This window comes from Luteimonas rhizosphaericola, from assembly GCF_029888045.1.
GTDB lineage: Bacteria > Pseudomonadota > Gammaproteobacteria > Xanthomonadales > Xanthomonadaceae > Luteimonas > Luteimonas rhizosphaericola.
In genome coordinates, this window is record NZ_JARXRN010000028.1 from 508,649 (window position 1) to 566,319 (window position 57,671).

Annotated in this window: 50 protein-coding genes (1 of these 50 cut by a window edge); 28 read left to right on the forward strand and 22 right to left on the reverse strand. The window is 69.3% G+C overall.

Annotated features, from left to right (window positions below):
• The first annotated feature begins 71 nt into the window (after positions 1-71).
• Positions 72-737, forward strand: a complete 666-nt coding sequence (maiA, locus tag QFW80_RS14925; protein ID WP_280602767.1) for a maleylacetoacetate isomerase — start codon at positions 72-74, stop codon at positions 735-737.
• Between the two features lie 39 nt (positions 738-776).
• Here maiA and QFW80_RS14930 read toward each other — a convergent pair whose 3' ends face one another.
• Positions 777-1,889, reverse strand: a complete 1,113-nt coding sequence (locus tag QFW80_RS14930) for a PilT/PilU family type 4a pilus ATPase (protein ID WP_280602768.1) — start codon at positions 1,887-1,889, stop codon at positions 777-779.
• Positions 1,890-1,979: 90 nt separating this feature from the next.
• Between QFW80_RS14930 and QFW80_RS14935 the strand changes: the two genes are divergently transcribed.
• The 16 genes from QFW80_RS14935 (at position 1,980) to QFW80_RS15010 (ending at position 24,990) form a co-directional block, all read left to right on the forward strand.
• A complete protein-coding gene (locus QFW80_RS14935; RefSeq protein WP_280602769.1) occupies positions 1,980-2,366 on the forward strand; it encodes a DUF4398 domain-containing protein in 387 nt (128 codons plus the stop codon).
• Positions 2,363-2,983: a hypothetical protein gene (locus tag QFW80_RS14940; RefSeq protein WP_280602770.1), complete on the forward strand. Its 621-nt coding sequence runs from the start codon at positions 2,363-2,365 to the stop codon at positions 2,981-2,983. The genes QFW80_RS14935 and QFW80_RS14940 overlap by 4 nt, the downstream gene beginning before the upstream one ends.
• Positions 2,984-3,374: 391 nt before the next feature.
• Entirely contained in the window at positions 3,375-3,593 is a 219-nt protein-coding gene (locus tag QFW80_RS14945) for an HP1242/YdcH family protein (RefSeq protein ID WP_280602771.1), read from the forward strand.
• Between the two features lie 142 nt (positions 3,594-3,735).
• Complete coding sequence (locus tag QFW80_RS14950) at positions 3,736-5,112, forward strand: pyridoxal-phosphate dependent enzyme (protein WP_280602772.1); 1,377 nt, start codon at positions 3,736-3,738, stop codon at positions 5,110-5,112.
• Between the two features lie 63 nt (positions 5,113-5,175).
• Positions 5,176-6,357: a cystathionine gamma-synthase gene (locus tag QFW80_RS14955; protein ID WP_280602773.1), complete on the forward strand. Its 1,182-nt coding sequence runs from the start codon at positions 5,176-5,178 to the stop codon at positions 6,355-6,357.
• Positions 6,354-7,145, forward strand: a complete 792-nt coding sequence (locus QFW80_RS14960; protein WP_280602774.1) for an ABC transporter permease — start codon at positions 6,354-6,356, stop codon at positions 7,143-7,145. Before QFW80_RS14955 ends, QFW80_RS14960 begins: the two co-directional genes overlap by 4 nt.
• A 2-nt stretch (positions 7,146-7,147) precedes the next feature.
• Positions 7,148-7,927, forward strand: a complete 780-nt coding sequence (locus QFW80_RS14965; protein ID WP_280602775.1) for an ABC transporter ATP-binding protein — start codon at positions 7,148-7,150, stop codon at positions 7,925-7,927.
• A 22-nt stretch (positions 7,928-7,949) separates the two neighbouring features.
• Complete coding sequence (wecB, locus tag QFW80_RS14970; RefSeq protein WP_280602776.1) at positions 7,950-9,065, forward strand: non-hydrolyzing UDP-N-acetylglucosamine 2-epimerase; 1,116 nt, start codon at positions 7,950-7,952, stop codon at positions 9,063-9,065.
• Positions 9,066-9,113: 48 nt separating this feature from the next.
• Positions 9,114-10,394, forward strand: coding sequence for a UDP-N-acetyl-D-mannosamine dehydrogenase (gene wecC / locus QFW80_RS14975; protein WP_280602777.1), 1,281 nt, complete (start codon positions 9,114-9,116; stop codon positions 10,392-10,394).
• A gap of 17 nt (positions 10,395-10,411) precedes the next feature.
• Entirely contained in the window at positions 10,412-16,444 is a 6,033-nt protein-coding gene (locus QFW80_RS14980; RefSeq protein ID WP_280602778.1) for a glycosyltransferase, read from the forward strand.
• Positions 16,441-17,481, forward strand: a complete 1,041-nt coding sequence (locus QFW80_RS14985; protein WP_280602779.1) for a glycosyltransferase family protein — start codon at positions 16,441-16,443, stop codon at positions 17,479-17,481. Before QFW80_RS14980 ends, QFW80_RS14985 begins: the two co-directional genes overlap by 4 nt.
• A 17-nt stretch (positions 17,482-17,498) precedes the next feature.
• Positions 17,499-20,417, forward strand: coding sequence for a polysaccharide pyruvyl transferase family protein (locus QFW80_RS14990; RefSeq protein WP_280602780.1), 2,919 nt, complete (start codon positions 17,499-17,501; stop codon positions 20,415-20,417).
• Positions 20,418-20,436: 19 nt separating this feature from the next.
• A complete protein-coding gene (locus QFW80_RS14995) occupies positions 20,437-22,161 on the forward strand; it encodes a CheR family methyltransferase (RefSeq protein WP_280602781.1) in 1,725 nt (574 codons plus the stop codon).
• A 135-nt stretch (positions 22,162-22,296) separates the two neighbouring features.
• Positions 22,297-22,788: a hypothetical protein gene (locus QFW80_RS15000; RefSeq protein WP_280602782.1), complete on the forward strand. Its 492-nt coding sequence runs from the start codon at positions 22,297-22,299 to the stop codon at positions 22,786-22,788.
• Between the two features lie 23 nt (positions 22,789-22,811).
• On the forward strand, positions 22,812-23,321 hold the full coding sequence (locus QFW80_RS15005; protein ID WP_280602783.1) for a hypothetical protein: 510 nt from the start codon (positions 22,812-22,814) through the stop codon (positions 23,319-23,321).
• A 91-nt stretch (positions 23,322-23,412) separates the two neighbouring features.
• Positions 23,413-24,990, forward strand: coding sequence for a heparinase II/III family protein (locus QFW80_RS15010; RefSeq protein ID WP_280602784.1), 1,578 nt, complete (start codon positions 23,413-23,415; stop codon positions 24,988-24,990).
• Here QFW80_RS15010 and QFW80_RS15015 read toward each other — a convergent pair.
• From QFW80_RS15015 to QFW80_RS15045, 7 genes are read right to left on the reverse strand one after another with little or no spacing between them, the layout of a single operon-like run.
• Positions 24,980-26,428 carry a hypothetical protein gene (locus QFW80_RS15015; RefSeq protein WP_280602785.1) on the reverse strand — a complete coding sequence of 483 codons (1,449 nt, stop codon included), beginning with the start codon at positions 26,426-26,428 and terminating at the stop codon, positions 24,980-24,982. The genes QFW80_RS15010 and QFW80_RS15015 overlap by 11 nt on opposite strands.
• Positions 26,418-26,846, reverse strand: a complete 429-nt coding sequence (locus QFW80_RS15020) for a GtrA family protein (RefSeq protein WP_280602786.1) — start codon at positions 26,844-26,846, stop codon at positions 26,418-26,420. Before QFW80_RS15020 ends, QFW80_RS15015 begins: the two co-directional genes overlap by 11 nt.
• Positions 26,846-27,373, reverse strand: a complete 528-nt coding sequence (locus QFW80_RS15025; RefSeq protein WP_280602787.1) for an acyltransferase — start codon at positions 27,371-27,373, stop codon at positions 26,846-26,848. Before QFW80_RS15025 ends, QFW80_RS15020 begins: the two co-directional genes overlap by 1 nt.
• Before the next feature lie 6 nt (positions 27,374-27,379).
• Entirely contained in the window at positions 27,380-28,126 is a 747-nt protein-coding gene (locus tag QFW80_RS15030) for a class I SAM-dependent methyltransferase (protein ID WP_280602788.1), read from the reverse strand.
• Complete coding sequence (locus QFW80_RS15035; RefSeq protein ID WP_280602789.1) at positions 28,123-29,043, reverse strand: glycosyltransferase family 2 protein; 921 nt, start codon at positions 29,041-29,043, stop codon at positions 28,123-28,125. The genes QFW80_RS15030 and QFW80_RS15035 overlap by 4 nt, the downstream gene beginning before the upstream one ends.
• Entirely contained in the window at positions 29,040-29,978 is a 939-nt protein-coding gene (locus tag QFW80_RS15040; protein WP_280602790.1) for an electron transfer flavoprotein subunit alpha/FixB family protein, read from the reverse strand. The genes QFW80_RS15035 and QFW80_RS15040 overlap by 4 nt, the downstream gene beginning before the upstream one ends.
• Complete coding sequence (locus QFW80_RS15045; protein ID WP_280602791.1) at positions 29,978-30,724, reverse strand: electron transfer flavoprotein subunit beta/FixA family protein; 747 nt, start codon at positions 30,722-30,724, stop codon at positions 29,978-29,980. The genes QFW80_RS15040 and QFW80_RS15045 overlap by 1 nt, the downstream gene beginning before the upstream one ends.
• A 161-nt stretch (positions 30,725-30,885) precedes the next feature.
• Between QFW80_RS15045 and QFW80_RS15050 the strand changes: the two genes are divergently transcribed.
• From QFW80_RS15050 to QFW80_RS15065, 4 genes are all read left to right on the forward strand, one after another.
• Entirely contained in the window at positions 30,886-32,214 is a 1,329-nt protein-coding gene (locus tag QFW80_RS15050; RefSeq protein ID WP_280602792.1) for a glycosyltransferase, read from the forward strand.
• Positions 32,215-32,322: 108 nt separating this feature from the next.
• Positions 32,323-33,036: a CoA transferase subunit A gene (locus tag QFW80_RS15055; protein ID WP_425603587.1), complete on the forward strand. Its 714-nt coding sequence runs from the start codon at positions 32,323-32,325 to the stop codon at positions 33,034-33,036.
• A complete protein-coding gene (locus QFW80_RS15060) occupies positions 33,036-33,671 on the forward strand; it encodes a CoA transferase subunit B (RefSeq protein ID WP_280602793.1) in 636 nt (211 codons plus the stop codon). Before QFW80_RS15055 ends, QFW80_RS15060 begins: the two co-directional genes overlap by 1 nt.
• A 106-nt stretch (positions 33,672-33,777) precedes the next feature.
• Complete coding sequence (locus tag QFW80_RS15065; protein WP_280602794.1) at positions 33,778-36,093, forward strand: FG-GAP-like repeat-containing protein; 2,316 nt, start codon at positions 33,778-33,780, stop codon at positions 36,091-36,093.
• A gap of 186 nt (positions 36,094-36,279) precedes the next feature.
• Here the strand turns inward: QFW80_RS15065 and QFW80_RS15070 are convergent, their stop codons facing one another.
• From QFW80_RS15070 to QFW80_RS15080, 3 genes are all read right to left on the reverse strand, one after another.
• Positions 36,280-37,020: a phosphoadenylyl-sulfate reductase gene (locus tag QFW80_RS15070; protein WP_280602795.1), complete on the reverse strand. Its 741-nt coding sequence runs from the start codon at positions 37,018-37,020 to the stop codon at positions 36,280-36,282.
• The gene (gene cysI / locus QFW80_RS15075; protein WP_280602796.1) at positions 37,017-38,738 is read right to left on the reverse strand and encodes an assimilatory sulfite reductase (NADPH) hemoprotein subunit; all 1,722 of its coding nucleotides are present in this window, start codon (positions 38,736-38,738) and stop codon (positions 37,017-37,019) included. Before cysI ends, QFW80_RS15070 begins: the two co-directional genes overlap by 4 nt.
• 123 nt (positions 38,739-38,861) lie before the next feature.
• Positions 38,862-40,700 carry an assimilatory sulfite reductase (NADPH) flavoprotein subunit gene (locus tag QFW80_RS15080; RefSeq protein ID WP_280602797.1) on the reverse strand — a complete coding sequence of 613 codons (1,839 nt, stop codon included), beginning with the start codon at positions 40,698-40,700 and terminating at the stop codon, positions 38,862-38,864.
• Between the two features lie 137 nt (positions 40,701-40,837).
• Between QFW80_RS15080 and cysD the strand changes: the two genes are divergently transcribed.
• Both cysD and cysC read left to right on the forward strand, forming a co-directional pair.
• Positions 40,838-41,764, forward strand: coding sequence for a sulfate adenylyltransferase subunit CysD (gene cysD / locus QFW80_RS15085; RefSeq protein ID WP_280602798.1), 927 nt, complete (start codon positions 40,838-40,840; stop codon positions 41,762-41,764).
• Between the two features lie 214 nt (positions 41,765-41,978).
• Entirely contained in the window at positions 41,979-43,901 is a 1,923-nt protein-coding gene (cysC, locus tag QFW80_RS15090) for an adenylyl-sulfate kinase (RefSeq protein WP_280602799.1), read from the forward strand.
• A gap of 54 nt (positions 43,902-43,955) precedes the next feature.
• Here cysC and QFW80_RS15095 read toward each other — a convergent pair whose 3' ends face one another.
• Complete coding sequence (locus QFW80_RS15095) at positions 43,956-44,222, reverse strand: GlsB/YeaQ/YmgE family stress response membrane protein (protein WP_280602800.1); 267 nt, start codon at positions 44,220-44,222, stop codon at positions 43,956-43,958.
• A gap of 80 nt (positions 44,223-44,302) precedes the next feature.
• Entirely contained in the window at positions 44,303-45,796 is a 1,494-nt protein-coding gene (locus QFW80_RS15100; RefSeq protein ID WP_280602801.1) for a M20 family metallopeptidase, read from the reverse strand.
• A 201-nt stretch (positions 45,797-45,997) separates the two neighbouring features.
• On the opposite strand from QFW80_RS15100, the gene QFW80_RS15105 reads away from it, so the two are divergent.
• Together QFW80_RS15105 and QFW80_RS15110 are read left to right on the forward strand one after the other, a co-directional pair.
• Positions 45,998-46,327, forward strand: coding sequence for a ComEA family DNA-binding protein (locus QFW80_RS15105; RefSeq protein ID WP_280602802.1), 330 nt, complete (start codon positions 45,998-46,000; stop codon positions 46,325-46,327).
• 181 nt (positions 46,328-46,508) lie between these two features.
• Positions 46,509-47,174 (forward strand): HutD/Ves family protein, encoded by a 666-nt coding sequence (locus tag QFW80_RS15110; protein ID WP_280602803.1) that lies wholly within the window; start codon positions 46,509-46,511, stop codon positions 47,172-47,174.
• Here QFW80_RS15110 and QFW80_RS15115 read toward each other — a convergent pair.
• The 7 genes from QFW80_RS15115 to QFW80_RS15145 all read right to left on the reverse strand — a co-directional run bounded on the left by QFW80_RS15115 (position 47,102) and on the right by QFW80_RS15145 (position 53,358).
• Positions 47,102-47,434 (reverse strand): non-heme iron oxygenase ferredoxin subunit, encoded by a 333-nt coding sequence (locus QFW80_RS15115; protein ID WP_280602804.1) that lies wholly within the window; start codon positions 47,432-47,434, stop codon positions 47,102-47,104. The two genes, QFW80_RS15110 and QFW80_RS15115, sit on opposite strands and share 73 nt — an antisense overlap.
• Positions 47,431-47,961, reverse strand: a complete 531-nt coding sequence (locus QFW80_RS15120) for a GNAT family N-acetyltransferase (protein WP_280602805.1) — start codon at positions 47,959-47,961, stop codon at positions 47,431-47,433. The genes QFW80_RS15115 and QFW80_RS15120 overlap by 4 nt, the downstream gene beginning before the upstream one ends.
• A 20-nt stretch (positions 47,962-47,981) precedes the next feature.
• A complete protein-coding gene (locus QFW80_RS15125) occupies positions 47,982-49,250 on the reverse strand; it encodes a cysteine desulfurase (RefSeq protein ID WP_280602806.1) in 1,269 nt (422 codons plus the stop codon).
• The gene (gene sufD / locus QFW80_RS15130) at positions 49,247-50,512 is read right to left on the reverse strand and encodes a Fe-S cluster assembly protein SufD (RefSeq protein ID WP_280602807.1); all 1,266 of its coding nucleotides are present in this window, start codon (positions 50,510-50,512) and stop codon (positions 49,247-49,249) included. The genes QFW80_RS15125 and sufD overlap by 4 nt, the downstream gene beginning before the upstream one ends.
• On the reverse strand, positions 50,509-51,276 hold the full coding sequence (gene sufC, locus QFW80_RS15135) for a Fe-S cluster assembly ATPase SufC (RefSeq protein WP_280602808.1): 768 nt from the start codon (positions 51,274-51,276) through the stop codon (positions 50,509-50,511). The genes sufD and sufC overlap by 4 nt, the downstream gene beginning before the upstream one ends.
• A gap of 124 nt (positions 51,277-51,400) precedes the next feature.
• Complete coding sequence (sufB, locus tag QFW80_RS15140; protein ID WP_280602809.1) at positions 51,401-52,861, reverse strand: Fe-S cluster assembly protein SufB; 1,461 nt, start codon at positions 52,859-52,861, stop codon at positions 51,401-51,403.
• 41 nt (positions 52,862-52,902) lie between these two features.
• Positions 52,903-53,358 carry an SUF system Fe-S cluster assembly regulator gene (locus QFW80_RS15145; RefSeq protein WP_280602810.1) on the reverse strand — a complete coding sequence of 152 codons (456 nt, stop codon included), beginning with the start codon at positions 53,356-53,358 and terminating at the stop codon, positions 52,903-52,905.
• Positions 53,359-53,548: 190 nt separating this feature from the next.
• On the opposite strand from QFW80_RS15145, the gene QFW80_RS15150 reads away from it, so the two are divergent.
• A complete protein-coding gene (locus QFW80_RS15150) occupies positions 53,549-53,731 on the forward strand; it encodes a hypothetical protein (RefSeq protein WP_280602811.1) in 183 nt (60 codons plus the stop codon).
• Here the strand turns inward: QFW80_RS15150 and QFW80_RS15155 are convergent.
• A complete protein-coding gene (locus tag QFW80_RS15155; protein ID WP_280602812.1) occupies positions 53,704-54,264 on the reverse strand; it encodes a cytochrome C in 561 nt (186 codons plus the stop codon). The genes QFW80_RS15150 and QFW80_RS15155 overlap by 28 nt on opposite strands.
• A 181-nt stretch (positions 54,265-54,445) precedes the next feature.
• On the opposite strand from QFW80_RS15155, the gene QFW80_RS15160 reads away from it, so the two are divergent.
• Both QFW80_RS15160 and QFW80_RS15165 read left to right on the forward strand, forming a co-directional pair.
• Positions 54,446-54,931 (forward strand): SET domain-containing protein, encoded by a 486-nt coding sequence (locus QFW80_RS15160; RefSeq protein WP_280602813.1) that lies wholly within the window; start codon positions 54,446-54,448, stop codon positions 54,929-54,931.
• Positions 54,932-55,064: 133 nt separating this feature from the next.
• The gene (locus QFW80_RS15165) at positions 55,065-57,293 is read left to right on the forward strand and encodes a DUF5916 domain-containing protein (protein ID WP_280602814.1); all 2,229 of its coding nucleotides are present in this window, start codon (positions 55,065-55,067) and stop codon (positions 57,291-57,293) included.
• 12 nt (positions 57,294-57,305) lie between these two features.
• Here QFW80_RS15165 and QFW80_RS15170 read toward each other — a convergent pair whose 3' ends face one another.
• Positions 57,306-57,671, reverse strand: partial view of a hypothetical protein gene (locus tag QFW80_RS15170; RefSeq protein ID WP_280602815.1) — the 3' portion only. It continues 363 nt past the right edge of the window; the window shows 366 of its 729 coding nt (coding positions 364-729); the start codon falls outside the window, past its right edge — the gene reads right to left on this strand; its stop codon occupies positions 57,306-57,308.

The following is a 57,671-nucleotide window of genomic DNA, read 5'->3' on the forward strand; positions in this document are numbered from 1 at the left end:
GATCACCGGCAGACGGGACGCCGCGGCCGGTCGAATGGCTCTAGACGACAACTGGCCCAGGGGGTGCCGGCGTGAACGAAGAACTGCGGCTGTATTCGTACTGGCGCTCCAGCGCGGCCTGCCGCGTGCGCATCGGCCTCAACCTCAAGGGGCTGGCCTACGAGACCGTGCCGGTGCACCTGCTGCGCGACGGCGGCGAGCAGTTCGCGCCCGGCTATGTCGCGACCAACCCGCAGAAGCTGGTGCCGGTGCTGCAGCACGGCCAGCGCACGTTCCGCCAGTCGCTGGCGATCCTGGAATACATCGACGAGGTCTGGCCGACGCCGCCGCTGCTGCCTGCGACCTCGCGCGAACGCCAGCGCGTGCGCGCGCTGGCGCAACTGGTCGCGGCCGATATCCACCCGCTCAACAACCTGCGGGTGCTGCGCTTCCTGGAGCAGGACTGGAACGTCCCGCAGCCCGAGCGCGACCTGTGGATCCGCCACTGGATCACCGAGGGCTTCGACGCCTTCGAGGCGCTGCTGCGCGACCATCCGGCGACCGACACCTTCTGTGACGGCCACCTGCCGACGATCGCCGACTGCTGCCTGGTGCCGCAGGTCTACAACGCGCGCCGGTTCGGTCTGGACATGGCGCGCTGGCCGACGATCGCCGCGATCGAGCAGGCCTGCCTGGAGTTGCCGGCGTTCCGCGACGCCGCCCCCGACCGCCAGCCGGATGCGCCGCAGCAGTCGTGACCCGTCGCGCGGCCTGCGCGTGCGGGCAGAGGGTGGCGATCAGTTGTGGGAAGTGCCGAACACGTCCGCGTAGGGGTCGTGTTCGCCGGTCGCGCCTTCGGACAGGCGGAACTTGAGGTCCAGGCCCTCGCGCGAATCGGCCGCGCGCAGCGCGGTCTCGCGTTCGATCCGGCCTTCCTTGTACAGCCGGTACAGGCACTGGTCGAAACTCTCGATCCCTTCCTCGAGCGATTCCTCCATCGCCTGCTTGATCTCGTGCACCTGTCCGCGGCGCAGCAGGTCGCGGATCATCGGCGTGTTGATCAGCACCTCGGTCGCCGGCAGGCGGCGGCCGTCGACGCCGACCACCAGCCGCTGCGAGACCACCGCGCGCAGGTTGAGCGCCAGGTTCATCAGCACGTTCTTGTGCGCGGCCTCGGGGAAGAAGTTGAGGATGCGCTCGATCGTCTGGTCGGCATTGTTGGAGTGCAGCGTCGCCAGGCACAGGTGGCCGGTCTCGGCGAAGGCGATCGCGGCCTCCATCGTGGTCGCGTCGAGGATCTCGCCGATCAGGATCACGTCCGGCGCCTCGCGCATCGCGTTCTTCAGCGCGTTGTGGAAGGCGTGGGTGTCCAGGCCGACCTCGCGCTGGTTGACGATCGACTTCTTGTGCCGGTGCAGGTATTCGATCGGATCCTCGATGGTGAGGATGTGGCCCGAGGTGGTCGTGTTGCGGTGATCGATCATCGCCGCCAGCGAGGTCGACTTGCCCGAGCCGGTGGAGCCGACCAGCAGTACCAGGCCGCGCGGCGCCATGATGATCTCCTTCAGCACCTCGGGCAGCTGCAGCTCCTCGATGCTGGGGATGGTGCTGCGGATCGCGCGGATCACCATGCCCACTTCACCGCGCTGCTTGAACACGTTGACGCGGAAGCGGCCGGAGTCCTGCAGCGAGATCGCCATGTTGAGCTCGAGGTCGCGCTCGAACTGCGGCACCTGGCCCTCGTCCATCAGCGAGTACGCGATCTTCTTCACCATGCCGGGGGGCAGGCCAGTGTTGCCGAGCGGATAGAGCTTGCCCTCGACCTTGATGTAGACCGGCGCGCCGGTGGTCAGGAACATGTCCGACGCGTTCTTTTCCGTCATCAGCTTCAGGAAATAGCCGATGTCCATGTACGAATCCCCAATGGCCCCCCCGGACCGTTGCGCATCCGGCGAAGGCTGCCGACAATGGCCCGCACCCGGAATCGGCACGGCCCCCCAATGGCGACAAGCTTCGCATACTTCAGGACCCCGGCGCAGGCGCTGATTGTCGGATGCGTGCTCGCGCTCACGGCTTGCGCATCCACGCCACCGCCGACCGGCGAACTCAACGCCGCGCAGCAGGCCGTGGCGCGTGCATCCGATGCCGACGCCGAGCAGTACGCGCCCGAGGACCTGCAGCGCGCGCGCAGCCTGCTGACCCAGGCGCAGGCGGCGATGGCCGAGCGCCGCGAGGCCGAGGCCCGCGACCTGGCCGTGCGCTCGGCGGCGCTCGCAGGCCTTGCGCAGGCGCGCAGCCGCGCGGCCGCCACCGATTCCGAACTCGGCCAGCGTCGTGCGGAGATCGCCGATTTGCGCCAGCGCCTGCGGATGGAGGATGCGCCGTGACTGTCTCCAGCATTGCCGCACGTGCCGGCCTGCTCGCAACCCTCGCCGTGTCCCTGATGCTGTCGTTGCCGCAGGCGCGCGCCGCGGACGACCCCGACGTGGGCCGGCTGCAGCAGCGCCTGGTGGCGCTCGATGCGGACATGGCCTTCGCGGGCATGGCCCCGCTGGAGCGGCTGCAGGCCCGGCAGGCGGTGGATGCGCTGGCCGGCGTGCGTGCGCGCCAGCGGCCGTCCGCGCTGCAGGTGGCGCAATGGCGGGTCGAGACCGCCGAGATCGCCGCACGCACTGACGCCGCCCGGCGCGAGATCGACCGCCTGGACCGCGAGCGCGCGGACCTGTTGCTCGAGGCCAGCCGCCGCGAGGCGGCCCGGGCCCGGCAGGAGGCCGAGCGGCTCCGCATCCAGACCCAGATCCAGGCCGAGGAGACCGCCCGGCTGCGCGAAACTGCAGAGGCCGAGTCGATGGCCCGCCAGGAGGCCGAAACGGTGCTCCAGGGCGTGTCCTCGCGCGAAGCCGCGCGCCTGCGCGCCGCGCGCGAGCGAGCCGCCGAGCTCAAGCGCCAGGAGGAGGAGCTGCTGCGCAGCCTGGAATCCGACGCGGCCACCCAGCCGTACTGAAGGCCGGCGCGTTTTACCTTCCGTTTCAATGACTTGCGGTAGCGAGCGTGCCGGACCTCCGGGGCTGCCGTGCGGACGATCGTGACACCGGCCGCCTGTTTTCAGATCTGTGACTCCGCACCGAACGGGGGCATGCGCGGGGGCCTTGTCGGTCCCGGATGGGAGGAGTAGGGTCGAAGCTACCGGACGGTTGCGATGTCCAACGCCGTCCGGAACCGAGCCAGACCGACCAGATGACCGAGCCGATCCACCACCAGCCCCCCGCCGCCGGCCGCCAGGCCCGCCGCGCCGGGCGTGCAGGTGGGCGCGCGGCTGGCCCCCGGTCTGCCCCAGAGACGACGCCCCGAGCCGCCCGCGGCCGGGGCGTTCGCATGTTCGCAGGAGGATTTCCATGTTCGAAGGCCAACCGCAGGCGGAACTCGACAAGCTGCTCCAGGGCCACCCCGAGTTCAAGCAGCTCTACCAGCGCCACAAGGAACTCGACAAAAAGGTGCTCGACGCCGAACTCGGCGTCCTTCCCATGGACGACACCACCCTGGCCCAGATGAAGCGCGAGAAGCTCGCCGCCAAGGACCGCCTGACCCGGCTTTACGACACGCTTCCCCACTGATCCGCTTTCCCGAAGTCACGGGCGGCGGCGGCCATCCTCGTCGGTCGCCGTCGCCCGTGTGCTGTCTGTCCGCGCCGCGCCAGCGGCGGACCTGTCGCCCGATGCGATAATCGCCGTTCCTCCGGCTGCATCACGAGCGCGCATGACCATCCACGCCTCCGTCCTCGAGCTGATCGCCGAGACCCCGATCGTGCGCGCGCAGCGCCTGGATGCCGGCCCCTGCGAGCTGTATTTCAAGCTCGAGAGCCAGAATCCCGGCGGCTCGATCAAGGACCGGATCGGCCTGAAGATGATCGAGGCCGCCGAGGCGCGCGGCGACCTGAAGCCCGGCGCGACCCTGGTCGAGGGCACTGCCGGCAATACCGGCATCGGCCTGGCCCTGGTCGCCCAGCAGAAGGGCTACCGCCTGGTGCTGGTGGTGCCGGACAAGATGAGCCGGGAGAAGATCTTCAACCTCAAGGCCATGGGGGCGGAGGTGGTGCTGACCCGCTCGGACGTGGCCAAGGGCCACCCCGAGTACTACCAGGACCTGGCCGAGCGCATCGCGCGCGAAACGCCGGGCGCGTACTTCGTCAACCAGTTCGGCAACCCCGACAACCCGGCCGCGCACGAGCACGGCACCGGGCCGGAGATCCTGCGCCAAATGGCGGAGGTCGGCGGCCTGGACGCGGTGGTGTTCGGCTGCGGCAGCTCCGGGACCATGACCGGCCTGTCGCGCTGTTTCGCCGAGCACGCCCCGGACGTGGAACTGGTGCTGGCCGACCCGGTGGGCTCGATCCTGGCCGAATACATCAACGACGGCGTGCTCAGCGATAAGTCCGCCAGCTGGATGGTGGAAGGCATCGGCGAGGACTTCCTGCCGTCGATCTCGGACTTCAGCCGGGTGAAGAAGGCCTACGCCATTCCCGACAAGGAGAGCTTCCTGGCGGCGCGCGAGCTGCTGCGTACCGAAGGCATCTTCGGCGGCTCCTCGACCGGCACCCTGCTGGCCGCGGCGCTGCGCTACTGCCGCGAGCAGACCGCGCCGAAGAAGGTGCTGGTGTTCGTCTGCGACACCGGCAACAAATACCTGAGCAAGCTGTACAACGACTACTGGATGCTGGACAACGGCTTCATCGAGCGCGAGCAGCACGGCGACCTGCGCGACCTGATCCTGCGGCCATACTCCCAGCGCGATACCGTGGTGCTGGCCCCGGGCGACCTGCTGGTGACCGCCTACCAGCGCATGAAGCTCTACGAGATCTCGCAGCTGCCGGTGATGGACGGCGACCGGATCGTCGGCATCCTCGACGAGAGCGACGTGCTGCTGCACGTCTACGGCGACGAGGCGAAATTCCGCGACCCGGTGTCCACCGCGATGGTCCGCAAGCTCGACATCCTGGACGTGAAATCGCCGGTCGAGTCGCTGCTGCCGGTGTTCGACCGCGGGCACGTGGCGATCGTGGTGGACGGGCCCCGGTTCCTGGGCCTGATCACGCGGATCGACCTGCTGAACTGGCTGCGACGCCGCGTTCACTGAACGGCCGGCGCGGACGGGGGCGATGGTAGAATCCCGGCCCCGGATTCCAGTGGATTCAGCGATATGACGGACCCCCGCGAGGCGGTCGACACGGCGGCGTGGGGGCTCGGAACCAAGGCGATCCACGCCGGCCAGGCGCACGACCCCTCGACCGGGGCGGTGATGCCGCCGATCTACGCCACCAGCACCTACGCCCAGTCCAGCCCGGGCGTGCACCAGGGGTTCGAGTACTCGCGCACCCACAACCCGACCCGCTTCGCGTGGGAGCGCGGCGTCGCGGGCCTCGAAGGCGGCAACCGCGGCTTCGCGTTCGCTTCGGGCATGGCGGCCACCGCCACGCTACTGGAACTGCTGGACAGTGGCGACCACGTCGTGGCGATGGACGACCTGTACGGCGGCAGCTTCCGCCTGTTCGAGCGGGTCCGCCGCCGCAGCGCGGGGCTGGACTTCAGCTACGTCGACATGACCGACCTGGCCGCGTTCGAGGCCGCGCTCACGCCGAAGACGAAGCTGGTGTGGATCGAGACCCCGACCAACCCGCTGCTCAAGATCGTCGACATCGCCGCGGTGGCCGACATCGCCCATCGCCATGGCGCGAAGGTGGTGGTCGACAACACGTTCGCCTCGCCCATGCTGCAGCGGCCGCTCGAGCACGGCGCCGACATCGTGATGCATTCTGCGACCAAGTACCTCAACGGGCACTCGGACATGGTGGGCGGGATCGCCGTGGTCGGCGACGACGAGGCGCTCGCGGAGCAGGTGGCGTTCCTGCAGAACTCCTGCGGCGCCGTGCAGGGCCCGTTCGACAGCTTCCTCGCCCTGCGCGGGCTCAAGACCCTGCACCTGCGCATGAAGGCCCACTGCGAGAACGCGCAGGCGTTGGCCGAATTCCTGCAGGCGCACGACGCGGTAGAGGGCGTGATCTACCCGGGCCTGCCTTCGCATCGGCAGCACGAACTCGCGAAGCGGCAGATGGACGGCTTCGGCGGCATCGTCTCGGTGCGCCTCAAGGGCGGTTTCGAGGCCGCGAAGCGCTTCTGCGAACGCACCCGGCTGTTCACCCTGGCCGAATCGCTCGGCGGCGTGGAGAGCCTGGTCAACCACCCGGCGGTGATGACGCATGCGTCGATCCCCCCAGAGAACCGCGCGCGCCTCGGCATCGATGACGGGCTGGTGCGGTTGAGTGTGGGGGTGGAGGGTCTGGATGACCTTCGAGCCGATCTCGGACAGGCACTTGCCGCATGAGCCGTTCGCTATTCGAGGATTACCGTAACAGCTTGCGACATCCGGAGTTCTGGGCGTATTCCAGCTGGCTCGACATCGCGACACGGCACCGGCGGACACGGCTCGGCTTCCTGTGGTTCCTTGTGCCGACGATCGCCTTCCTGCTGGTGCTGGGCAACGTCTATTCCCAGCTGATGGGCTACCCGCGCGAGGAATACCTGCCGTACCTGGGCGTGGGATTCGTGGTATGGCGGTTCATGCTCCAGATCGTGAACGAGGCTGTGGCCGCGATGACCTCGCACAAGGCGTTCATCATGGACGGCCGTACACGGCTGACCGATTTCGTGCTCCGCTCCTTCGCGAAGGCCGCGTACATGCTGCTGTTCGGCATGATCGTCGTGATGGGCATCCTGATGTGGTCTCCATCGATGCATGTGTACAACGTGCTGACGCTGGTGGCGACCTTGCCGATCCTGCTGCTCAACCTGTCCTGGATCGCCGTCTGCCTGGCCTTGCTGGGCGCCAGGTTCCGCGACATGCACGAGATCATGGGCACGATCCTCATCGTCGCTTTCCTGATCACACCTGTCCTCTGGACCGTTGAGCGTTTCCCTCCCGACACGCTGCGCGGCACCCTCGTGCGCCTCAACCCCGCCTTCCACATGATCGACGTGGTCCGCGCCCCGGTTCTGGGGCAGATGCCCGAAGCGACGTCGTTCGTGTTCGTGGGTGTCCTCGCGCTGGTGGGGTGGCCGGTCGCAGCGCTGCTGTACCGCCGCTATGCCCGTTTCGTTCCGATCTGGGTCTGACGATGAGCAGCCACATCATCGCGAGCGACCTGGGGCTCGACATTCCCCATTTCCTGCAGGACGTGCCGATCCAGCAGTCGCTGTACACGACGCTGGTGCGGGCGCCGTTCACCCGTCCCCGGCGCGAATACAGGACGCTCCTGTCCGGTCTCAGTTTCGAGATCCGGCAGGGGGAGCGCGTCGCGATCCTCGGGCGCAACGGCGCGGGGAAGACGACGCTGCTCCGGGTCCTGACGGGCGCTTTCGAACCGACGCACGGCTCGCTCGACATCCAGGGCTCCCGGCAGGCATTGCTCAACCTGGGCCTGGGCTTCAACTCCGAGGCGACGGTGCAGGAGAACATCTACCTGCGTGCCATCGCGATGGGAATGCGCGGCGCCGAGATCCGCGACGTGGTCGTGCCGGTACTCGAATTCTCCGAACTGGCGGACGTCGCCAACCACCGGCTGGCGACGCTGTCGTCCGGCCAGCGCATGCGGCTTGGATTCGCGATCTCGACCGCGGTCCAGCACGACATCATGCTGCTGGACGAATGGATCGGCGCCGGCGACGCGGGATTCGTGGAGAAGGCGAAGCAACGCATGACCAGCCGGGTGGACGGGAGCAAGATCGTGGTGCTCGCCAGCCACAATTTCCCCCTGCTGCGCAAGGTGTGCACCCGCGGCATCGTCATCGATCACGGCCGCATGGTGTATGCCGGCGAGATCGAGGACTCGATCAAGGAATACAAGAAGATCTACCAGGTCGACCCTGTGTATATCGCCAACAAGACGGGCCAATGACAGTCAAGGAGTTCCCCAGTTCATGACTCTAGGCAAGAAGCGGATCCTCTGCGTCGCCGGAACCCGGCCGGAGGCCATCAAGATGGCGCCGGTCATCCTCGCGTTGCGGGAGGCGCCATGGGCGGAGGTACGCGTGCTGGCCACCGCGCAGCACCGGCAGATGCTCGACCAGGTGATGCAGGTGTTCGGGATCAGCCCCGACATTGACCTGGACATCATGCGTCCCAATCAGTCGTTGCCGGAGCTGACGGCCCGGCTGCTGGCCGAACTCGACACCGTGCTGGCGAGCGAGCAGCCCGACGTGGTGCTGGTGCAGGGCGACACGACCACAGTCATGGCGACCGCGATGGCGGCATTCTATCGCCGCATCGACGTCGGCCACGTCGAGGCGGGCCTGCGGACGGGGGACCTCCAGAATCCGTTCCCCGAGGAGATGAACCGCGTGGTGGCCGGACGCCTCTCGCGCTGGCACTTCGCGCCAACGGAGGGCTCGCGGCAGAACCTGCTGCGGGAAGGGTTCGATCCGACGGCGATCCACGTCACCGGGAACACGGTGATCGATGCGCTGAAGAACGTCGTGGCGCGGGATCTTCCGCGACCGGAGGGCATCGATCCCGGGAAGCGGCTGGTGCTGGTGACCGCGCATCGCCGCGAAAACTTCGGTGAGCCGTTCCGGGAAGTGTGTCGCGCGGTGCGGGAGATCGCCGACCGGCACGAGGACATCAACATCCTGTATCCGGTGCATCCGAATCCGAACGTCCACGACGTGGCGCATGCGACCTTGGGCGACCATCCGCGCATCCGTCTCTGCAGCCCGCTGGACTACCTTCCGTTCGTTTCCGCGATGAAGCACGCCGACCTCGTGCTCACCGACTCCGGCGGAGTGCAGGAGGAGGCGCCGGCGCTGGCCAAGCCCGTGCTGGTGATGCGCCGGGAGACCGAGCGTCCCGAGGCGGTGGCGGAAGGCGTCGTGAAGCTGGTCGGGACGGATTTCGACTCGATCGTCGGCGAAGCGGACCGGCTGCTTCGCGATCCCGATGCGTACCGGGCGATGGCCAAGGGCGTCTCGCCGTACGGCGACGGCCTCGCGGCATCGCGGATCTTGTCGATCCTGTCTGCCGACCTGCTCGACCGATGAGCGGCCCGGGCCGCGAAGCGCATGAACAATCCAGAGGGTGGTGAGCACGTGAGTATCCAGCAAGCGGGGCATGAACCCGACGGCGGGCGGTTGCGGACAGTGGCGGTGGTCGGCCTGGGATACATCGGCCTGCCGACGGCGGCCATGTTCGCCGCGAGCGGCAAGCAGGTCGTCGGCATCGACATCAGCCAGCGGGCGGTCGACGCGGTGAATGCGGGCAAGCCGCACATCGAGGAAGGCGACCTCGACGCGCTGGTGGAGCGCTGCGTGGCCTCTGGCCACCTCCGCGCCACCACGGAGCCGGTGCCGGCGGACGCGTTCGTCATCGCGGTGCCGACGCCGGTGGGGGCCGCGCCGGGCCACCAGCCCGACGTGAGCTACGTCGAAGCGGCTGGACGCTCCATCGCGCCGGTCCTCAAGCGCGGCGACCTGATCATCCTCGAGTCCACCTCGCCGGTGGGCACGACCGAGCGGCTGTCGCGGCTCCTGGCCGAAGCGCGCCCCGACCTGCGGTTCCCGCACCAGGCCGGTGCACAGCCGGACATCCACCTGGCGTATTGTCCCGAACGCATCATTCCGGGCAACATGCTCCGGGAACTGGTCGAGAACGACCGCATCATCGGCGGAATGACGGCGGACTGCACCGCCCTCGCCACCGGCCTCTACCAGGCGTTCGTGCGCGGCCAGTGCCTGGCCGCGGACGCGAAGACCGCCGAGATGGTGAAGCTGACGGAGAACGCCTTCCGTGACGTCAACATCGCGTTCGCCAACGAGCTGTCGATGGTGTGTGGCGACGCGGGCGTCGATGCATGGGAGGTCATCGCACTGGCGAACCGCCACCCCCGCGTCAACATCCTTCGCCCTGGACCGGGCGTCGGTGGACACTGCATCGCGGTCGACCCTTGGTTCATCGTCGCGCAAGCGCCCGAACGCGCTCGCCTGATGCGCACGGCGCGCGAGGTCAACGACGCCAAGCCGCATTACGTGCTCGACCAGGCGCGGGCGCTCCTCGACGCCGATCCCGAGGCCACGCTGGTGTGCCTGGGGCTTTCGTACAAGCCGGACGTCGACGACTTCAGGGAGAGCCCGTCGCTGGAGATCGCTTGCATGCTCACGGACGAGTATCCCGGGCGCATCCTCTGCAGCGACCCCTACGCCGAGGCGTTGGATGGCGCCGTGGTCGCCGCGCATTCCCTCCAGATCCGGCCGCACTCGGAGGCGATCGCCGCGGCCTCGATCGTCCTGGTGCTGGTCGGGCACACCGCCTTCCGGGTCCACCCGCGCCCCGACGGCAAGCAGCTGCTCGATGCGGCCGGGTTCTGGGTCTGAGCGTTCCGATCGACAGGATGAGCATGCACAACGAACACGACGAGCACGACGGACACGACGGCGAGCACACTGGCGCAGGGATCTGGCTCGACCGCGTCAACGAGGCCTACTACGACCGCCTCGGCGAAGGCATGGGGCGCAAGACGCGCGACCGCATCAACTGGATGTGCGCGCAGTGCGAAGGATCCACTGTCCTCGATGTGGGCTGCAGCCAGGGCATCACCTCGCTGCTGCTGGGCCGCGAAGGCTTCGACGTCCACGGCATCGACATCATGGCCGAGGCGGTGGAGTACGCGAGCCGGGAACTCGCCGTGGAATCGCCCGAGGTGCGGGGCCGTGTCCGTTTCGAGCGGATGGATCTGCTCTCCATGGCGAGCGGCCGCGTCTATGACAACGTGGTGATGGGCGAGGTCGTCGAACATCAGACCTCCGCGCCGCGCTTCCTCAAGGCCGCCCGCAAGCACGTGGCGCCCGGTGGGCGGCTCGTGGTCACGGTGCCGTTCGGGCTGCATCCGTTCCCCGACCACAAGTGCACCGTGTTCCCGCGCGACATCGCGCAGGCGCTGGAGGGGATGCGGTTCGATCACATCGACGTCGTCGATGGCTACATCCGGGTGGTGGCGACGGCGGATGTCGGCTCGACGCAAGGCCAACTTGAGCCCGAACGGCTCCTGCTCACGACCGAGTCGGGCACGCTGGCTGCACAGGAATTGCGCTTCGAGGCGTTGGCCGCGGCCCGCAGAAACGATGCGGCACGGAAGGAACTCGCTGCGAAGCTCGCCAAGGCGCGCGACGAGGCCCGGGCTTCGGCCGCAGAAAGCGCCAAGCTCATGGCCAGGGACCGCCAGGAACTTTCGCAGCTCAAGAGCCAGCTGCTCGCCACCCGCAACGAAGCGCTTTCTGCCTCCGCGGAAATCGAGCGGATCTCGGCGGCGCTGCGCGACGCCGATCGCGATCGGGAACGGGGCGAAGCCGCACGACGCGAAGCGGCCGAGGTCTCGACGCAGCTCCAATCCGCCCTGGCGAAGGCCGAGCGCGATCTGGCCGGTGCGATCGCGGCGAAAGATGCGGCCCTCGAGGCATCTGCCGACCTGGAAGAGAAGCTGGCCGGCATCGAGTCTGAGCTCGTGGAGCTCGACCAGTCGCGACGCCGCTTGCGCGAACTGCGCGGGGAGGTGCGCCGCCTCGAGCGGGAACGCGACGCCCAGCGGCAGCGGCACGAGGTCAAGGTCGAGCGTATGGTCGATTATCGCCGGCGCCTCGAACACCAGCATGCGACGGTCAAGGGCTGGCTCGATGAGGCCAACGCGGAGCTCGACTTCCTGAAGAGTTCGGTGTCGTTCCAGCTCGGCATGACGCTGATGGCCGCCACGCGCTCGGTGCGGGACTTCGTCGCACTGCCGATCCGGCTGGGCCGCCTCGCCGCGAACGGGGTACGCCGCCGGCGCGAGCGGCGCAAGCATCCCGCAGTGTCCGCTTCGGCGGGCGCGAAGGAGGAAGATCCAAGCCTGGCGTTCGCGTCCCCCGCGCCCGCCAAACCCGGTAAGACCCCGCAGCCCAAGGTGGCGGACGTATCCAGCCTTGCGCCGGTGGCGTTGCCCTCCGGGCGCATCAGGGTGCTGCCGCTGCTGGACGCCGAACCGGAGCCCGCCGTCGTCACCGGCGCGTTTCCCTCCAGAGTGTCCGAGCTCAGGGTGGCGGCGATCATGGACGACTTCACTCGCGAGTCGTTCCGCCACTGCTGCACGCTCATGCAGCTCACCCCCGACGGCTGGCGCGAGGAGATGGAGGCGTTCGCTCCCCACATCGTGCTGGTCGAATCGGCCTGGAAGGGCGAAGGCGAACGATGGGCGCGGAAGATCTATCCGCTGTCCGACGAGCTGCGCGATCTGGTGACAGCGGCCCGCGCCGCCGGCATCCCCACTGCATTCTGGAACAAGGAAGATCCGGTCCACTTCAGCGTGTTCCTGCCGACCGCCCGGCTGTTCGACCACGTCTTCACCACCGACATCGATTGCATGAAGGGGTACCGGGCCGAACTGGGGCATGACCGCGTGTCGCTGCTGCCGTTCGCCTGCGAGCCGCGGTCGCACAATCCGGTCGAGACCCATGATCGCGTCGACGGGTTCTGCTTCGCCGGTTCCTACTATGCCAAGTATCCGGAACGCCAGCGGGATTTCGCGTCCATCGTGGACGCACTCGCGGAGCGGACGTCGGTGGACATCTTCGACCGCAATCTCGGGAAGGGAGATGCCTCCCTCGAGTTCCCGGACCGTTACGCCGGCCTGATCCGCGGCAACCTCCCCTACGACCAGATCGATCGCGCGTACAAGGGGTACCGGTACGGCATCAACATCAACACGGTGAAGCAGTCACAGAGCATGTTCGCGCGGCGCGCGTTCGACCTGCTCGCGAGCAATACCGTCACCGTGAGCAACTATTCGCGCGGTCTTCGGCTGATGTTCGGGGACCTGGTGGTCAGTTCCGACAGCGGCAGCCAGGTGATGGAACGCCTGCGGCCCTACCTGCAGGACGAGACCGCCTACCGCAAGTTCCGCCTGCTCGGCCTGCGCAAGGTGCTGAGCGAACATACCTACGAAGACCGGATGGCGTTCGTGGCCTCGCGGGTCGCGGGGCGCGCCATCGACGTGCGCCTGCCCGCGGTCCGGGTGCTGGCCCGGGTGTCGGACGCGCAAGAACTGGACGCCGTGGTCGCCGCGTTCGATCGCCAGCGCTACCGGGATCGCTCTCTGGCGATCATCGCGGCAGAGGGTGTGGGAACCGGACGGGTGGACGGCCGGGCCGACATCCTGGTCGCGTCCCCCGACCGGATGACCGGCCCGATCGACACCCTGGCAGACGGTGCCGACCATGTCGCCGTCTTCTCGCCGGGCGACTACTACGGACCGTCCTACCTGACCGACCTGGCCCTGGCGACGCGGTATTCGGACGCGGACGTCATCGGCAAGCGCGCTCACTACGCCGCGGGCACGACCGGCGGCCCGTCGCTGCTCGAAGCAGGCACGCAATACGCGCGCTGCGACGGCATTCCGCCCGGGCGGAGCATCGTGCGGGTGTCCGCGCTGGCCGGACGCTCCGTCGCCGACGTTCTGGACGGATGCTCTGGAACCCTGTCGGCGCTCGCGATCGACGAGTTCAACTACTGCAGCGGCCACGCCGCGGACGCGTGCCCCGCGGCGGACGACCTGGTCGTCGACCCCGGCATCGCGCTCGACCGTCTGCAGGAAATGGCCGCGGCGTCGGGCGAGCGGGATCAACGGGCGGGCCAAGAACCGGTGCTGATCGGTTACGGCGCCACCCAGCTCGCGTCGTTGTTCCCCGAAGGAGAGTATGCCGCCGGCAAAATCCGGCTGGCGACGGGCGAGAGCGGCATCGAAGTGGCGAGCACGCTCGGCGCGGGCAAGTTCGCGTACGTGTATGCGAACGCGTGCGTGCCTGTCGAGGTCCTTTTCCCGAACGACATCGGTCGATTCAACATGCTTGCGTCGGCCGGGATGCTGGTATCGATCACGTTGATCTTCCTCGACGGCAACCAGCAGCGCATCGGCCATGTGATCCGCGCGTGCAACTCCAACCAGAGCGTGGTCCCGCCCGAGGGAACGCGCCTAGTGATGCTGGGATTCCGGTTCCAGGACGCCGGCCTGGCCACGCTCGACCGGCTCGTGCTCCAGCACATGCCGCCCGACGTCGACGCGATCGCCTCGACAGGGCGCCACCTGCTGGTGTCGCGGAGCTATCCCTCCTACGAACAGCTCTACAGCTACACGTTCGTCCACCGGCGCGTCGCCGGGTACCGTGCCGCCGGGCTGGGGGTCGACGTGTTCCGGTTCAGCGACGCGCCCCTGTCGTACAGCGAGTTCGAGGGCGTCGACGTGGTGGGCGGCAACGTGGGCGATCTGGCGCTCATGCTCGAGTCCAACGGGTACGCATCGATCCTGGTGCACTCGTTCGACGAACAGGTCTGGTCGGCGGTCGAGCCGTGGCTCGGGCGCAGCCGGGTGGTGGTCTGGGTGCACGGCGCCGAGATCCAGCCGTGGTACCGGCGCGATTTCAACAACGCCAACGACGCCGAACGGCGAGCCGCGATCCACCGGAGCGACATGCGCATGGCGCTGTGGCGCCGGGTGCTGGGCGAACTGCCCGACGGACTCCACCTGGTATTCGTGTCCGAGCATCTGGCCAACGAGGCGATGCGCGACCTGGGCATCGTGATCCCGCGCGACCGCTATACCGTGATCCACAACCACGTGGACGGCGAGCTCTTTCCCTACCGCGAAAAGGACGCGCTCCAGCGGCAGCGGATCCTGTCGATCCGGCCCTATAGCAAGCGCACGTACGCCAACGACCTGGCGGTCCGGGCGGTACTCGACCTCGCCCGCGAACCCTGGTTCCAGGACCTGCGTTTCAGCTTCTTCGGCGACGGGCCACTGTTCGACGAGACCCTGGCTCCGCTTCGCGAGGGGTTTCCGAACATCCACATCGAACGCCGGTTCCTCACCCAGCAGGAAATCCGGGAGGCCCATGCGGCGCACGGCGTCTTCCTGGTGCCGAGCCGGATCGACTCGCAGGGCGTTTCCCGGGACGAAGCGATGGCCTCGGGTCTGGTGCCGGTGACCAACCGGGTGTCCGCGATTCCGGAATTCGTCGACGAGCATGCGGGGTTCCTGGCAGACGCGGAGGACTGGCGTGGCCTGGCGGACGCGATCCGCCAGCTGCAGGCGGATCCGGACCGGTATCTGCGGATGTCCCGGCAGGCCGCCGAGCACGTCCGGACCCTGAGTGGCCGCCAGCAGACGCTCGATCGCGAGATCGACCTGATCCTGGGACGGCCCGCGCCTCCCGGCGACGCAGTGCCGGGCACGGCCGCGCCGCGTCGGATCGCGGTCTACGGAGATCTCAACCTCAACCTGCTGGACGGATCTGCGGTCTGGGCGGCCTCGCTGGTGGAGGTGCTGTCGGGCCTCGACGATGTCCAGGTCGATCTGTTCCTGAAGGCGAAGCTGTCGAACACCCGCGTCGTGGCGTCCTTGCTTGGCCTGACCAATGTCCGGCTGATCGAGCCTGGCGCGGTCGGCGACGTTCCCGACTACCGTCCCGAGGAAGCGTTGGCACGGATCGCGGTGGAAGACGAGAAGGCGCCCTATCGGGCGATCGTCCTTCGGGGATTCGCCGTCAACCGCCTCGCAGCACGCACCCCGCAGTTCGAGGGGCGGCTGTGGGCCTATCTCACCGACGTTCCCCAGAACGAGACGGCGCTGGATGAGAGCTGGCGCATTGAACTCGGACGCATCGCAGAGGCGTCGCAGTACCTGCTTTGCCAGACGCAGCCGTTGCAGGACCTGCTGGACCGGTGCGTACCGCAGGCGCAGGGCCGCACGCGACGTCTGCCGCCGATGATCCCGGACCGGCGTCGCGTTGCCAGGGTGGTCCGTGATGGCGGGGATGGAGTGCTGCGGATCGCCTACGCCGGGAAGTTCGCGCCACTTTGGGGCATCCGGGAAATGTTCGAGACATTCGAGCGGCTGCACGCGCAGGGCGTCGCGTCCGAGCTGCACGTGTTCGGCGACAAGATCCACAACCCTCCCGACGATCCGGACTTCAAGCCGGAGACGCTGAACCGTCTGCGCGGTATGCCGGGCGTGGTGTGGCACGGTGGTGTCAGCCGCGCGGAACTGTACGAAGCGCTTTCGGGAATGGACGTGGGTTGGGCCTGGCGTCGGCCGGAGCTGGAACAGGGCACGCTGGAACTGTCCACCAAAGTGCTCGAATACGGCCAGTGCGGGTTGCCATGCGTCATGTTGCCAAGCGGGCCGAACCTGGACGCCTTCGGCGGGAATTACCCGCTCTTCGCCGCGGACGTGCCTGCCCTCGTCGCCGTGCTCGGCGACCTGGCCGCGCGACGCGAACTTCGCGACCAGGCGTCCACGCTGAGCGCACGCGTGGCGCAGGCGCACGGTTTCGACCACATCCGGCGCACCTGGGTGGTACCGCTGCTTGCACACGGGCCGGATGCCCCGCCTCGCGGATGAAGTTCGCGCTGTTCGATGCGATCAACGAAGCGCACGTCTGCACGGCGCTGGCGGACGCGCTCACCGCGCACGGCCACGACGTGCTGGCGACGGGACGACTGACCCACGGCTTCACCGCGGTGTCGGCAGTGGAATCGAAGTCCCGGATCGCGCAGGCCGTGGATCGTGTGATCGCGACGGGGCGCGAGGTGCTCTTCAACTTCCGCGCCGGCGCACTCGACCACGCGCAGCTCGCGCGGCTGCGCGACGCGGGGATCACGACCGTGGTCTGGTTGCCGGACGATCCGGTGCTCTACGCCACGACCTATGCCGACGTCGTCGATGCCTACGACGTGGTGCTGCATTGCGGAGACGCCCGCGTCCTGCGGCTCTACGATGGCCACGGCCACCGGCCCGGCGTGAATTTTCCATTCTGGCTCGATCCCGCCCGTTGGCCGTATACGTGGGACCTCGCGCGCGCGCGCAGGCCGATGGTGTTCATGGGCAACCTGCATGGTCCCGCCAAGGCCGGACGCTACCGGCTGCTGGCCGAGGCCGGAGGCGATGTGCGGGTCTATGGCCGATGCGCCGCGGATCCGGCCGGGATCCATGCGGGCGAGCTGCACGGGGTGGACGCGATGCGCGCGGTCATGCGGAATTTCGTGGCTGGCCTGAACATCGCCCAGCGGTTTGCCGACTACGCCGGCACTGCGTACGATTTCCCCGGTCTGGCCGGCTTGGGCGGCTTCGATCTTCCCAGCCGGGTGCCGCAGTACGCCGCCGTCGGGCTCCCGGTCATCTCGCTGGACAGCGCTCCCAGCGCGCATTTCCGGCATAGCCTGGCCGCTCCGGACGTGGCTGCGGCGCTGCGGATCGCCGAGCGCCTGCGGAGCAGCCCTGACGAGGCGCTTGCGCTGTCGAGGCGGGCCAGGGCGCACGTCGAGGCGCACTTCTCGGCGGCCTCCCGCGCGCGCTACCTGGAGGCGTTGGTCGACGGCCGCATCCGGGTGGCCGACCTGGACCTGTCCGAGCGCGAGTTCGGTTACCAATCTGTCTGACGGGAAATCCCCACGCTATGGAATTCAACCCCAACATCGCCGCCACCCGGAACGCGCTCGCCACGCGCCACTTCGACCATGGCAGCCACTGGCGAATCCTGTTCCTGGGCCGGTCGGTGAACGGCTCCACGGACATCGTGTCGTGCCTTTCGCGTTCGCTGCGCAACCTCGGACACCACGTCCTGGACCTGGACGCCAAACGGCATCGGGGCCTGGTCGACAATCCGACCCGCGCCAAGGGCGGCAACGGGCCCATCTACGTCAACGCCGGGTTCCTCAAGGACGTGCTGGCGCGGTTCCGTCCGCAGATGATCGTCTGCTGTGCCGGCGGCATGGTGTTCAGGCCCGAGGACGCTGCGGCGCTCAAGGCCAGCGGCATCGTGCTCGTCGGCTTGACCCTCAGCGACCCGGACGTGTTCCCCAGCGTGCATCCGCACGTGGGCGAATTCGACTTCCACACCACCAACGCACGCGTCGCGATGGAAATGTATCGCCAGGCAGGCGTGCCCAACACCCTGTACTTCCCCTTCGGCATCGACCGGGGATTCGTCACCCAGGTGGTGCCGCGCGCGCCCGAACTGCAGGCCGACGTGATCTGCATCGGCCACGCCACGGCCCGCCCGGAGCGCAACGGTGTGATGACGCGTGTCGCCCGGGACCTCGACGTGCGCACTTATGGCCGCGGCTGGGAGCTCCCCGGCAGCGAGGTGGTGGAAGGCCGGCGCATGGTCCAGGCCAGCCGCGAGGGCCGGGTGCACGTGAATTTCCCGATGACGCGTGCCGGTTACATCAACATCAAGTGCGGCGTGTTCGAATCGGTCGGCAGCGGCGGACTGGTCGCGACCGGACGCTTCGGCGAGATGGAGGACTTCTTCACGTACGACGAGGAAATCCTGGGGTACCGCGACGAGGACGACCTGGTGGAGCAGGCGCGCGCCGTGCTCGCCGATCCCGAGCGCTACCGGCACATGACCGAACGCGCCTTCGAGCGCCTGATCAACCACCATCTCTACGAACACCGCTGGATATCGCTGTTCACCGAGATGCAGCGAATCGCCGCGGCCGGCGGTTCCTGGCTCGGCGCGCGCCGCGAAGGCGAGATCGCAGGGATCCTGTCCGAATCTTTGCCGCGCGCCAAGCACGTGCTGCTCTCCGGCTTCTATGGCGCGAGCAATGTCGGCGACGAACTCATCCTGCGGTCGATCTCCGAACGGATCCAGTCGGCCGATGCGGCGGCCCAGGTGTGGATCGCGGCGGAGAACCCCGACCAGGTCGAACGGCACCACGGCCTGCAGTCCTTCCCGCGCAAGTCGCTTCCGCAGGCACTGCATGCGGCGCGTACCGCGAGCGGCATCGTGCTGGGCGGCGGCGGACTTTGGCACGACTACACGTTCGAACGTTCCGGCGGGCTGCTGGGACTGTTCGACAATCCGCAGATCTCGATCGCGGGCTTCGGTGCGTTGCCCTTAATGGCGCGGATGTTCGACGCGCCGTTCCACGTCGTCGGCCTCGGCATCGGGCCGCTCGACGACCCCGATGCGCGGCGCATGGCGGGTTTCATCGGCAGCCACGCCGAATCGGTCATGGTGCGCGACGAGGAATCGCTGAGGCTGGCGCGCGCCATACTCCCGGGCCACGACGGCGTGCACCAGGCGCCCGATGTGGTCTACGCCCTGGAACTCGACCGGCCCGCCGCCCCCGACGAGATCAGCGCCTTCCGGGCGGAGGGGTACCGGGTGGTCGGGCTGAACCTCCGGCCGTGGGCCCATACCGACGAGGATGCGCTGGTGGCTGAGGTGTCGGGGGCACTGCTCGCGCAGGCCGCGCGCGAACGCATCGCCGTGGTCGGCATCCCGATGCAGGCCGGCGACCGGCTCGACTCGGCCGTGCTCGCGCGCGTCGCCCGCGCCATCGAAGCGTCGGTGCCGTGCTTCGTGATGAAGGCGCCGCTGACCACCGACGCCCTGGTCGCGGCGCTGTCGTCGGTCGATGCACTGGTCTCGATGAGGCTGCACGCCTGCCTGCTGGCCCATCGCCTCGGAACGCCTGTGGCCGGGATCGCCTACGATCCCAAGGTCGCCAACCATTTCGCTGAACTCGGCCGTTCAATGCACTGTCACGAACTGCCCCTTCCCGCCGGATGGCTGGCTGGAGCCCTCGCAGGCGTGATGCAGGAGCGTGACGGGCTGCCCGCGCCTGCGACCGCGACCATCGCTTCGCTGGAAGCCGAGGCCGCCGCCGCGCTCGACGAGGTGGCGGCAAAGCTGGCCGCGGCGCCCGCGCGCCAGGTGGTGTTCGAGGTGCCGCGCATGATGCCGGCCCAGAATCCGGCGAACGCGGCCGTTAGCGCCGCCGCCGCGCCGGCGGCACGCGTGGCGCCAGGCGCCGACGCGCTTCGATTCATCGAGGCCCGCAAGGTGACGTGTGGCTCGATCGTCGACGACGCCGTACCAGCGGCTGCCGCGGTCACGTCCCTGGCGGTCTCGATCCCCACGCCGACCCCGACACGCGGGGACGGGATGGAGGTCGAGGGATACCTGGACGTGCCGATCACAGGTGACGTCGATGTCGCGTTGAGCCTGGAGTCGGGCTATTCGAACCCCAAGGCCGTCGGCCGGGTACGTTGGACACTGGAGATCGGCGAACGCTGGCGCCTGCGCGAGGATCTCGCCCTGAGCAGCGATCCGGTGCGGCTGCACGTGTTCTGCAAGGGGCCGACGCGCATCCCGGTCAGGCTGGGCGTCTACGTCGAACGCACCTGCTTCGCGTCGACGGCATGGCCCCGAGTGAGCCAGGTGAAGCTGCTCGCGGGACCGGGCGTCTCCGCTGGCCACGGGTGCGAGCTGTCGGTCGTGGCCAGCCGCGGGGTCCCGACGCAGGTGGCCAACTCCAGCGCCGCAGCGATCGCCGCGACGGCCGGCGATCGGACAGCCTGACAGGAGCGGGGCGCCCACAATGGCCGAACATGCACCTATCGTCGTGCAGATCGACGGGACCGCCGACGCATCCACGCTGCGACGGCTCGCGCACTTGCTTGCACGCGAAGGGCTGTGGCGCGCAGCCGGGGATGTGTTCGCGGGCGTACTCCGCCTGGCGCCAACCGACTGGCGGTCGCACCTGCGCCGTTACGATGCATACGCCGAAGCGGGCGACAGCGACGGATGTCGTCGGGCGCTCGACGCCTTCGTGGCGTCCGCGCTGGCGTCCCGGACCTCCCCGACCCCGTTGCTTCGGCTCCTGGACGGCACCGGCCATGCGGTCCATGCGCGGAGCCTGCTCGAGGCGTCCGCGCACGCTGATCCCGGGAACTGGCGCCTTGGGCTGCAGAGCCTCGAGCGGGCGGCATCCCCCGGGGACGTCCGCGTCGCGCTGCAACGCCTGTTCGCCGTCGAAGGGCCGCTGCGTAGCGTCCAGCACCGCGCGATCCTAGACCAACTCGCCGAGCGCCGGCTGGTGGGGAAGCTGGACGAGGCGCTGCACGCGATCGCGTCGATCCGGGCCGGCGACTGGAGGTTGCGCTGGCACGGCGTCTGCGTGCTCCACGCGCTCGGCGATCCCGCCGCCGCGTGCCCGCACATGGAAGCGCTGGCCGGGGACGCTGCGCTGTCGACGCCGGTCAGGCGCGCCCTGCTGCAACAGGTCTCCGGGCATGGCGCAACTGCCCTGTTGGCCGCCGCACTGGAGGGCTACGACCGCATCGACCGTGCCGGACTGCTGGCCCTGCTTGGGCACGGCGGCGACGCTCACCAGCTGGACCGGACCCAGGCGGCAGTGATGCAGGTCCAGGACGACGCGGCCCGGGAGGCGATGTCGCTCGCGCTGGCCAGGGCGATGGAGGTGTCGGGCGAGGCCGGCATGGCCGACGCCTTGATCTCGTCCACCCGTGCCGGGCGCAATCCCGGACACGCACCCGATTCGCCGTCGCCGACCGCGAGCACGCTGATGTTCCGCAACTTGCCGCTGCTGCGCCAGTTGCTCGCGTTGATCGAGGCCATCGTCGCCACGAAGGGCCACGCGCGCATCCACGTTGGCGCGTGCAGCACCGGCGAGGAGGTCTATTCCCTGGCACTGCTGCTGCAGCAGCGCGGCCTGCTGGACTCGTGCAGGCTCAGGGCGTCGGACGTGGATCCCGCCTTGCTCGCGCGTGCGCGCACCGGGGTACTCGAGCTCCAGGCCGTCCACGCCATCCCCGACGACATCGGGCCGTTGGACCTCGAGCCACGACCCGACGGGAGGTCCGAACTCGGACCGGAAACACGGGCCGCGATCGAGTTCGCGATCGAGGACCTCTGTGAAACCGGGCCCGGGCCGCGCTTCGACCTCATGGTCGCCAACAATGTGCTCGTGCACCTGCCCCAGGCGATGCGCGAGACCATGATCGAGCGCCTGGCCGACCGGCTCGACGGGGACGGACTGCTGTGCATCGGCGGCGTGCGTCATGACGAAATGGGCCCATTGATCGAGCGCCTTGGGCTGGTCGCGGTCGAGGAGGGCAGCGACGAGGCGTTCGATGCGTGGACCATCCAGCACAGCGCCTGGTATGTCAGTCCGCGGCCATACTGGGCCCTGCCCCCGGCGCGCTATACCCTCGGCGAACGCTGGAAGCATGCATCGCTGTTCGCGCGCTCGCTGGACCGCGCGCGCTGGGCGGCGGACGTCCTGCAGGCGCGTCATCCCTAAACGGCCCCGCAACGCCCGCGTGCCCACGGCCTCGCGCCCCCGCGGGCCCGATGCCGCGATCACGTGCCGACGGCTACAATCCACGCCCCGCCCCGCCGCCGGGCCCTCAACGGAGTGCACATGTACAACTCTAAGGTGATCGTCCTGCTGGCCGCGGCCCTTGCGCTGGCTGCCTGCCGACAGGACCCGCCGCCGGCGGATGCGCAGGCGCCGACAGCGGATGTGGCAGAGCCGGCTTCGCCGCCCGACGCGGCACCCGTGGCGGAGACGGCGGCCAAGCCGGCGGCAGGGGCGCTCAAATCTGCGCTGCCCGAGGGTTTCGAGCTCCCCTTCGGTTTCCATCGACTCTACGACAACACTGGTCGCACGGAGAAGGGCGGGCCGCAACGCCGCATCCTGGTCGAATACCTGGACGTGGAGGCGGATGCCGTGCGTGCGTCCCTGACCCAGGCCCTCCAGGCCAAGGGGTTCGATGCGCCGGTCGCCTCCGACGTCGGCGGTGAGTCCCAGCTCACGTTCGCGCGCGCCGACGGCGCGAGCGTCATCGCGAAGATCACCGTGGGGCGTGACAAGCCCAGGGCGGAGAATGCGAAGGGAACGTTGCACCTGGTTTGGAACGCAGACTGAGCATGGAACTGATGAAGAAGACGATGCTGGCGCTGGCGTTGCCGCTCGTGCTGGCAGCGTGCGGTCCGCAACCCCCGACAGCCGCACCGGAGGCGGCAGCGGATGATGCGGGCGGGCGCTCCACAGGCGACACCTTCTCCCGCCAGCGACTCGACCAGGCCCTGCCTGGCGGCTTCGAGATTCCGTTCGACTACCATCTGCGTTCGGATCGCGTGGTCGACGGAGAAGGGCCCGAGCGCCGCATCCAGGTCGACGTGTTCGGCGCGGATGCCGACGGCGCGCTGGACGCAATCACGCGCAACTTCCGCGACCAGGGGTTCCGGCCGTCCCGGCCGCGCAACCGCATCGAGGGAGGCCAGCGCGTGGTATACCGCCACGAAGACGGCCGCTACGCCACGGCCAGCGCGTGGACGCCGGAACAGAAGAAGACCGCGTCTCCGCGCGCGGAGGCGGTGGCCTACATCGCTTGGCGGCTCGAAGCCGCTGCGGCGCAAGCACAGGACGGCGACGGGGAAGGCGCGCCGCCGCAGTGATGGTGCAGTCCACCGCCGGGCGGCGCGTGGCGACGCGACGTGGGGCGACCACTGGGCGCGCCGCTTCAGCGGTGAAACGGACCCGCGGCTGATGGACGGTGTCCCCGCCATCGAGATGGAGGATTTCGCTTCCATCATCGCCAAAGGGTACGACGAGCAGGCGGCCAGCGGGTTCCGTCCGCGTTCGGACCTGCCCGCCCACCCGATCGCGGTCCCGCTGGACTGGGACATGGACCCGTTCCAGGACCGGAACTGGAGTTTCCAGCTGCATGCGTGGCGCATGCTGCCGCGGATCTGGGGAAGGTACTTCTCGTCCGAACGTGATTCCCGCTATCTCCGCGAGGCGATGGGCTTCATCGTCGACTGGCACCGTTTCCACTACGTCGAAGGGCGTACATCGCGGTTCGGCTGGTACGACATGGCCGCGGGTCTCAGGGCGATGCACCTGGCGATGGTCCTGTGTCTCGTCGAGGACGGGCAGGCCGACCTCACCGACGAGGAGCGGGTCGCGCTCGACGTACTCGTGCAGGCGCACCTCGATGCCCTCCGCGACAAGTCGTTCATCAGCGAAGGCAATCACGGCGTGTTCCAGATGCATGGGCTGCAGTTGCTGAGCATCGCCAGCGGCCATTTCGCACGGGACAACGCCTATACATCGGAGACCCTCAGGGAACTGCTGCGGGCGCAGTTCACCTCACAGGCGGTGCACACCGAGAACTCCCCCTACTACCACCTGTTCGGAATCCGACTGTTCTCCGGCATCCGTCCCGGCCTGTTCCCGGACGTGGCCGAAGACATCGCTGCGACGTTGGCGCGTGCCAAGGAGCTCTCGGCCTGGTTGTCGTTCCCGGACGGGACCATCCTCAATGTCGGCGACAGCGAGGGCAAGGGCGTGCCGATGCCCCGGGCAAGGCAGCTGGCCGCGGAATTCGTCGGCAAGACGGGAAGGCAATACGCATCGGTCGACCTGGCCGCATCCGGATACTGCGTGGTCCGCACCGTGCCGGGCACGCCCGCGGCGAGGGCGCGCGCGCTGTACGTCGTGGGGAGCCACCATATCGACTCGCACTCCCACGCCGATGAGCTCAGCTTCGTCTATTTCCACGACGGCGCGCCCCTGTTCATCGACTCGGGGAAGTATTCGTACAACAAGGATCGACTTCGCGAGTACTTCGTCAGCGACCATGCGCACAACCTGCTGGTGCTCGAGGATCGCCCGCATGCGCCGTCCGGGACCAGGCTGCGCGGTTCCGCGCTGACGCACTTTCGGCCCGAGGAGTCCGGCTACCGGATCAAGGGGGTCGTGCGGCGCGGTTCGGATTTCAGGCATTCGCGCACGATCGTCTACCAGCCCGATGCCAGGATAGCGATCCGCGACCATGTCGAAACACCGGACCGCTCGAAACGCGTGACCCTGTTCCACCTCGCTGAAGACGCCGAAGCCGTGGCGCGCGAGGCGCATGTGGACATCCTGCGCAAGGGGCGGGTTGTCGCACGCATCCGGCCGCGCGGAACGCCGGAGCGCATCGAGGTGGTGCGCGGCGTCGAGACACCGCACGAGTTCCAGGGCTGGTTCAGTCCGCGCTACCGGCAGAAGGTCCCCGCCAGTGTGGTGAAGATCGTCTACCCGCCCGAGCAGTCACTCATCTGGACCGCGATCACCTTCTGATGCCGGCTGCGTCCTGGCCCCGGGCGTTCTCGCGCGCGGCGCCGGGGGCCCGCGACATCCTGTGCTCGAGCAGCAGGAAGCAGGTCGTCCAGCCGAGCAGCATGATCCAGTGTACGTACCGGAAGCTCTCGACCGGCGAGGTCAGCACCAGCGACGCCAGCAGACCGAGCGCGCTCGCGGCCATGAAGAACAGCGGCGAGGGAGAATTCCGAAGCAGACCGACGACGCCTCCGGCCAAGGCCGCCAGGAACCAGAACGCGGGCATGTACAGGATGGCGAGAGAGGGGCTGAGCCACACCTTCCTCGCCGCCCACTGGACCGTGTCGGGTTGCACCGAGGCGTCGAACGCATAGCGTTCGTTGAGAAAGTAGGTGTGCTGGATCCAGGCAGCGCGATCGCACAGCTGGAGCAGGCAGGCAGTGACCCGGAGACGATGGCGGGCATAGGCCAGGGGATACCGGCCGATCATCGTTGTCCACACGCGCGCCACGCCCTCGGCATCGTGGCGGCGATAGATCTGCACGGAGAACGGCGCGTTTCGCCCGCGTGGGGAGACCACGGGGGTGGCGGAGGCGGGCGTGTAGCTGCGCAGGACGTTGTCGAGGAAGCGCGAGCGATCCGTGGTGAGCACCGCCGGGCCCGACAATGCCAGGGCTGCCGCGTCCGCCGGCGCGTCGCTGTTGGCGACGATGCCCGCGATGTCGTACAGCCTGAGCGCGGTGGTGATCTGTGCGGGTTCCGCGACCAGCCTGTTGAATGCGGATGCAAGCCCCGCCAGCAACACCGACATCACGAGCCCTGCCACGCAGGCGGCTGCCAGGCGCCTGAATCCCGCCATCCGCCCGAGCACGTGATACGCCGCCCCTGCCAGCAGTCCGGCCGTCGCGGCGAGCGCGTTGTGCCGGAACAGGGTGGCGGCGAGGCAGCAGGCGACGACCATTGCGACGGGCCGCCACGCCCCGGTCGGTCCGCGTGCCCGCAGCGCCGAAAACAGGTAAGAGAGCGCCAGCATCAGGAATCCGGACATCCAGACGTCCTTCCAGATCATTCCGACGATGCTCATCGCGGGCGGGAACAGGCTGAACGCGATCACGACGGGCCAGTGACCGGTTCGTTCCGACAGCGTGGGAAATGCGGTCGCGCAGAGGCGCGCGGCGGCGAAGGAATACAGCACTGCCTGCGCGACCAGCATGCCGGCGGGGCCTGGAACGATGCGATCGAGCACGCTCCAGAGGATCGCCATCACCGGCGGATGCCAGTCGGTGAACGCGAACGCACGCGCCTGCTTCAGGGACTGCACGCTGTCGTTGGACATGATGCCCGGGTCGAAGACCAGCACGAGCACGGCCGCGACCAGCACCCAGCACAGGGAGGTCGGGGCCTGTGCCCGAGGCCGGTCAGCCGCCGATCGGCCTGTCGGTGCGGCGTCAGGATTCATGTGCTCCCTCCTGCGGCTTGCGCCTGAAGATGAAGAGGCGCGACACCAGCAGCTTGCTTGCCATGCCGACCGCCGCCGTCGCGAAGTACGCCAGGTGGTGGTTGTCCCAAGCGCCGTTGAGGAGCGCGAAGAGCGCTACTTCCATTGCGCGGAACGCCAGCACGGCCGGGAAGAACTTCACCGCTTCACGCCATGCGGCGGGCTTGGGTCCGCGGAACACGTAGTGGCGGCATCCGAAGAAATTGAGAATGGAGCAGATCACGACCGCGCATCCGAATGCCGTCTCCGGCGCCAGCCCCGTTGCGTGCAGCGCGAGCGTCAGCACGTAACCGAGCCCCAGGCTCGCGAGCGACAAAAGCCCGAGCCGGACCGCCTCCGAGGCGAACGATCGTAGCCAGCGCGGCGACGCGCCGGACATCACGCCGCGCCCCGGACGCCGACGACTTTGGCGGGAACTCCCATGGCGATCGAATAGGGCGGGAGGTCGCGTGTCACGACTGCGCCCGCGGCGATCACCGAGCCTTTGCCGATGGAGACGCCCCGCAGCACCTTTACGCCGCACCCGCACCAGACGTCGTCCTCGAGCACGATCGGTCCGGCGAGTTTCCCCTGCCGCCAGATCGGCGTATCCGGATCCGAGAAGACGTGGTCCTCGCTGATGAACGAACAGCCGTGCGCAATCCGGCAGTTGTCGCCGATCGTCAGTCCGCCGAAGCCGTCGAGGAACACGCCTTCGTTGATGGTGACGTGGCGCCCGATGCGGATGCCTTCGGGAAACCAGACGGTGACTCCGTCCTTGATCTTCCAGCTCCTGATCTCGGCGACGAACAGTTTCAGCACGAGAAACCGGCATGCATCTCCGAGCGGCGGCGGGATGTACTTCACCAGCCCGTAGAGTGTGAAGTGCGCGGCGGCGCGCAGGTAGGCCGCCTTGGAGTAGGTCATGGCGGCTCAGGCCCGCCGGGCGATGCACACGACCGACAGCCCAAGCGGGGGGCCGGTGAAGCGGTCAAGCTGCCGCAGATAGGGCATCGCCCTCTGGATCCGCTGGATCTGCGCCAGCGAGAAGGTACGGGAGAAGTTCTCCTGCCGGCGGAGTACCCGCGACTTGATGAAGTACGGCAAAACCCCCGCCAGATTCATGTAGCGGCAGCGTTCGACCCGGAAGCCGGCATCGGTGACCACGCGGCGCAGCCTGCCGACGCTGTACCGGCGGTAGTGGCCGGACGCATCGTCGACGGGGCCATACAGCCACTGCAGCGCCGGCACCTTGATGTAGAGGCTGCCGCCCTGCGGGAGCGCGTCGTGGAACTGGCGCAGGACCGCGAGGTCGTCGGGCAGATGCTCCAGCACGTCGAGCGTGAAGATGCTGCGGACCCCGTGTTCGCGCAGCATCTCGCCGCAACGGGTCAGGTCGCAGTCGCGGACCTGCACGTTGGCGTCGCCGGCGAAGCGCTCGCGCAGTATCTCGAGGTTCTCCTGCCCCCCCTCCAGCGCGAGCACCGGCGAGACGCGCCGAGCCAGCAGGTCGGTGAAATGGCCCGACCCCGCGCCAGCATCCGCGGCAGGTCCCTCGAACGTTTCGCCGAAAAGGGACAGCGTCCAGCCGTAGTATGCGAGCAGGTGGCCCATCCGGGATTGCGCGTCGTGGTGCGCGGCATTTGTCCGCCACTCGAATCCGCTGCCCTCGGTGGTCATATCCCGCTCCGCTTGTCGATCATGTCGGCGAGAATGGCGAAAATCCCGACATTCAGCGACATCGTGAGCAGGACCAGGGACTTCTCCGTGAGGTCCCGGAGCACGAAGGTGTCGTAGGCAAGGCTCGCCGCGCTGCCCGCGAGCAGCAACACGATCACCGGCGCCAGGATCCGCAAGGGGGCGAAGTACATGCCGGTCCGGCCGATGATCTGCGCGAAGCGCAGGGTGTCCTTGATCGGATGGATCTTCGACTTGCCCTTGCGCTGGAAGTAGTTGATCGGTTCGAAGTGGACGCGATAGTTGTTGCGCAGCGCCGAGATCGTGATCGTGATCGTGAAGCTGAAACCATTGGGCAGGATGCGCACGAACTTCTGCGCCATGTCCTTGCGGAACACGCGCATGCCGGAGTTGATGTCCGGCACCTTCATGTTGACGATCCAGTTGATCCACTTGCGCAGGAAGAATTTCGGGATCTTGCGAAGCGTCGAATAGGTCACGTCCGAACCAGTTCGCGCCCCGACCACCATGTCGAAGTTCGCGGCCATAGCCACCAGGCGCGGCAGGTCCGCGATCGGGTAGGTGCCATCGGCGTCGGTGATCGCGATCAGCGGCGCGAGCGCGTTGCGCATCCCGGTCTTCAACGCAGCGCCGTAGCCCCGGTTGCGATCGTGCGCTACCACCCTGAGCCTCGGGAAGCGCGCGGCGAGCGCGTGCAGCTTTGCCAGGGTGTCGTCCGTCGACCCGTCCTCGATGGCCACGATCTCGTAGTGCCCGACCACGGCCATCGCGTCGTCAAGCTGGCGCACGGTCTCCTCGACCGCATGCTCCTCGTTGTAGCAGGGCACCAGGACGCTGACGGTCGGAGCAACCGCCCCTGCGCCGTCGGTGCCGGCCGGATCACCCGCCGCGAAGCTCAAAGCACCGACTCCAGTTCCGGCAGCAAGGTGAACAGGTCGCCCACCAGTCCGATGTCCGCGATCTCGAAGATCGCCGCATCCGGGTCCTTGTTGATCGCCACGATCGTGCCGGCATCCTTGATCCCGGTCAGATGCTGGATCGCGCCGGAGATGCCGATCGCCACGTACAGTTCCGGAGCGATGATCTTCCCGGTCTGGCCGACCTGGAGTTCGTTCGGCACGTAGCCGGCGTCGACCGCGGCGCGCGAGGCGCCCACGGCCGCGCCGAGCCGGTCGGCGAGCTTGTAGATGATCTCGAAGTTCTCCTTCGAACCCACGCCGCGTCCGCCCGAAACCACGCGCTTGGCGCCCTGCAGGTCGGGGCGGTCCGATTTGGCCTGGGCCAGCCCGACGAACCGGGTGTGCGTGGGCAGGTCGACCTCGACGTTCGCCGCTTCCACCGGCGCCGCATCGCCCTGCGCCGCTTCCGGCCACGAGGCGGTACGGACCGTGGCGACCACGGTCCGGTCGGCGGGCGCCTCGACGGTGACCACCGCATTGCCGGCGTAGATCGGGCGCTTGAACACCTGCGCGGACTCGACCGCCATCAGGTCGGACACCTGCGCCACGCCGAGCAGCGCGGCCACGCACGGCGCCAGGTCCTTGCCGAAGGTGGTGCTGGGCAGGAACACGTGGGTGTAACCGTCGGCCAGGCGCGCGACCTGCGGGGCCAGCACCTGGGCCACAGGGTGGACGTTGGCGGCGTTCGCCACCGTCAGCACGCGGCTCACGCCACCGATGCGCGCGGCCTCGGCCGCGACCGCGTCGGGCTCCGACGCCAGCACCGCGACGTCGATGGCCTCCGGCGACAGGTCCTGCGCCGCGCTCACCGTACGCGCGGTCGAGGCGTTCAGTCGGCCGTCGAGATGTTCGGCAATGACGAGGACCTTGGCCATCACAGCAACCCCTTCTGCTTGAGCGCGGCCACCAGCTCGGCCGCATCCTTGACCATCACGCCCTTGCTGCGTCCGGTGGGGGCGGCGTAATGGGTGGTCTTGAGGAAATCCGCGGCCTCCACGCCCAGTTCGGACAGCTGCAGCGTCTCCATCGGCTTGCTCTTGGCCTTCATGATGTCCGGCAGCTTGATGAAGCGCGGCTCGTTCAGGCGCAGGTCGGTGGTGACTACCGCGGGCAGGTCGACTTCCAGCGTCTCCAGGCCGGCATCGACCTCACGGGTCACCGTCGCCTTGCCATCGGCCACCTCGAGCTTCGAGGCGAACGTCGCCTGGGGGCGGCCCCAGAGCGTGGCCAGCATCTGGCCGGTCTGGTTGGCGTCGTCGTCGATCGCCTGCTTGCCCAGGATCACCAGGTCGGGCGACTCCTTTTCCACCAGCTTGAGGAGGGTGCGCGCCGCGGTCAGCGGCTGGATCGCCTGGTCGGTGACCACGTGGATGGCGCGGTTGGCGCCCATGGCCAGGCCGTTGCGCAGGTGCGCGGCGGCGTCGGCGGGGGCGATGGTGGCGACGACCACTTCGGTCGCGACGCCCTTGTCGCGCAGGCGCAGCGCCTCTTCCAGCGCGATCTCGTCGAACGGATTGGCGGACAGCTTCACGCCGTCGGTGACCACGCCCGACCCGTCAGGCTTGACCTGGATGCGGACGTTGTAGTCGACCACGCGCTTGTAGGCGACGAGGATCTTCATCGGGAGCGGAATCCTTGGAGACGCGGCGCGGGGCACCGGAGTAGCGCGATTTTACCGGCCGCCGCCCCGGGGCGCGACCCCGGTCGGGACGCACCCTGGATCCGGTCCGGACGATGGGGATGAGAGAATCTGTCCGCGTCACGGTGCGCGAGGAGCCCAGATTGCGGATCTTGCTGATCGCCTACGAATTTCCGCCTGGACCCTCACCCCAATCACTGCGGTGGGCGCGCCTGACGCGCGAACTCGTGAGCCGGGGGGTGCAGGTGCGCGTCCTCAGCGTGCAGCGGGACGGGGAACCGGTCAGGCTTCCGGTTCCGTCCGGATTGGTCGTCGATCGCACGCCCCCGGGCGCGGCGTCCGGTCTTCTGGCCCATATCCGCTCGGCGCATGCCAGCGAGCGGACCGGGGAATCTCCCGACATGGCCGGCTCACGCGCAGGCGGGGAGCCGCTGCCGGTCGCCCCGGGCGGGACACCTCCATTGAACTGGAAGGGGCGGCTCGTCGAGAGGATGAACAGGATCGCCGGGCTGTTCACGTTCCCGGATCATTTCGGACAATGGGAACTCGCCACTCGTCTCCGCCTGCGGCAGTTGCTGGACGACTTCCAGCCAGATGTGGTGATCAGCTCACACGAGCCTGCAACCACACTGATGCTCGGACGGTTGGCCCGCGAACGCGGTTTCGCGTGGATCGCCGATCTCGGCGATCCCGTCGAGTCGGGTTATACGCCGGCGCGGTGGCGGAGGCGGGCGCGGTCGCTGGAAGCCTGGACCTGTGTGCACGCGAGCCACGTCACGGTCACCACGGAGGCGACGAAACAGCTGCTGGTCACTCGCCATGGAGCGGACCCGCGCCGGTTCAGCGTACTGCCGCAGGGATACGATCCAAGGGCGCCGGACAGCCCGGTCAGGGCGCCGCCAGCCGACTTCAGTCCCGCGTTGCTGGAGCTGGTCTACACGGGCAGCTTCTACGCATTTCGTCGCCCCGCTTCCCTGGTGAACGCGGTGCTCCAGCGGAAAGACGTTCGACTGACCGTAGCCTGCCGCACCCCCCCGGAGTGGCTGCGTGAGATCGCCGATTCCCATCCCGGCCAGGTGCGCCTGCTCGGCTTCCTCGGGCATGCCGAATCCGTGTCGCTGCAGCAGGCGTCCGATGTGCTGGTGAACATCGCCAACGACGATCCGGTACAGGTACCCGGCAAGGTGTTCGAGTATCTCGGAGCGTCGCGTCCGATCCTGCACATCGGGGCGTGCGGCGCCGTCGGGAGCCTGTTGCGGGATCGGGGTCGGGGCATGTCCGTCGCCGACAGCGCGGAGGCGGTGGGCGCTGCAATCGAAGAGCTCTGGCGCATCAAGGCGACGGATGCATGGCACAGGAGCTTCGATCTGGACAACGACCTCTTCCCTGAGTACAGGTGGTCGTCGATCGGGGGCAGGCTGTTCGAGCTCGTTTCCTCTATCGCCGCAGGCGAGTCGTCGCGGCGGACCTAGCCTGGGCGCAAGTCGGGTCACCGTGCGAGGCGACTGGTTGCGGAGGATCCGCGTGCCGCCCTGGCGGCGGCTGGTTAGAATCCCCGCATTCGCGCAGACGAGACCCGCATGGCCACATCCAAACGATATTCCGATGCCCCAGCCGCGCTGGCCGGGCTCGTGGCCGACGGCCAGACCCTCGCGGTCGGCGGCTTCGGGCTGTGCGGCATCCCCGAGGCGCTGATCGCGGCATTGCGCGACTCCGGCGTGAATGACCTGACCGTGATCTCCAACAACGCCGGGGTCGACGGGTTCGGCCTCGGTCAGCTGCTGGAAACCCGCCAGATCCGCAAGATGATTTCCTCCTACGTGGGCGAGAACAAGGAGTTCGAGCGCCAGTACCTGGGCGGTGAGCTGGAGCTGGAGTTCAACCCGCAGGGCACCCTGGCCGAGCGCCTGCGCGCCGGCGGTGCCGGCATTCCCGCCTTCTTCACCCGCACCGGCTACGGCACCGTCGTGGCGGAGGGCAAGGAGACCCGCCAGTTCGACGACGGGCACTGGTACGTCCTGGAAACCGCGTTGAAGGCCGACGTCGCCCTGGTCAAGGCCTGGAAGGCCGACGAGGCCGGCAATCTCGTGTTCCGCAAGACCGCGCGCAACTTCAACCCGGCCTGCGCGATGGCCGGCAAGGTGTGCGTGGCGGAAGTTGAAGAAATCGTTCCCACCGGTCAGCTCGATCCCGACCACGTGCACCTGCCGGGGATCTATGTCGACCGCCTGGTGCTGAACCCGACCCCCGAAAAGCGCATCGAACAGCGCACCGTGCGCCAGGAGACCCGCTGATGCCGTGGACCCGCGACCAGATGGCCCAGCGCGCCGCGCAGGAGCTCAGCGACGGCGCCTACGTGAACCTGGGGATCGGCCTGCCGACCCTGGTGGCCAACTACATTCCCGACGGCATGGACGTGTGGCTGCAGTCGGAGAACGGCCTGCTGGGCATCGGTCCGTTCCCGACCGAGGACGAGGTCGACCCCGACCTGATCAATGCCGGCAAGCAGACGGTGACCGCACGCGCCGGCGCCAGCTATTTCGGCAGCCACGATTCGTTCGCCATGATCCGCGGCGGGCACATCGACCTTGCCATCCTGGGCGCGATGCAGGTGACCGACAAGGGCGACCTGGCCAACTGGATGGTGCCCGGCAAGATGGTCAAGGGCATGGGCGGGGCCATGGACCTGGTCGCCGGGGTCAAGCGCGTGGTCGTGCTCATGGAGCACACGGCGAAGAATGGCGAGCACAAGATCCTGCCCGAGTGCACCCTGCCGCTGACCGGGGTGGGGGTGGTGGAGCGGATCATCACCGAGCTGGCCGTGCTGGACGTGATGCCCCAGGGCCTCGCGCTCGTCGAACTGGCGCCGGGGGTGGACCTCGGCGACCTGCGCGCCAAAACCGGAGTCGACATCACGTCCGGGACGTGACGGCCGGCTTTCAGGCAGCGTTTAGCTACCGGCCAGCCGGGAGCGGGCGTATGCTGCGACACTCCTCGCCGCAGGGGCGGCACTTCTCCACTTTTCGGGACGCGACATGCGCAAACATCTTCTGGGCCTGATGCTGATCGCCGGGCTGGCTGGTTGTACGTCGGAATCGGATTCCGATTCCATGGATCCGGCCGCGCTCCGCGCGCCCGCATCGCTGGCGACCGCCTCGCCCACGAGCGAATCGCTCGCCGAACTGCGAGGATCCTCGGCCAGCTTCGCGTCGCTGCCCGACCGCGGCGAACTGATGGCGTATGGCGGGGCGCGCAAGAGCCGGCAGTCGGGAGCCTACACCTACCATCCCGTCGCGATCAGCGAGGCTCATGCGCTGAACGCGATCGCCAGCGGAGAGCTAGTGGTCGCGACCCCCGATGGGGAACCGGTCCGGGTCAAGTACGAGCGGCATGAAGAGCAGCCGGACGGGAACTGGACCTGGATCGGCCGCAACGCGGACGGGACCAGTGCGGTCCTGACCTTCGGCGAAAAGGCTGTGTTCGGCATGATCTCGCGTGGCGACGACTATTACCGGGTCCGTACCGACCGCACCGGCGCCTGGGTGGTCGAGACGGACCGCAGCCTGGTCGCGGCGGGCAATGGTCGACGCAGCGACGGTGAGGACTTCCTTGCACCTCCGGAAGCGCGTGCGCTTGCAGCGGCTGGCGCGCGGCACCTGTCGGGTGCCAGGGCGACGGCGTCGGCAGACGCCGCGCCGAAGGCAGCCGCAGTGGTCGACGTCCTGATCGGGTACTCCAGTGGCTTGGTGAGTACATACGGGAGCGAGTCGGCCGCGGCCACGTTTGTTACCAGCCTGGTCGCGCTGACCAACGACGCCTACGCGCGGAGCGGGATCACGATGAGCCTCCGGCCGGTCCGGACGATGCAGGTCAACTACTCCGACGCGTCGGACAACCAGGATGCCCTGCAGCAGCTGACCGGCTACAACGCGGAAACGCAACAGCCGATCACTCCGAATTCGGCGTTCAACGCGCTGCGCGCAGCCAGGAACGAATACGGCGCAGACCTCGTTGCGTTCGTCCGTCGCTACCGCGAGCCGGACCAGAACGGCTGCGGGATTGCCTGGTTGCTGGGGATGAACCAGTCGGGGATCTCGGCGGCGAGCGACGCGGAGTTTGGTTACGCCGTCGTCAGCGATGGCGAGGACCGTGACGAGGGTGATGGCAATACCTACTTCTGCAGCGATTTCTCACTCGCGCACGAACTCGGCCACCTGATGGGGCAGGCGCACAACACCCAGGACGCGGCGGATGGTGGTGCGCACACCTATTCGTATGGATACCGGGAATCGTCTGCAACGGGCTTCCATACGATCATGGCCTACCCCTCGGGCGCGTCGCAGATCGAGATTCCTCACTTCGCCAATCCGCTGGTGAACTTCTCCGGCCGACCGACGGGTGTCGCCAACCAGTCCGACAACGCACGCAGCATGAACCTCACGATGCCGATCATTGCCGGGTTCCGCGCGACGGTCGTCCCGCTCGCCGGGGTGCGGAGCGATTTCGACGGTGATGGCAAGTCCGACGTCATTTTCCGCAACACAGGCTCGGGCAAGAACGTGATCTGGAAGTCCGCGAATTCGTCGACGCAACAGGCGATGACTGCGGTGACCAGCCAAGCCTGGACGATTCCAGGCACCGGCGACTTCAACCGCGACGGCAAGGTCGACGTTCTGTGGACGAACACGACCACCGGCGCGAGCGCGATCTGGCGCTCGGGGAGTTTCTCGCAGCAGCAGGCCGTTACAACGGTTCGCGATCTGAACTGGAAGGTGGTTGGGGTCGGCGACTTCAACGGCGACGGTGCCGCCGACATCCTGTGGCGCCGCGCCGATACCGGCCAGAATGCGATCTGGAATGCGGGCAACAGCGCGACCCAGCTCCCGATCGCCTCGGTGGTTGGCGGGGGCTGGTCGGTCGCCGGGGTGGGCGATTTCAACGGCGACGGCAGGAGCGACATCCTCTGGCGGAGTACCTCGGGTCGGAACCAGATCTGGCGCAGCGGGCTCGCGAACCAGAAGCAGGAAGTGCTCACGGTCGCCGACGCCAACTGGCGCGTGGCGGCGACCGGCGACTTCAACGGCGACGGTGTCGATGACATTCTATGGCGCCATGTCCGTACCGGCGCGAACGTCATCTGGCGCAGCGCCAACGGCAGCTCGCAGCAGGCCGTGACGACGACCGGTACCGCGTGGACGGTGGCTGCGGTGGGCGACTACGATGGCGACGGAAAAGCCGACATCCTGTGGCGCAATTCGGCCACGGGTGGGAACGTGATCTGGCGGTCGGGCAGTTCTGCCACCCAGCGGTCGGTCACCGCCGTCAACACTGCCTGGCGCGTGTTCTACTGACCCAGACAGTGGTCTCAGCGGGATTGCGGACAGGCGCGCCATGAGGGCGCGCCTGTTTCGTATGGAGGATTCTGGCGTCCCCTTCTCGGTCGCGGGTGTCCCACCAGCGACGCGCGGATGTTCCGCCAACAGGGACCTCCAGCCGCAGCAGCAGCGGGGGCGGCCTCGAGCAAATCTTCTATCCCGTCACGCAGCGGCGTTTCTTTCGTCTTCGAAATGCAGCCCGCACTCCCGCTTCAACCCGAAGAAGCGGGTCTGCTCTTCGCTGATGTCGGCGGTGAGCGGGCGCGTGGTGTGCACGTCCCCGATCGAGACGTAGCCCTGCTCCCATAGCGGGTGGTACGGCAGGTCGTGGCGGGCGAGGTACTGGCCGACGTCGCGGTCGGTCCAGTCGGCGATGGGGTGCAGCTTCCAGCGGCCGTCTTTGCGTTCCAGGAACTCGATGCCGGCGCGGGTCCGGGCCTGGCTGCGGCGCAGGCCGGCGATCCACGTGCCCACGCCCAGCTCGCGCAGCGCGCGCTGCATCGGCTCGACCTTGCGCAGCCGGTTGTAGCGCTCGATGCCGTCGACGCCTTCCTCCCAGATCCGGCCCATGCGCGCCTCCATCCAGGCCACGCCGATCTGCGGCCGGTAGACCTTGAGGTTGAGCGAGAGCCGCTCGGTCATCTCGTCGATGAAGCGGTAGGTCTCGGGGAACAGATAGCCGGTGTCGACGACGACGACCGGCAGGTCGGCGCGCTGGGCAGTCGCCATGTGCAGCGAGACGGCCGCCTGCGCACCGAAGCTGGACGAGAGCGCGTGTTCGCCGGGCAGGGTGTGCAGCGCCCATTCGACGCGCTCCTCGGCGCGACGGCCGGCCAGCCACCGGTTGAGCTCGGCGCGCGCTTCGAGCGATTCGAGCGCGGCATCCACGGTGGGAATGTTCATGCGACGTCCTCGACCAGGGTGCTGTCGATGGGGATGTATTGGCGACGGTCCCTTGCGGGGATCTCGACCACGCCCGTGCGCAGCAGGAAATCGCCGAAGCCCTCGTGCTCGAGCCTGGCCGCGGCGTAGCGCGCGAACAGGGGCTCGAGTTCGGCCAGGATCTGCGCCTGGGTGATGTTCTCGCGGTACAGCGTGTTCAGGCGCTGGCCACGATGGTCTGCGCCGAGCATCAGGTTGTAGCGGCCCGGCGCCTTGCCCACGAGCGCGATCTCGCCCAGATACGGGCGCGAGCAGCCGTTGGGGCAGCCGGAGATGCGCAGCAGGATCGGCGCGTCGGCCAGGCCGTGCGCCTCGAGCATCGGCTGCAGCGCGTCGGTGATCTCGGGCAGGTAGCGCTCGGCCTCGGCCATCGCCAGGCCGCAGGTCGGCAGCGCCACGCAGGCCATCGCCGCGCGCGCCAGCGCGGTCGGCGCGCGATTGCCGGCGTCGAGCGCATGCGCCCGTACGAGCGCCTCGACCCGCTCGCGCTCGCCGGCCGGCACGCCGGCGATCACCAGGTTCTGGTTGCCGGTCAGGCGGAACTCGCCGCGGTGGATGCGGGCGATCTCGCGCAGGCCGGTCAGGTGTGGCGCGTCCGGATGGTCGGCGATGCGGCCGGACGGCAGCGAGAGGGTGAGATGCCAGCGCCCGTCCTCGCCCTCGACCCAGCCGTAGCGATCGCCGTTGTGGTCGAACGCGGCCGAGCGGGGCGCCCCGAACGTCACGCCCGACCGGCGCTCGATCTCCGCCTTGACCGCGTCCAGCCCATGGTCGTCGATCGTGTACTTGAAGCGGGCGCGCTTGCGCACGGTGCGGTTGCCGAGGTCGCGCTGCGTGGTGACGACCGCGGTCGCGACCGCCAGCAGCGCATCGCGCGGGATCCAGCCGATGTTGTTGCCCAGACGCGGATAGGTCTCCGGGTCGCCGTGGGTCGCGCCCATGCCGCCGCCGACAGTCACGTCGTAGCCGGCGAGCTCCCCGGCGGCGTCGAGCACTCCGATGAAGCCGAGGTCGTTGGCGTACACGTCCACGTCGTTCACCGGCGGCAGCGCGAAGCCGATCTTGAACTTGCGCGGCAGGTAGGTCTCGCCGTAGACCGGCTCCTGCTCGCCGCCGCTGCCGGCCACGCGCTCCTCGTCCAGCCAGATCTCGTAGTAGGCGCGGGTATTGGGCAGCAAATGCTCGGAGGTACGCGCGGCGTCGGCGTAGAGCGCGGCATGCGCGTGCGAGAGCAGCGGGTTGGCCGCGACCTGCACGTTGCGGTTGACGTCGCCGCACGCGGCCAGGGTGTCGATCAGCGCGGCGTTGATCGCCTGCATCGTCGCCTTCAGGTCGCGCTTGATCACGCCGTGGAACTGGAACGCCTGTCGGGTGGTGACGCGCAGCGAATGGTTGGCGAAGCGGGTGGCGACGGCATCGAGCTGCAGCCACTGCGCCGGCGTGACCACGCCGCCGGGCGTGCGGGTGCGGATCATGAACTGGTAGGCGGGCTCGAGCTTCTGGCGGCGGCGTTCGTCGCGGATGTCGCGATCGTCCTGCTGGTAGCTGCCGTGGTACTTGATCAGCGTCTGGTCGTCTTCGCGCAGCGCGCCCGTCACCGGGTCGGCGAGGCTGTCGAGCAGGGAGCCACGCAGGCGCTGGCTCGCGGCCTTGATGTCTTCGACGGAATGGTTGCTCATGGCGTGGTCGGGGCGGCTGGCAAGGGCGGGGACGTGGAGGCGCCTGCCCCCATCCGCCCTGTGGGCAGCTTCCCGCGCGCGCGGGGAAAGGGACTGGATCTGCACGGGATGGAGTCGACCCGTTCAGTAGACGTCGCGTGCATAGCGTCCTTCCTTCTGCAGCGTGGACAGGTACTCGGCCGCGGCCTCTGCGTCGCTGCCGCTGTGCGAGGCGACGATGTCGAGCAGTGCCGCGTGCACGTCCTTGCCCATGGCGATCGCGCCGCACACGTACAGGTGGGCGCCGCCCTGCAGCCAGTCGTACAGGTCGCGGCCGCGCTCACGCAGGCGGTGCTGCACGTAGACCTTCTCCGCCTGGTCGCGCGAGAACGCCAGGTCCAGCCGGTGCAGCTCGCCGGTGCGCAGGGCGTCCTGCCACTCGGCCTGGTAGAGGAAGCCGGTATTGAAATGCTGGGCGCCGAAGAACAGCCAGTTGCGGCCGCTGGCGCCGGTCTCGGCCCGCTCCTGCACGAAACCGCGGAACGGGGCCACGCCGGTGCCGGGGCCGATCATGATGACGTCACGCGCGCCGTCGGCGGGCACCCGGAAGCGTTCGTTCGGTTCGACGTACACCGGCACCTGGCCGCCCTCGTCGAGTGCCGCCAGAAAGCCGCTGGCGGCGCCGCCGTGCGCGTGGCCGTGGGCGTGGTAGCCGAGGATATCGACCGTGAGGTGCGCCTCGTCGCCGACGCGCTTGCGGCTGGAGGCGATCGAGTACAGGCGCTGTGCCTGCGGCCGCAGGGCAGCCAGCAGCGCATCGGGCTGCCAGTCGGCGGGCCAGCGGCGCAGCACGTCGATCAGCTGGTGGTCGGCGAGCAGCGCGGCCAGGCCCGGCTGCCCGGGTTCCAGCAGCGCGGCCAGGTCGGCGCTGCCGCTGCGCTGCGCCAGTGCGGACAGCAGCGGGCGCGAGAGCCGGCTCAGTTCGCGCCGCGTGGCCAGCCATTCGGACAGCGGCAGCGCATCGCCGCCGACGCTCACGCTGGCGTCGCCATCGAGCCGGGTCGCCTCCAGCACCGCGGCCACAAGAAGCTCCGGGTTGCGGTGGCGGATGCCCAGCGCGTCGCCGGGTTCGTAGGCCAGGCCGGAGCCGTCGAGCGACAGTTCGATGTGGCGCACGTCCTTGTCGATCGCGCCGTAGCGGCGGAATCCGGTGCCGCGGAACTCGCGCCCGCTCAGCGACTGGTTGGCCAGCACTTCGGCCGGGAACGGACGCTCGTGCGACCAGCTCGCCGCCGGGCGCAGCGGGGTCACCGTGGCCACGTGCGCGGTCGACGGCGCAGCGACCTTCAGGAGTTCCGCGGCACTGGCCAGCGCGGTTTCGCGCCAGGGCCCGGCCACGGTGTCGATATCGAGGTCCGCCATCGCGACTTCGGCGATGCGCTGCGCGCCCAGTTCGGCCAGGCGGGCGTCGATGCGGCAGGCGATGCCGCAGAAGTCGGCATAGCTGGTGTCGCCCAGGCCGAGGACGGCGTACTTCAGCTCGGGCAGTTTCGGCGCGCGCCTGCCGGCGAGGAACTCGACGAAGCCGATCGCATCGTCCGGAGGATCGCCTTCGCCCTGGGTGCTGATCACCACGTACAGCAGGCGTTCGGAAGCGAGTTCGCGGGTGGCATAGGCATCGGCGCGCACCAGGCGCGCGGGCAGGCCGGCGGCCTGCACCCGTTCGAACAGCGCCTCGGCCGCGCGGCGCGCGTTGCCGGTCTGGCTGCCGTAGACGATGGTCAGGCGCGTCCCGGGGGCGGCTTCGGCGCGCGCGGCGGGCGGCGGCGTCGCCGCGGACGCAGGACCACGACTGGCCAGGCCCGCGGCGTAGCCCGACAGCCACCACAGCCCGGCCGGCTCCAGCCCCTGGGTGAGGCGGACCAGCGCGTCCGCCGTCTCCTGCGGAAACGGCAGCGCGGGCAGTGCGGCGGGTGCGGACATCCTCCGGCGTTCCTTGGATGAGGGGACGTTCGAAGGCTAGGCAGGCGCGGCCGGCGCGGGAAAGGAGGGTCGGTTATGCAGTCATGCCCTGCGGTGATTTACGGGACGGGGAGGGGGGCTGGCTACAATCGCCGCCAATGACGCTGCCCCAGCCCCTGCCAGCCGCCGCCACCGCCGACCTCGACCGGCTCGAGGCCGAGAGCCTGCACATCCTGCGCGAAGTGGCGGCCGAGTGCCGGAACCCGGTGCTGCTGTACTCGATCGGCAAGGACAGTTCGGTGCTGCTGCACCTGCTGCTCAAGGCCTTCGCCCCGGCGCTGCCGCCGATCCCTCTGCTGCACGTGGACACCACGTGGAAGTTCCGCGAGATGATCGCGTTCCGCGACCGCCGCGCCGCCGAGACCGGGGTGGAGCTGCGCGTGCACATCAACGCGGACGGGGTGCGCGAGGGCGTCGGCCCCTTCAGCCACGGCGCCAGCGTGCACACCGAGGTGATGAAGACCCAGGCGCTGAAGCAGGCGCTGGCCGCCGGCGGCTACGACGCCGCGATCGGCGGTGCGCGCCGCGACGAGGAGAAATCGCGCGCCAAGGAGCGCGTGTTCTCGTTCCGCGATGCGCAGCACCGCTGGGATCCGCGCCGCCAGCGCCCGGAACTGTGGAACCTGTACAACGCGCGCGTCGGCGAGGGCGAGAGCGTGCGCGTGTTCCCGCTGTCGAACTGGACCGAGCTGGACGTGTGGCGCTACGTGCGCCGCGAGCGCATCGACGTGGTGCCGCTGTACTTCGCCGCCGAACGCCCGGTGGTGCGCCGCGACGGCACCTGGATCATGGTCGACGACGAACGCTTCGTGCTGCGCGATGGCGAGCGGTTGGAGCAGCGCCGGGTGCGCTTCCGCACGCTCGGGTGCTATCCGCTGACCGGCGCGGTGGAATCGGACGCGGCCGACCTGGACGCGGTGATCGCCGAGATGGAGAGCAGCGCGCAGTCCGAGCGCGCCGGCCGCCTGATCGATCACGCCGACGGCGATTCGATGGAAAAGAAGAAGCGGGAAGGATATTTCTGAGGCGCGCGGGAGCCGTGCGCCGGGCGGCCGGATGGCGGGCCCGGGAGGCGGCGGTGGCGGGCACGGTCCGGACGGCACGGGCCGGTGCGGTCCGGACGCGCGGCCCGCTTTCGCCCAGGCGTGACCCGCCGCCCCGCGAGCCGCTGGCCGAGCGGACGCCGAACCGGGGATGGCGCCGGATCGCGCACCGTGCATTGCGAGAGGAAACGAGTTGATGACCAGTGCCGCCCGCGACCTGTATCGACCCACCGGCGTCTCCGCCGAGCCTGCGTCACGCGAACGTGAGCGCGGCGACGGAGCGGGCGATCCCGGCGCGGACTTCCTGCGCCTGATCGCCTGCGGCAGTGTCGACGACGGCAAGAGCACCCTGATCGGGCGGCTGTTGCACGAGGCCGGGCGCGTGCCCGACGACGAGCGCGCGGCCCTGGCGCGCGCCAGCGCGACCCACGGGACCCGCGGCGCCGAGATCGACTACGCGCTGCTGCTAGACGGCCTGGACGCCGAACGCGAGCAGGGCATTACCATCGACGTCGCGTGGCGCCACCTGCAGACCGCGCGCCGCCGCTTCCTGATCGCCGACTGCCCGGGCCATGTGCAATACACCCGCAACATGGCCACCGGCGCCTCGGTGGCGGACCTGGCCATCGTGCTGGTCGACGCCACCCGCGGCCTGCTGCCGCAGACCTTCCGCCACGCCGCGATCCTGTCGCTGTTCGGCGTGCGCCACGTGCTGCTGGCGGTCAACAAGATGGACCGGGTCGGCTTCGACCAGGCGGTGTTCGACGACATCGCCTCGCGCTTCGGCGCGCATGCGCAGAAGCTGGGCATCCCGGACGTGGCCGCGATCCCGGTGGCGGCCGCGGTCGGCGACAACGTCACCACGCGCTCGGACGCGATGCCCTGGTACGAGGGCTCGAGCGTGCTCGCGCACCTGGAATCGGTGCAGGTGCAGCCGCGCGATCCGGGCGCGCCGATGCGCCTGCCGCTGCAGTCGGTACTGCGCGACGGCGAAGGCGGGCGCTGGCTGGCGGGCACCGTGGCCGCGGGCGGGCTACGGGTGGGTGACGCGGTGCGGGTGGAACCGGCCGGCGCGACCAGCACGATCGCTGCCCTGCATGTCGCGGGCACGTCGCGCGCGGCGGCGCATGCGGGCCAGGCGGTGACCGTGCAGCTGGCGGACGAGGTCGATGCCGGCCGTGGGCACGTGCTGGCCGCGGCAGACGCGCCGCTGGCCCACAGCGACCAGGTGGTGGCCGACGTGCTGTGGTTCGACGAGGCGGCGCTGCTGCCGGGGCGGCGCTACCAGCTCAAGCTGGGCACGCGTACCGTGGGCGCGCGGATCAGCGAGCTCAAGTCGCGGCACGATCCCGAGAGCCTGCAGCCGCTGGCCGCCAAGCGGCTGGAGTTCAACGAGATCGGCGAGATCGTGCTCTCGCTCGATGCGGTGGTCGCCTTCGCGCCGTATGCCGAAAGCGCCGCGCTCGGCGGCTTCATCCTGGTCGACCCGCTGACGCGCGCCACGGTGGGCGCCGGCATGATCCGCCACGGCCTGCGACGCGCCGACAACATCCACTGGCAGGCGCTGGACGTCGACCGCCGCGCGCGCGCCGCGCTCAAGGGCCAGCAGCCGCGCTGCGTGTGGTTCACCGGCCTGTCCGGCGCGGGCAAGTCCACGATCGCCAACCTGGTCGAACGCGGCCTGCTGGCGCGCGGGCTGCATACCTACCTGCTCGATGGCGACAACGTGCGCCACGGCCTCAACCGCGACCTGGGGTTCACCGACGAGGACCGGGTGGAGAACCTGCGCCGCGTGGCGGAAGTGGCGAAGCTGATGACCGATGCCGGCCTGATCGTGCTGGTGAGCTTCATCTCGCCGTTCCGGGCCGAACGCCGCGCGGCGCGCGCGCTGTTCGACGATGGCGATTTCATCGAGGTGCACGTCAACACCTCGCTGGCCGAGGCCGAGCGCCGCGACGTGAAGGGGCTCTACGCCAAGGCCCGCCGCGGCGAACTGCCCAACTTCACCGGCATCGACTCGGCCTACGAGGCGCCCGAGCACGCCGAACTGGTGCTCGACACGGAAGCCGAGTCGCCGGCGGAACTGGCCGAACGGGTGATCGCGCGCCTGCTCGACTGAGGCGCCGCATCCGCGCGCATGCGCGGCCGCTGCGCGTGCGAGTCCCCGCCTGTCTCAGCGCCGGCGCAAGGCGCCGACCACCACCAGGATTACGATCGCGCCCACCAGCGAGGCCAGGAAGCCGACCTGCTCGCCGGGCGCATACCAGCCCATCGTGCGCCCGAACCAGCCGGCCAGCAGCGCGCCGCCGATGCCGAGCAGGATCGTCATGATCAGGCCCATGCGGTCGCGACCGGGCTTGAGCAGGCGCGCGAGCACGCCCACCACCAGGCCGACCAGGATGATCCACAACCAGCTGCTGCCGCCGAAGACGCCGTCCATTCCCCTGTTCCCGTCGTGATGGTCGAAGCGCGAAGACTGGCAGGACCGGCGCGCTCGCGCCAGCCCTGCCGTCCGCCGCCTCAGCAGCAGCCGTGGTCGCCGTGGCGCGCGCCGCTGTCGGGCGCGACCGCGGCGCCGGTGGTCTCGCCGCGCTGGCTGGCGAGGTGGTGTTCGGCGATCACGCGCGCGACTGAGGCGGTGACCTTCTTGCCCATCGGGATGTGCAGGAATTCGTTGGGCCCGTGCGCGTTGGAATGCGGGCCCAGCACGCCGGTGATCATGAACTGCGCGCCGGGGAACTTCTCGCCGAGCATGCCCATGAACGGGATCGAGCCGCCTTCGCCCATGTACATCGCCGGCTGGCCGTAGAACTCGCGGCTCGCGGCATCGATTGCGCGCTCGAGCCAGGGCGACATCGCCGGCGCGTTCCAGCCGGTGGCGGCCTTCTCCAGCGCCAGCGTCACCTTCGCGCCATTGGGCGGATCGCGCAGCAGCGCCTCCTGCAGCAGTTCGCCGGCGCGCTTGCCGTCCACCGTCGGCGGCAGGCGCAGCGACAGCTTGACCGCGGTGTGCGGCCGGAGGACGTTGCCGGCCGAATCCAGCGACGGCACGCCGCCGACGCCGGTCACCGACAGCGCCGGCCGCCAGGTGCGGTTGAGCACCAGCTCGGCGAGGTCGTCGTGCATGGGCGTCAGGCCCGGCACCAGGGGAAACTTGTCGTACACCGCGGTGCCCAGCACCTGCGCCGCGCGGCGGGCCTGTTCGAGGCGCTCGGCCGGGACCTCGGCATGCAGGCCATCGACCAGGATCCGTCCCGTCGTCTCGTCCTCGATCCGCGACAGCAGTTGCCGCAGCAGGCGGAAGCTCGATGGCACTACGCCAGATGCGTCGCCCGAATGCACCCCCTCTTCCAGCACCTGCACGTCCAGGTTGCCGCCCGCCAGGCCGCGCAGGGAGGTGGTGCACCAGAGCTGGTCGTAGTTGCCGCAGCCCGAATCCAGGCACACCACGAGCGAAGGCTTGCCGATCCGGTCGGCGAGGTGGTCCACGTACGCCGGCAGGTCGTAGCTGCCCGATTCCTCGCAGGCCTCGATCAGCACCACGCAGCGCGCATGCGGCACCTGCTGTTCGTGCAGCGCCATCAGGGCGGCCAGCGAACCGAAGATCGCGTAGCCGTCGTCGGCGCCGCCGCGGCCGTAGAGCTTGTCGTCGCGCAGCACCGGCTTCCATGGGCCGAGATCGTCGTCCCAGCCGGTCATCTCCGGCTGCTTGTCGAGGTGGCCGTACAGCAGCACGCAGTCGTCGTCGCTGCCGCCGTGCGCGGCCGGGATCTCCAGATACAGCAGCGGCGTGCGGCCCTCCAGCTGCACCACCTCCACCTGCATGCCGGGCACCGGCTGGGCGCGCGCCCAGGACTCCATCAGCTTCACCGCGTCGGCCATGTAGCCGTTGCGCGCCCAGTCGGCGTCGAACATCGGCGACTTGTTGGGGATGCGGATGTACTCGACGAGCTGCGGAACGATGTCGTCGTCCCACTTCTCCGCCACGTAGCGGTCGATCCTGCTGGCGTCCATGGACACCTCCGTCCAAACGAAACCGCGATTGTACCGCCGCGCCCGTGTAGGGCTTTTCCCACGCTCCGGCACGTACTTGCCCGGGCCGGCAGTGGTGGATGCGGCGATGTCGCGGGCGCCGCCGCCTCGCCAGACTGTTTCCACCGGCAGGCCACCGCCCGCCGGCGGCAAGGAAACCCACTACAGCTCAGGAGAACGGACATGAACATGCTCAAGCACGGCATCGCAGCGCTGCTGCTCTCGCTGGCGATGGCCGGCAGCGCGCTCGCCGCGGAGAAGGTCAACATCAACACTGCCGATGCCGCCACGCTCGACCGCGTGCTGGTCAACGTCGGCCCCTCGAAGGCCGAGGCCATCGTCGAGTACCGCAAGGCCAACGGCCCCTTCCGCAGCCCCGAGCAGCTGGCCCAGGTCAAGGGCATCGGGCTGCGCACGGTGGAGCAGAACCGCGAGCGCATCGTCGTCGCCGCTCCTGCCGGCAAGCCTGCGGCCGCGGCAGGCGCCGCCCGCGCCACCGCGCAGACGCGCTGACCGCAGTCGGCGGGCGCGCACGGACGCGCGTCCGCGATGAAGGAGCAGGGATGGCTCCGGGGACCGGCAGGATGCCGTCACAGGGACGTGCTGCCGCCCGTTCCGTGCCAGGGACCGGCACGGGCGGGCGGCCTCTGCGTCGACGGGGGATCGGCGCCGCCGGCGCCGCTACACTGCCGCGATGGAGCATCCCGCAGGCGTGATACCCGCACAGGAGTACCGGCGCGAGCGCTGGCGCAACGGCGGCGGATGGACGCGCGAGATCCACGCCGAAGGCGGACCCGCCTGGACCTGGCGGCTGTCGATCGCCGAACTCGAGGGCCGGGCGGCCTTTTCGCGCTTCCCCGGCGTGGACCGTGAACTGGTGCTGCTCGCGGGTGACGGGCTGCAGCTGGAATTCGACGACGGTCTGGTCCACGCGCTGGCGCCGCCCTACCAGCGGCTGCGCTTCGCCGGCGAACGCGGGCTGCAGGGCGCGCCGCTGGGCGGCCGCGCGCAGTGTTTCAACCTGATGTGGCGGCGCGGGGCCGTCGAGGCCACGGTGTGGCACCGGCCACTGGCGGGCGCGATGGTGGTGTTCGTCGATCCCGGATCGACCTGGGGCCTGCACCTGCTCGCCGGACGCGTGCGGTTCGAGGGCGGCACCCTGCCCGACATGGCCATGGGCGACACCGCCCTGCTGCGCGCGCCCCAGGGGCGGACCCGGTACGCGCTCGACGGCGGCGGCGAGGCCCTGCTGCTGCGGATGGACCGCCGCGCAGGGCCGGCGGCGGATCAGTCGCGGTCGTCGCGCGCCCAGACGCCGCCGTCGGCGATCCGCACGGGGAAGCGCGCCACCGGCTCGTAGGCCGGCGCGCACAGGGCACGGCCGTCGCGGATGTCGAACCGCGCGCCGTGCAGTACGCACTCCACGCTGCCCTCGGCGGCGTCCACCTGGCCGGCGGACAGCTCGAAGTCCTCGTGCGTGCACTTGTCCTCGAGCGCGTACAGGGTGCCGTCGAGGTTGAACACCACGATCGGCGCGCCGGTCACGTCGTCGAAGGCCGTCTTCTTCTCCCCCGGCAGCAGCTCGCCGGTGGCGCAGACGAAGGTCCAGGTGTCGCTCATGCGGTGCCACCGTCCAGTGCCTTGTCCAGCACTTCGAACCGCAGGTCGTCGCGCAGCGGGATGCCGAAGCGCGTATCCCCATACGGGAAGGGCTTGAACACGCCGGTACGCCGGTAGCCGCGGCGTTCGTACCAGGCGATCAGCGTGTCGCGGATGTCGATCACGGTCATGCGCATGCGCGGCAGGCCCCAGTCCTCGCGCGCCACGCGCTCGGCCTCGGCCAGCAGCCGCGACCCGAGACCGGCGCCCTGCAGCCCGGGCTGCACCGAGAACATGCCGAAGTAGCCGGCGCCGTCCTCCTCGGCCACGTGCGCGCAGGCGATCAGGCGCCCGTCCCGTTCGACCACCAGCACGCGGCTGCGCGCGCGCGCGAGGTCGGCGCGCAGCAGCTCCGGGTCGATGCGCTCGCCGTCGAGGAAATCGGCCTCGGTGGTCCAGCCGCCACGGCTGGCCGGCCCGCGATAGGCGGAGGTGACCAGGGCGACCAGTGCGGGGATGTCGTCGTCGGTGGCGTCGCGGATCTGCATGGCGGAGCGCTATGGCCGGATCAGGCGAGCAGCCGGCGCACCTTGCGCAGGGCGGCGGCGAAGGCGTCGATCTCGTCGTGGGTGTTGTAGAACGCGGCCGAGGCGCGGCAGGTGGCCGCCACCCCGTAGAACTGCAGCAGCGGATGCGCGCAATGCTGGCCCGAGCGTACCGCCACGCCTTCGAGGTCGAGCAGGGTGGCGAGGTCGTGCGCATGCGCGCCTTCGACCAGGAACGAGACCACCGCCGCCTTCTCCGGCGCGCTGCCGAGGATGCGCACGCCGTCGATCGCCTCCAGCGCCTGCGTCATGTGCGCTAGCAGCCCGGCCTCGCGCGCCTCCACGTGCGCCATGCCCAGGCCCTGCAGGTAGTCGACCGCGGCGCCCAGGCCGACGAAGCCGGCGATGTTCGGCGTGCCGGCCTCGAACTTCTGCGGGCCGTCGTTGAACACGGTGCCCTCGAAGCTGACCTCGCGGATCATCTCGCCGCCGCCGAGGAACGGCGGCATCTCCGCCAGGTGCTCGCGCCGCGCCCACAGCGCGCCGGTGCCGGTCGGCCCGCACATCTTGTGGCCGGTGAAGGCGTAGAAGTCGCAGCCGATCGCGGCGATGTCCACCGGCCGGTGCGGCACCGCCTGCGAACCGTCGACCACGGTGACGATGCCGCGCGACCGCGCCTCGCGGCAGATCGCGCGCACCGGGTTGACCGTGCCCAGCACGTTCGACACGTGGGTGATCGCCAGCAGCTTCACGTCCGGCGTCATCGACCGGCGCAGCGCATCCGGGTCGAACGTGCCCTCGGGCGTGATCTCCGCCACCCGCACCCGGGCGCCGGTGCGTTGCGCCACCAGCTGCCACGGCACGATGTTGGCGTGATGCTCCATGCGCGAAACGAGGATCGTGTCGCCGGCCTGCAGCCGCGGCAGCGCCCACGAGTAGGCCACCAGGTTGAGCGCGAACGTGGTGCCGCTGCACAGCACCAGCTCGTCCGCGCGCACGTTGAGGAACCGGGCCAGGGTGGCGCGTGCGCCCTCGTAGGCTTCCGTGGCCTCGGTGCCCAGCGTGTGGACCGCCCGGCTGACGTTGGCGTAGTGCTGGCGGTAGAACGCGTCCATCGCATCGATCACCGCGGCTGGCTTCTGGCCGGAGTTGGCGCTGTCGAGGTAGACGAGCGGCTTGCCGTGCACCTGGCGCGAGAGGATCGGGAAGTCGGCCCGCACGCGGTCCCAGTCCGGCGCGGCGCCTGCGGGCGCCGCCGTGGCGGCCGCGTGGCCGGCGTCGATCGCGTTCATCCGCCCAGCGCCTCCAGCGCCGCGTCGACCTGCGCCGCCAGCGCCTCGCGCAGCGGCGCGTCGTCCACCACCGCCAGCGGCTCGCGGCAGAATGCGGCCGTCAGCAACCGCTTCGCCTGGTCGAGCGGCAGGCCGCGCGCGCGCAGATAGAACAGGGCATCGGGATCGGGCTGGCCGACGGTGGCACCGTGCGCGGCCTGCACCTCGTCGGTATGGATCACCAGCACCGGCTGGGTGTCGATCTCGGCGGTCGCGGACAGCAGCAGGTTCTTGTTCGACAGGCGCGCGTCGGTGCCGTCGGCGCCGGGATGGATGGTGATGCCGCCATGGAACACCGCGCGGCCGCGGCCGGCGCCGATCCCGCGCCAGACCAGTTCGCAGCGCGTGTCGCGGGCCAGGTGCTCGATGCCCAGCCGGGTGTCGAGGTGCGTGCGGCCCGCCGCCAGCAGCACGCCATGCGCCGCCAGCACGGCGCGATCGCCGGCCAGGCGCACGTCGAGTTCGTGGCGCGACAGTGCGCCGCCGAGTTCCAGGTCGACGCGGCGGTAGTTCGACTCTTGCTGCAGCGTCGCGGCGGTGCGGGTGAACAGGGTCGCGCCGTCGGCCGCGCGCTGCACCCGCGCATGCTCGAGCGTCGCGCCTGCGGCGACGTCGATGCGCAGCACGCTGGTGTCGAGGTGGCGGTGCGCGCCGCTGGCGAGATGGTGTTCGACCACGCGCAGGAACGCGCCTGCCTCCAGCGCGACATGGTGCCGCAGGTGCCATGCCAGGTCGGCGTCCGCCGCTGCGCCGACGAAGACGAGCTGCAGCGGCGTCTCGACGCGAACGCCTTCGGCGACGTGCACGCGCACGCCCTGACGCGCGAGCGCGGCATTGAGGCGTGCGAACACGTCGTCGCCCGGCGTGCCCGCGTCTCCGTCACTCTCGACTGCGGGGTCGGCCGCGGACATGTCTTCTGCGGCAGCACCGGCGTCGACGGACAGTCCGGCAGGCAGTGCGTCGACGTGCGACAGTGCCGCGTCGAACTGGCCGTTGACGAACACCAGCCGCGGCCCGGGGATGTCCGCCAGCAGGGCGGCATCGATGGTTGCAGCCGCCGGCACGGCGAAGCTGCGGCGCTCGAGCGCGCGCAGCGACGTGTATTTCCAGCGCTCGCTGCGCGGGCCGGGCAGGCCGTCGCGCAGCGCCACATCGAGCTGCGCGCGCTGCCGCGCATCGTCGCCATGGAACGCCGCGGCCAGGGAATCGAGCAGTGCGCTCATCCGGCGGTCGCCTCCGGCGCCACGCGGTCGGCGATCCAGGCGTAGCCGTGTTCCTCCAGCTGCAGCGCGAGCTCCGGTCCGCCGGATTCGACGATCCGGCCGTCGGCCAGCACGTGGACGTGGTCGGGGCGGATGTAGTCGAGCAGGCGCTGGTAGTGGGTAATCACGAGGAAGGCGCGATCGGGCGCACGCAGCGCGTTGACGCCGTCGGCCACGTGCCGCAGCGCGTCGATGTCGAGCCCGGAGTCGGTCTCGTCCAGGATCGCCAGGCGCGGTTCGAGCACCGCGAGCTGGAAGATCTCGTTGCGCTTCTTCTCGCCGCCCGAGAACCCCTCGTTGACGCCGCGGTGCAGCAGCCTGTCGTCCAGGTGCAGCACCGACAGCTTCTCGCGCACCAGCTTCAGGAACTGCATCGAGTCCAGTTCCTCTTCGCCGCGCGCCTTGCGCTGCGCGTTGAGCGCGCTGCGCAGGAAGTAGGTGTTGTTCACCCCCGGGATCTCGACCGGGTACTGGAAGGCGAGGAACACGCCGGCGGCGGCGCGTTCCTCGGGGTCGAGTTCCAGCAGCGGCCTGCCGTCGAACTCGACCGACCCCGCGGTGACCTCGTAGCCGTCGCGCCCGGCGAGGATGTTGCCGAGCGTGGACTTGCCCGCGCCGTTGGGCCCCATGATGGCGTGCACCTCGCCCGGCTTCACGTGCAGCGTGAGTCCCTTGAGGATGTCCTTGCCGGCGATGCTGGCGTGCAGGTTGTCGATCTTGAGCATGGTGGTTCCGTTTCGTTGATCTGCTCCCGCCGTGCCGGCCAGGGCCGGGGCGGGATGGAACGAGGCCGGGGTCCCCGTCCGCAATTCGGTCGCCTTCCCCGCGCGCGCGGGAAGGACGGGATTCTCAGCCGACGCTGCCTTCCAGCGACACGTCGAGCAGCTTCTTGGCCTCGACCGCGAACTCCATCGGCAGCTCGCGGAAGACCTGCTTGCAGAAGCCGTCGACGATCAGGCTCACCGCGTCCTCCTCGGAGATCCCGCGGGCGCGGCAGTAGAACAGCTGGTCGTCGCTGATCTTGGACGTCGTGGCCTCGTGCTCGACGGTCGCGCCGGGATTCTTCACCTCGATATAGGGGAAGGTGTGGGCGCCGCACTGCTTGCCGATCAGCAGCGAATCGCACTGGGTGTGGTTGCGCGCGCCCTCGGCGCCGGCGGCCACCTTCACCAGCCCGCGGTAGGTATTCTGTCCACGGCCGGCGCTGATGCCCTTGCTGACGATCTTGGACTTGGTGCGCTTGCCGACGTGGATCATCTTGGTGCCGGTGTCGGCCTGCTGCCGGTGGTGGGTCAGCGCGACCGAATGGAACTCGCCGGTCGAATCGTCGCCCAGCAGCACGCAGCTCGGGTACTTCCAGGTGATCGCCGACCCGGTCTCGACCTGGGTCCAGGTCACCTTGCTGCGCGCGCCGCGGCATTCGGCGCGCTTGGTGACGAAGTTGTAGATGCCGCCGCGGCCTTCCTCGTCGCCCGGGTACCAGTTCTGCACGGTCGAGTACTTGATCTCGGCGTCCTCGAGCGCGACCAGCTCCACCACAGCCGCGTGCAGCTGGTTCTCGTCGCGCATCGGCGCGGTGCAGCCTTCCAGGTACGAGACGTAGGCCTTGTCCTCGCACACGATGAGCGTGCGCTCGAACTGGCCGGTGTGGCCGGCGTTGATGCGGAAGTAGGTCGAAAGTTCCATCGGGCAGCGCACGCCCCTGGGGATGAACACGAAGCTGCCGTCGGAGAACACCGCCGAGTTGAGCGCGGCGAAGTAGTTGTCGCCCACCGGCACCACCGTGCCGAGGTACTGTTTCACCAGCTCGGGGTGCTCGGCGATGGCCTCGGACATCGAGCAGAAGATCACGCCCTTTTCGGCCAGCTCCTTGCGGAAGGTGGTGCCGACCGAGACCGAGTCGAACACCGCGTCCACCGCCACGCCGGCCAGGCGCGCGCGCTCATGCAGCGGAACGCCGAGCTTGTCGTAGGTGTCGAGCAGTTCCTGCGGCACCTCGTCGAGCGACTTGTACTTCGGACCCTTCGGCGCGGAGTAGTAGCTGATGGACTGGAGGTCGATCGGCGCGATCCTGAGCTTCGCCCAGTGCGGCACCGGCATGGTCAGCCAGTGGCGGTAGGCGGCCAGTCGCCAGTCGGTCATCCATTGCGGCTCGTTCTTCTTGGCCGAGAGCGCGCGCACGACGTCCTCGTCGAGGCCCGGGGGCAGCGAGTCGGACTCGATCTCGGTCACGAAGCCGGCGTCGTAGCGACGGCCGAGCTGTTCGTGGATTTCGCGGTTGGCGACGGGTTCTAGGAGTTCGGTGGCCATGGGGGCTGCCTTCGATGTGGGGTGCGCGCGCGGCGGTGCCGTCATGCGCTGGCCAGGCGCGCGGCGATGCGCCGGGCCGGCGGAGGGGAGGGCGGAACGTCGTCGAGCATCTGCGCCAGGGTCACGCTGCGCAGCGCATCGGCGACCACGTCGTTGATCCGGCGCCAGTTGGCGCGCACGCCGCAATGCCCGGAGATGCCGCATTCGCCGTGGTCGAGGCTGCACTCGGTCATCGCCAGCGGGCCTTCCATCGCCTCGACGATCTCGACCAGGCTGATGGCGGACGCCGGTCGCGCCAGCCGATACCCGCCATGCACGCCGCGGAAGCCCTCGACCAGCCCGGCCTGCGCCAGCGGCTTGAGCAGCTTGCTCACGGTGGGGCCTTCCAGGCCGGCGCGCTCGGCCAGCTCGGCGGCGCTGAGCACGGCGTCCGGGCGCGAGGCCAGGACGGTCAGCACGACGGTGGCGTAATCGGTGAGTTTGGTGACCCGGAGCACGGATGCGAACGGTTCTCGAAAACGGACCAAAATTGTACGCTTTCGGGCCGCGAGGCTCAATCCGGCACCGGGCGCCGATTCGTCCGGATGACGACTGTCAGCCTCGCGCGCTGATGGGCACCACTGCCGGTCCCGTCATCGCCGCGCCAGGATGGGACCGTCCGATCCGGGACGCGCCTGGAGCACGCATATGCAGGTCACGAACGAGCGCGCAATGCCCGCTGGAGCCGAGCGCAGCCGCTGGCTGGGGCCTGCGGTGGTGGTCGCCGCCGCCTTCCTGCTCTGGAAGTCCGCCCGCGGGGTCCGGGACCTGGCCTGGACCGCGTTCGGCCTGGGCATGGCCGCCTACTGGACCGGGCTCTGGCCGTTCTGAGTCCCCGCGGCGGCGTCCGTCGCCGGCAGCACCAGCTCGAAGTACGGCGCCGGCGGCGGCTGGTCCGGCGGCAGGGCCGCGGGAGCCGGCGTGCCCGCCGGGCCGAGCGAACGCACGAAGCGGTGGATCGCGCGGCGGTCGTGCTCGCGCATCTGCCGCAGCATGAAGTCCGGCATGATCGGGCGGGTGTGGAGGTTCGCGGTATAGGCCAGCCACTGCGCCTCGTCGAGCGAGGCGACGCTCAGGCGCAGGTTGGTGGCGTAGGTCGTCCCCCAGGGACCGCGGTAGCCCAGCGGCGAACCGGTCAGCCAGTCGGCGACCGGCACCTCGCCGCCGCGCTGGGTGTAGCCGGCGGTGTGGCAGTCGTTGCAGCCGGCGATGCGCACGATGTATTCGCCGTGGGCGACGAGGTCTTCGGTGGCGGCCGCCGCGTCGCCGGCGGTCGCGCTCGCGACGGGGGCACCGTGGCACGCGGCCAGCAGGCAGGCGGCCATCAGGCCGGGAAGGGATCGCAGGGTCGGGGATGGCCGCATGGCGTGTCGTCGGCGGAGGGTCCAGCCTGATCCAACGCGGTTCGCGGGCCTGGCCGGACGCGGGCTGCGCTCCACCGCCATCGTTCCTCGCCGCGCCTGCACGCCGCGGCGGGCTGGACGTGCGGCGGCGCCGCGCGTAGCTCGTGCCACAATTGCGCTCCCGCCGATTCCCGCAGCCGCGATGCCGAAGAAGACCAGGAAGATCAAGAAGATCGAAGCCCGCCTCTCGCCGATCCACGGCAACGGCGTATTCGCCACCGACCTGATCCGCAAGGGCGAGCGCGTCGTGCGCTACAAGGGCACGCTGCGGACCCACGACGAGGTGGACGAGGAGTACGGCGACGACGACGAGGACGGCCACACCTTCCTGTTCACGCTCAACGACGACTATGTCATCGACGCCAATGTCGGCGGGAACGTCGCGCGCTGGATCAACCACAGCTGCGAGCCGAACTGCGAGTCGGAGGTGGAGGAGGACGCGAAGGACCGCCGCCACAAGGACAAGGTCTACATCCTGGCGCTGCGCGACATCAAGCCGGGTGAGGAACTGACCTACAACTACGGCATCACCCTGGACGAACCGCATACCGCCAAGCTCAAGAAGCTCTGGGCCTGCCGCTGCGGTTCGAAGACCTGCACCGGGACGATGCTCCAGCCCAAGCGCTGAGCCCGCCCCGCCTGCGCAGGATGCGCGAGGCGGGCGGATGGTTGCCATGACCGATGGGACGCGGCGCGCCCGCGGGTAAGGCCTAGCCTGCGCGCCGGTGGAGATCAGGCGAGGGGTCGGGATGTCGGGCTGGATGCGACTGTGTGGGTGCGGGCTGGTGCTGCTGTGCGGGCCGGCATGGGCGGTGGAGATCGATGGCACGATCGCGCCGGGCGAGTGGGACACGGCCACCGCGATCGACGATTTCCGCATGGTGCAGCCACTGACCGGCGCGCCGGCGTCCCAGCCGACGCGGGCCTGGGTGATGGCGACGCCAGACGGCCTGGCGGTGGCGTTCCGCAACACCCAGCCCCCGGAGGTGCCGCGCACGCGGCAGAAGGTGCGGCGCGATTTCGACGAGCAGGTCGACCGGGTCAACGTCTTCGTCGATTTCGATGGCGACGGCCGCACCGGCTACGCCTTTACCGTCAGTTCCACCGGCGGCATCGCCGACGAGATCATCACCAACGAAAGCCAGTTCAGCAGCGACTGGGACGGGTTGTGGCGGCACGCGGTGGCCGAGGACGAGTCGGGCTGGTCGGCCGAGCTGCTGATCCCGTGGCATACCGCGCCGATGCGCGATGGCAGCGACGGCGAGCGCACGCTGAAGCTGTACCTGGCGCGCGTGGTCGGTTCCACCGGCGAACGCATGGCCTGGCCCGAGGCGAGCTTCGAACGCTCGCGCTTCCTGTCGGACTTCGCCCCGCTGACCGTCACCCAGTACAGCCAGTCCCTGCTCGCGGTGACCCCGTACGTGTCGGGCCTGTACGACAACGTGGGCGGCGACAGCCAGGGCAATGCGGGCATGGACCTGTTCTGGAAGCCGAACGGCCGCATCCAGCTCTCGGCCACGGTCAACCCGGATTTCGGCCAGGTCGAAAGCGACGACCTGGTGGTCAATTTCAGCGCCACCGAGACCTTTGTCAGCGACAAGCGCCCGTTCTTCACCGAGAACCAGGGCATCTTCGAATACACCACGCCTTCCGACTTCAGCCAGCTGCTCTACACCCGCCGCGTCGGCGGGCCCGCGGACGACGGCGGTGGCGCCAGCGACATCACCGCCGCGCTCAAGCTCAACGGCAGCCTGGGCGCGGCGAAATACGGCCTGTTCTCCGCCGACGAGGCGGGCGAAGCCGGGCGCAGCTTCCATGCGCTGCGGCTGGTGCGCGATTTCAGCACGCAGAACCTCGGCATGATGATGACCCGGGTCGAGCGGCCGTTCCTGGATCGCGAGGCAAGCGTGCTCGGCGTCGACCACGACTGGCGCCCCAGCGCGCGCTGGAACGTGCGCAGCCGGGTGTTCGGCAGCCGCGTCGAGCAGGATGGCGCCCGCACCAGCGACCTCGGCGCGACCGTGTGGGCCGATTACGAGATGGACCGCGGCTGGCGCCAGCAGTGGATCGCGATGCACTTCGGCAACGAACTCGAGATCAACGACGCCGGTTATCTCTCGCGTAACAGCACCAACTACCTGCACTGGCAGGTCTCGCGCCGCTTCACCGACCTGCCCGACACCTCGCGCTACGCCTCCACCGACTGGCGTTGGCGGGTCAGCAGCAACCACAACAACCGTGGCCAGAAGCTCAACGACCAGTTCCGCATGAGCCGCGAAGGGCGCCTGCGCGACGGCAGCTACGAGTACGCCCAGATCAACGTCAACAGCGCCGGCATCAGCGACCTGCTGCTGCGCGGCAACGGCATCGTGCGCCTGCCGGCGAACTTCAACGCGTATTACGAGTACGAACGCCCGCGCAAGGGGCGCTGGGCGCACGACGTGGAGGCCGAACTGTTCGGCGGCGGCCTGGCCGGCAACGACCGGCTGGGCGGCTCGCTGTGGTACGGCGCGACCTACTTCGTCAGCGACGCCTTCAGCCTCAACGCCGGCGCGATCCTGATCCAGCGTCCGGACTGGCTGATCTGGCAGGGCGCCGATAACGGCGACCTGGTCGGCGCTTTCGACGGCAAGGAGGCCAAGCTGCTGGCCGGGCTGGACTGGACCATCGATCCGCGCCAGGAGCTGCGGGTGAAGCTGCAGGCGATCGGCATCGACGCGAACGCGCGCCACGCGTGGCGCTTCGACCCGGCGGGCAACGCGATCGCCGCGACCGACACGGTCGAGGACTTCAGCGTGCGCAACCTCGCCTTCCAGATCCGCTATCGCTACGAACTGGCGCCGCTGTCCTACCTGTACGTGGTGTACGGCCGCGGTGGCTTCGACCGCAGCACCATTGCCGATGGCGTGGACGAGGCGCTGGTGGACAGCTTCGACCTGCGCGACGACGAGCAGCTGATGGTCAAGCTCAGCTACCGCTTCGAACTGTAGGCGCCGCGCGGGTCAGGGCGACGCGGCCTCGCGGAGGTCGGCCGAGGCGATGTGCCAGGCGCGCTGCTCCGCGCTGGCGCCGTCGACCACCGCACGCCGCAGCACGTAGCGGCCGGCGAGCCGCTGTACGCTGCCGTCGCCGCGGGTGGTGGTCACCGTGACCGGCACTTCAACGTAGCGCGAGCCGGCCGCCGCCTCCACCGGTTCGGGCGCGCCGTAGGTCACTTCCAGCGCGGTCGTGTCGCGGAAGCCCGCGGCGAATCCGTCCGGATCCTGGCCGCTGGCGCGGCCGCCGTCCGACCACGCCGCGTAGGCGCGCGCATAGTCGCGGGCCTGGATCGCGGCGTAGTACGCGCGCAGCGTGGCCTCAGCGTCCGC

Coding starts and splice junctions, on each gene's coding strand:
- QFW80_RS15020 (WP_280602786.1), bottom strand. CDS start 26,846: ATGTCCGGCGCGTCGCCGCGCTGGCTACGATCGTTCGCCTCGGAGGCG.
- cysI (WP_280602796.1), bottom strand. CDS start 38,738: ATGAGCAACCATTCCGTCGAAGACATCAAGGCCGCGAGCCAGCGCCTG.
- QFW80_RS15080 (WP_280602797.1), bottom strand. CDS start 40,700: ATGTCCGCACCCGCCGCACTGCCCGCGCTGCCGTTTCCGCAGGAGACG.
- QFW80_RS14950 (WP_280602772.1), top strand. CDS start 3,736: ATGACCATCCACGCCTCCGTCCTCGAGCTGATCGCCGAGACCCCGATC.
- QFW80_RS14965 (WP_280602775.1), top strand. CDS start 7,148: ATGAGCAGCCACATCATCGCGAGCGACCTGGGGCTCGACATTCCCCAT.
- QFW80_RS15160 (WP_280602813.1), top strand. CDS start 54,446: ATGCCGAAGAAGACCAGGAAGATCAAGAAGATCGAAGCCCGCCTCTCG.
- QFW80_RS15125 (WP_280602806.1), bottom strand. CDS start 49,250: ATGAACGCGATCGACGCCGGCCACGCGGCCGCCACGGCGGCGCCCGCA.
- QFW80_RS14945 (WP_280602771.1), top strand. CDS start 3,375: ATGTTCGAAGGCCAACCGCAGGCGGAACTCGACAAGCTGCTCCAGGGC.
- QFW80_RS15165 (WP_280602814.1), top strand. CDS start 55,065: ATGCGACTGTGTGGGTGCGGGCTGGTGCTGCTGTGCGGGCCGGCATGG.
- QFW80_RS14935 (WP_280602769.1), top strand. CDS start 1,980: ATGGCGACAAGCTTCGCATACTTCAGGACCCCGGCGCAGGCGCTGATT.
- QFW80_RS15060 (WP_280602793.1), top strand. CDS start 33,036: ATGCCGTGGACCCGCGACCAGATGGCCCAGCGCGCCGCGCAGGAGCTC.
- QFW80_RS15150 (WP_280602811.1), top strand. CDS start 53,549: ATGCAGGTCACGAACGAGCGCGCAATGCCCGCTGGAGCCGAGCGCAGC.
- QFW80_RS14980 (WP_280602778.1), top strand. CDS start 10,412: ATGAGCATGCACAACGAACACGACGAGCACGACGGACACGACGGCGAG.
- QFW80_RS15120 (WP_280602805.1), bottom strand. CDS start 47,961: ATGCAGATCCGCGACGCCACCGACGACGACATCCCCGCACTGGTCGCC.
- QFW80_RS15030 (WP_280602788.1), bottom strand. CDS start 28,126: ATGACCACCGAGGGCAGCGGATTCGAGTGGCGGACAAATGCCGCGCAC.
- cysC (WP_280602799.1), top strand. CDS start 41,979: ATGACCAGTGCCGCCCGCGACCTGTATCGACCCACCGGCGTCTCCGCC.
- QFW80_RS14985 (WP_280602779.1), top strand. CDS start 16,441: ATGAAGTTCGCGCTGTTCGATGCGATCAACGAAGCGCACGTCTGCACG.
- QFW80_RS15015 (WP_280602785.1), bottom strand. CDS start 26,428: ATGAATCCTGACGCCGCACCGACAGGCCGATCGGCGGCTGACCGGCCT.
- sufC (WP_280602808.1), bottom strand. CDS start 51,276: ATGCTCAAGATCGACAACCTGCACGCCAGCATCGCCGGCAAGGACATC.
- QFW80_RS15095 (WP_280602800.1), bottom strand. CDS start 44,222: ATGGACGGCGTCTTCGGCGGCAGCAGCTGGTTGTGGATCATCCTGGTC.
- QFW80_RS15025 (WP_280602787.1), bottom strand. CDS start 27,373: ATGACCTACTCCAAGGCGGCCTACCTGCGCGCCGCCGCGCACTTCACA.
- QFW80_RS15055 (WP_425603587.1), top strand. CDS start 32,323: ATGGCCACATCCAAACGATATTCCGATGCCCCAGCCGCGCTGGCCGGG.
- cysD (WP_280602798.1), top strand. CDS start 40,838: ATGACGCTGCCCCAGCCCCTGCCAGCCGCCGCCACCGCCGACCTCGAC.
- QFW80_RS15065 (WP_280602794.1), top strand. CDS start 33,778: ATGCGCAAACATCTTCTGGGCCTGATGCTGATCGCCGGGCTGGCTGGT.
- QFW80_RS15045 (WP_280602791.1), bottom strand. CDS start 30,724: ATGAAGATCCTCGTCGCCTACAAGCGCGTGGTCGACTACAACGTCCGC.
- QFW80_RS15010 (WP_280602784.1), top strand. CDS start 23,413: ATGGACGGTGTCCCCGCCATCGAGATGGAGGATTTCGCTTCCATCATC.
- QFW80_RS14995 (WP_280602781.1), top strand. CDS start 20,437: ATGGCCGAACATGCACCTATCGTCGTGCAGATCGACGGGACCGCCGAC.
- sufD (WP_280602807.1), bottom strand. CDS start 50,512: ATGAGCGCACTGCTCGATTCCCTGGCCGCGGCGTTCCATGGCGACGAT.
- wecB (WP_280602776.1), top strand. CDS start 7,950: ATGACTCTAGGCAAGAAGCGGATCCTCTGCGTCGCCGGAACCCGGCCG.
- QFW80_RS15155 (WP_280602812.1), bottom strand. CDS start 54,264: ATGCGGCCATCCCCGACCCTGCGATCCCTTCCCGGCCTGATGGCCGCC.
- QFW80_RS15110 (WP_280602803.1), top strand. CDS start 46,509: ATGGAGCATCCCGCAGGCGTGATACCCGCACAGGAGTACCGGCGCGAG.
- QFW80_RS14930 (WP_280602768.1), bottom strand. CDS start 1,889: ATGGACATCGGCTATTTCCTGAAGCTGATGACGGAAAAGAACGCGTCG.
- QFW80_RS15040 (WP_280602790.1), bottom strand. CDS start 29,978: ATGGCCAAGGTCCTCGTCATTGCCGAACATCTCGACGGCCGACTGAAC.
- QFW80_RS15070 (WP_280602795.1), bottom strand. CDS start 37,020: ATGAACATTCCCACCGTGGATGCCGCGCTCGAATCGCTCGAAGCGCGC.
- QFW80_RS14955 (WP_280602773.1), top strand. CDS start 5,176: ATGACGGACCCCCGCGAGGCGGTCGACACGGCGGCGTGGGGGCTCGGA.
- QFW80_RS14990 (WP_280602780.1), top strand. CDS start 17,499: ATGGAATTCAACCCCAACATCGCCGCCACCCGGAACGCGCTCGCCACG.
- QFW80_RS14960 (WP_280602774.1), top strand. CDS start 6,354: ATGAGCCGTTCGCTATTCGAGGATTACCGTAACAGCTTGCGACATCCG.
- QFW80_RS15105 (WP_280602802.1), top strand. CDS start 45,998: ATGAACATGCTCAAGCACGGCATCGCAGCGCTGCTGCTCTCGCTGGCG.
- QFW80_RS15005 (WP_280602783.1), top strand. CDS start 22,812: ATGCTGGCGCTGGCGTTGCCGCTCGTGCTGGCAGCGTGCGGTCCGCAA.
- QFW80_RS15115 (WP_280602804.1), bottom strand. CDS start 47,434: ATGAGCGACACCTGGACCTTCGTCTGCGCCACCGGCGAGCTGCTGCCG.
- sufB (WP_280602809.1), bottom strand. CDS start 52,861: ATGGCCACCGAACTCCTAGAACCCGTCGCCAACCGCGAAATCCACGAA.
- QFW80_RS15100 (WP_280602801.1), bottom strand. CDS start 45,796: ATGGACGCCAGCAGGATCGACCGCTACGTGGCGGAGAAGTGGGACGAC.